This is a genomic window from Chromobacterium amazonense, from assembly GCF_001855565.1.
Lineage (GTDB): Bacteria > Pseudomonadota > Gammaproteobacteria > Burkholderiales > Chromobacteriaceae > Chromobacterium > Chromobacterium amazonense.
Map to the genome: position 1 here is coordinate 1 of NZ_MKCR01000006.1, position 57,362 is coordinate 57,362.

Below are 57,362 nucleotides of genomic sequence, written 5' to 3' on the forward strand. Positions count from 1 at the left end.
TGTTGGCTCATGGCGCCTTCCGGCATGTCCACGCACTCGATCATCATGTCCAGCGGCATCACTAAGGACGACTCGTTCACCTCGACGCGGAAGCCGTCGATGATGGCCAGCGTCAGCGGCAGGCGCAGGCGAAATACCGAGCCGACGCCGGGCTGTGACTGGATTTCTATCTCTCCGCGCAAGGCCTCGATATTGCGCTTGACCACGTCCATGCCCACGCCGCGGCCGGAAAGGTCGCTGACGGCGTCGGCGGTGGAGAAACCAGGCAGGAAGATCAGCTGCAGCGTTTCCTGGTCGCTGAGCACCCGTCCTTCGGTGACCAGGCCGCGTTCTATCGCCTTGGCCAGCACTTTCTCGCGGTTGATGCCGCCACCGTCGTCGCGCACTTCCACCACCACCGAGCCGGCGTCGTGATAGGCGTTCAGCATGACCGTGCCCTGCTCCGGCTTCCCGGCGGCCCGCCGTTTATCAGCCGACTCCAATCCATGGTCCACCGCATTGCGGACAATGTGCATCAACGGGTCGGTCAGTTTCTCCACCATGGATTTGTCGATCTCGGTGTCGCCGCCCTTGATCTCCAGATGGATGGACTTGCCCAGTTGCTTGGACACCTCGCGCACCATGCGCGGGAAGCGGCTGAATATTTCGTCCACCGGCACCATGCGCAGGGTCAGCGCGTCGTCGCGTATGCTTTCCACCAAGGTGTTGATGACGGCCACCGACTCCAGCAATTCCGCATCGCCGCGGCTTTGCGCGATCAGTTTGGTGCCGGAGGAGGCGATCACCAGCTCGCCTACCCGGTTGATCAGGCGGTCCAGCTTGCCGGCTTCGATGCGTATGTACTGGCCGTCGCTGCGCGCGCCCTTGGCGGCGGACGAAGCAGACGAAGCGGTCGGCGCGGCTGCGCTTGGCGCCGCGCTCAGGCTAGTGGTTTCCAATGGCGCGGGCGCGATATCGGCGGCGGTTTCATCGGCTGCCAGGCTAACCCGGCCCGATCGCACGCGTTCCGCCTCTTCCTCAGTCAGCGCGCCGCGGTCCAGCCAACGCTGCAGCTGTTCTTCCAATGGCTCGTCCAGACGTTGCGCCAGGGCCAGAAACTCCGCCAGCGGCGCATGCGGAGCCAGGATGCCGATCAGGCTGTCCTCGGCGATGAATTCGAAAGTGCCGGCGATTTTGTCCAGGCTTTCCTCGGACTCCAGCGCCAGATCAAAACCCATGAAGCATTCGGTGACATCCAGCGCTTGCGGCGGCGGCCACTGGCGCCAGACCGGGCGGACATGGCGCAGCGTGCCCAGGCCGCCCAGATAGCGCAGAAAAGACAGAGGGTCGAAGCCGTGGCGGAAAGTGTCCGGATGGAAACGCAGCGACAACTGCCAATGCGGCGTTTGCGCGGGAATACCCGGGCCATGGCCTGCCGCTTCCGTCTCTACAAGCGCGGACGGTTCCGGTTCAGACGAAGCCGTGCTTGCCGGATCGCCTTGCTGGTAGCGCCGCAAGCCGGCCAGGAGCGGCTCGCCTTCCGGCAGGTCCTGCTGCGCCATTTCATCGCTGACCGCGCTGGCATCGAGCAAGCGGCGCAGGTGGTCGTTGCAGGACAGCAGCAGCGTGACCAGATCGTCGCTAAGTGATACCTGCCCGGAACGCAAACGCTCCAGCACGTTTTCCATGACATGGGCGAAGCGCACCAGCGCATCCAGGCCGAAAATGCCGGCGGAGCCCTTGATGGTGTGGGCGGTCCGGAACAGCAGGTTGTAGGTTTCGTTGCCGGGCGGATAGGACGCTGGGTCGAGCAGCGCCGTTTCCAACCCATCGCATAGCTCGCGCGACTCTTCGAAGAAAACCGCCTTGGCTTTGCTAAGATCCATGCTCGCCGCTCCTCTCGTCGACGCCGCCATCGGCCAGCCCGGCAAAGCCAAGCCAGACGCCCACCTCGTCCACCAGTGGATTGCTGGCCGCTATGGTGGCCGGTTTGTCCATTCGGCGCGCCTCCGACAGCAGGATGGCCAGCATCTGCGCGCCGAAGCCGTCCAGCTCGATGATGCCGGACAAGTCCAGGGTGAAGCGCGCGTGGTTGAGAAGGCCGAATAGCTCATCCTGCGCCTCTTCCGCAGTGAAGATGGTCCACTCGCCATCAATTGCGGCTCGCGTTTGCTCGCCGTCCTGCGTCACATTCAGCGGCATGCTTGACTCCCTAAGGCTGAATCAGCTTGGAAACTGCATCGAGCAGCTTGACCGGATCGAATGGCTTGACGATCCAGGCCTTGGCGCCGGCCTCCTTGCCCTGCGCCTTCTTGTCGTCGCTGCCCTCGGTGGTCAGCATGATGACCGGCACAAACTTGGTGGCCGCGCCCTCCTTCAGCTTTTTCAGCAAGGTGATGCCATCCATCCCTGGCATATTGACGTCGGAAATGATCAGATTGACGCGGGTGCCGCCTAGCTTGGACAAGGCGTCGTTGCCGTCGCAGGCTTCTATCACCTCGTAACCCGCCCCCTTCAGCGCAATGCTGACGGTGGCCCTAATGCTGGCAGCGTCGTCGACAATCAGGATGGATTTGCCCATGGTTTTCTCCGCGAGGGGTCCGATATCGGGAATGCCGTTTCAGAAAAAATCAACGTCACCGCTGGAGGCGGCCGGCTTGCTGTCCTGCCCCTTGTGCAGCGCGGCCTGCTCCAATGTGGTATAGGTGGATTCCAGCTGGCGCAGCCACTCATGCGGCTTGATCATCGGCGGCGCCTCGCCGGCTCGCCGCGCCTGGCTGACGGCCTTCAGATGCGCCTGCATCCGCTCCAGATCGCTGGCCACATGCTGCACGATCTGGCTGACGCGGTCCTGGAATTGCAGCGCGATCAACGAAGCGTGTAGTTCCCGCTCCACCTGAGCCCCCTCCGCCTGCATCCGCTGGTTGATCTGCGCCAGCTGCTCCGCGGCGGCGCTGAAATCGCGCACCGAGGCCTCCAACAGGCCCAGCGCGTTATTGCCCTTGTCCGAATCCTGCGAGCCCAGGCTGGTGGTGGTTTGCCGCGTCTGCTCCAGCGCGCTGTTGATCTCCACCACCTTTTCCGCCATCTGCTTGCCGGTTTGCTCCGACTGCTGCGACAGCTTGCGCACTTCGTCCGCCACCACGGCGAAGCCGCGCCCGGCCTCGCCGGCGCGGGCCGCCTCGATGCTGGCGTTCAGCGCCAACAGATTGGTTTGATTGGAAATGCGGCCCACCTGGTCAGCCATGCCCAGCAGTTCGCTGGAAAACGTAGCCAGCCGCGAGACCTCTTCCACCAGTTGCTGGCGGTGGCCGATGATTTCCGACAGCACCGCGGAAATCTCCTGGCTGCGCAGGCCGGCGTCGCGCACCATCTGGTCCAGGCTGTCGCTGCCGATATCGTCCGAGGAGGAACGCGCCGCCTCTACGGTGGCATGCAAGCCGTTGGCGATGGCGGTCAACGTGCCGGCCAGCTGGTTGCCGCCGCTGGCCGATTGCTCGATCACCAATTGCAGATTGCCTGCCCAGCGCTGAAGAACCTGCTCCAGCAGCTCCAGACTGTCGTCGCCCGGTGTCGTGGTTTGGATGTGGATTGCTTGCGCGGCGGACTCGTTGGCCGCTGTCGGCGCCAAAGGATGGAATGCGAGCAAAGCCAAACCGCTCGCGCTGGCCAGCAACCATCCCAGCCATGGAGACACAAACGCCGTCGCCAGCGCCGCCAGCACGCACAGCCCCGCCATGATGAAAAGAGCTTTGCCTCTGTTGTTCATGCGTCTCCGTCTCGACAGTCTGTCGGCCTAGTCCTCACGCCGGCAGTCTCAAAACTGCAGACATTCGGGGGGCTGTCAGCCATATTGTGGAGTTCGCCAATCCATCGATCAGCCATTCGAGAGACGCGCCGTCGCCCGCCCGAATGAAAGTTCTCAGTCGGATACTTTGATGCTTGGTTTCAATTAAGTTGGCGGGCAAAGCGCTGTCAAGGCAAGAACAAGCGCTGGCGCGGACTCAGGCGCCGTGCGCGGTGCTCTGCGCCAAAGAAAAACCGGTACCGCTCCATGCAGGAGCGATACCGGCCGTTGTGAGCGTCGTTGCGCTGCAATGGCTACATCAGGTTCTGCTCAGCCACGTTCAGGTTCAGGTCTATCATCTGCTCGCTGCCGTCCTTGTGCTTCAAGTCCAGCCGCGCGCACTCGATGGCGTCCAGATAGGCCTCGGTGATGTCGCCGGTGATGTATTTGCCGTCGAAGCAGGAGCTTTCGAACAGGCTCAGCTCGCGGTTGACGCTGCGCACCGCGTCTTGCAGCGCCTCCAGGTCTTGATAGATCACCGCGTCGGCGCCGATCTCGCGCGCGATCTCCTGCTCGTCGCGGCCGGTGGCCAGCAGTTCGGCGCGCGTCGGCATGTCGATGCCGTAGACATTGGGGAAGCGCACCGCCGGCGCGGCGGAGGCGAAATACACATTCTTGGCGCCGGAGTCGCGCGCCATCTGCACGATTTCCTTGGAGGTGGTGCCGCGCACGATGGAGTCGTCCACCAGCAGCACGTTGCGGCCAGCGAACTCCAGCGGCACCGGGTTCAGCTTCTGCCGCACGGATTTCTTGCGCACCGCCTGCCCCGGCATGATGAAGGTGCGGCCGATATAGCGGTTCTTGATGAAACCTTCGCGGTACGGCAAGCCCATGGCGTTGGCCAGCTGCAGCGCGCTCTGGCGGCTGGAGTCCGGAATCGGAATCACCACGTCGATCTCCAGGCCCGGCAGGTCGCGGCGGATTTTCTCCGCCAGCATCTCGCCCATGTTCAGGCGCGATTGGTAAACCGACACGCCATCGATCACCGAATCCGGGCGGGCGAAGTACACGTACTCGAACAGGCACGGCGTCAGCCGGGTATTTTCCGCGCACACTTGGCTGTGCATGTCGCCGTCGAAGGTGACATAGACGCACTCGCCCGGCTGCACATCGCGCAGCAGGGTAAAGCCGGAACAATCCAGGGCCACCGATTCGGACGCGAACATGTACTCGGTGCGGCCGTTGACTTCGGTGCTGCCCATCACCAGCGGGCGGATGCCGTTCGGGTCGCGGAACGCCACCAGGCCGTAGCCGGCGATCATCGCCACCACGGCGTAAGCGCCGCGCACGCGGCGATGCACCGCCCCCACCGCGCCGAAAACCGCGTCCACCGTCAACTCCGCCCCTTTGACGCGCTGCGCCAATTCATGGGCGAACACGTTAAGCAGCACTTCGGAGTCGGAATTGGTGTTGATGTGGCGCAGGTCGTGGCGGAACATGTCCGCCTTCAGCTCTTCGGTGTTGGTCAGGTTGCCGTTGTGCGCCAGCACCAGGCCAAACGGCGAATTGACGTAGAACGGCTGCGCCTCGGCCAGGCAGGAGGCCGAGCCGGCGGTTGGATAACGCACATGGGCGATGCCGGCATTGCCCAGCAGCGAGCGCATATTGCGGGTGCGGAATACATCGCGCACCATGCCGCTGCCCTTGTGCATGTGAAAGGTCTTGCCATTGGCGGTAACGATGCCGGCCGCGTCCTGTCCGCGGTGTTGCAGCACTTGCAGACCGTCGTACAGCAGCTGATTGACCGGAGACTGACCGACCACGCCTAGAATTCCACACATCTTTAATGCCCTCTATCCAACTACCTGAAATCAAGACAAGACAAAGAAAAAGGCGGATTCTTGAAATGAAGATATCAAGATATTCCGCCTTTTCCACCTAACTGTCCGGCGCCAGGCCGGGTGAGTCGTAATGCAGGTTGTTCGCCATTGTCGGCGGCAACCATGGCCTTAATGACAAGGCCAAAGATTCGAATGGCGCCGAGAGCACGGCGTTCCTCCACATGGGTTTCTGCGGCAGGCTGCTCAGCCCGCCCAGCAATACCATCGCCGTCACCAGCGCCACGCCGCGCGCCAGGCCGAACATGCCGCCCAGCAGCCGGTTGATCGCGCCCAGGCCTATGCTGTCCACCAGGCCGGTCAGGGTCACGCGCAGCAGCGCCGTGGCCAGCCATACCACGAAGAATACCAGCAGAAAGCCAGCCACCATGCGCACGCCCTCGCCCGGCAGGCTGGCCGGCAGGAACGCCTCCACCGCCGGCGAGAACTGCTTGGCGCACCAGAAGGCGATCAGCCAGGAACCCAGCGACAGCACTTCGGCGATCAGTCCGCGCATCAGCGCGATCAGCACCGATCCGGCGACGATGGCTATAGCGATATAGTCGAAGGCGGTCATGGCGGCTACTTATTGATGATGATGCCGTTGATGCCGGCGTGGGCCAGCTTCTGCAGGGTCTGCTGCGCCTCGGCCTGGTTGGCGAAGGGGCCGACGCGCACCCGCGTCACTTCGCCCTTGCTGGTCTGCACCTTGGAAAAGTGCGCGGTCACGCCGATGGCCGACAACTTGCCGCGCAAGGCGTCGACTTTGGCCGGATCGGACAAAGCCGCCAGCTGGATCACGGATTTGCCGTGCGCCGGCTCGCTCTTGGCGGCACGGGCGTCGGGGTCGAAGCGGCCTTCCAGAATCGCCGCCGGGTCCGCCTGGCGCGGCTTGCTTTCGGCCTTGGGCGTTTCCGGCTTGCGCTCGGGTTTGGTTTCCGGCTTGGCCGGCTGCGGCTTGGGTTCGGCCTTGGCGGCGGGCGCCACGGCAGCTGGCGCGGGCTTTTCAGCCGGCGGCGTCGGCGCGGTAATGGAGGATAGATTGGCCGGCAGTTCGGTGGCGGCCGCAGCGGCCGGCGCGGCATCCGCCGCCGCTTGCGAGGCGGCGTGCTTGACCGCTGCGGCCGGGGCGGACGCGGCGGGTTCTGAGGCGGCGCCCATGATTTCGATCGATTCCGGCTTCATCTGCTGTTCCGGCAGATGGCCCACCACCTTCCACAGCACGGCGGTGGAGATCGAAACCAATACAAACGCGCCCACCAAACGCCGGCGGGCGCGCTTTCTCAATAAAATCAGTTCATCTTGGCTGGACAGTGCCATGCATTCCTCAAACCCGGTGACGCCGGGCCGCTTCCACCTCGGCTACGGTGTGGAAAGACCCGAAAACGACGATTCTATCATTGTCGCCGGCTTGCGATAAGGCGGCCTTCCATGCGTCCGCCACCGTGTCGTAGGCTTTGACGTTGGGGATGCCGGCTTGCGTCAGCGCGGATGCGATGGCTGCGCCGCTCTGGCCGCGGGGCATATCCAGCCCCGCCGCCAGCCAGTGGTCGAATTCGCCGCGCGCCAGCTCGATAACGGCTGCCATGTCTTTATCGGCCAGCATGGAGAACACGGCGTAGCGGTTCTCGGCATACGGCAGCTGCTTCAGCGCCGCCACCATGGCCTTGACCGCGTGCGGATTGTGGCCCACGTCCAGCACCACGGCCGGGCGCCCCGGCAGCACCTGGAAACGCCCCGGCCACTCCACTTCGACCAGGCCCTGCTTGACCGCGCCTATGCCCACCGGAAGTTTGTCCTTGATCGCCTCCAGCACGGCCAGCGCGCCGCAGGCGTTGACCATCTGATAGCCGCCGCGCAGCGCCGGAATCGGCAGCGCGTGGCGGGCGTGCTCGCCATGGCGAAACGACCATTGATTGTCCATGCGGGTAAAGCCGAAATCGCGGCCATACAAGCGCAAGTCGGCGCCGATGGCGGCGGCGTGGTCGAGCAAGCGCCGCGGCGGCTCGGGATCGACGCAGATCGCAGGCTTGCCGGCGCGGTAGATGCCGGCCTTCTCGAAGCCGATGTCCTCGCGGTTGTCGCCGAGGATGACCTGGTGGTCCAGATCGACGCTGACCACGACGGACACGTCCGGCTCGAAGATATTGACCGCGTCCAGGCGTCCGCCCAGGCCCACTTCCAGGATGATCACATCGACTTTTTCGGCGACGAAGCTATGCACCGCGGCCAGGGTGCCGAATTCGAAATACGTCAGCGTGGTGTCGCCGCGCGCGGCGTCTATCGCCTCGAAGCTGGCGATGATGCGCGCGTCGCTGGCCGGCTTGAGATCGATGGCGATGCGTTCGTTGTATTGCAGGATGTGCGGCGAGGTATAAGTGCCCACCTTGAAGCCTGCCGCATGGAACATGCTGGACAACATGGCGCAGGTGGAACCCTTGCCGTTGGTGCCGGCCACCATGATCACCGGACAGGCCGGCTTCAGGTTCATCGCGTCGCGGACGCGCGCGACGCGCTCCAGGCCCATATCTATCGCGCTCAGGTGCAGGCTTTCCTGCCAGCGCAGCCAGTCGTCCAGGGTCTTTTTTATGGTCATGGCGTGGATTCCGTTTGATCGCTAGGCTGCGGCGGCTCAAACCACAGCAAATATACTCTGAGCAGGCGGCGGGATTCGGCGTCGGCCGTGTCGGGCCACAGCATCACGCAGCGGCGCTTGCCGGCCACCTTGAGGTTCAGCACCGTCAGGGCCGGGGTGACGAAGCAGTCGTCCGACACCTCCGCCTCTTGCCGCAAACCGTCCTGGCACAGAAACAGCCGGCCGCGCGGGTCGATTTCCAGCCGTTGCGGCGCGTCGCCGCGCCACCAGCCGTTGGCGCGCGCCGCGCGCCAGGCCAGCCAGGCCGCGAGCGGCACGCTGAACAGATAACGCGCCGGCAGATGCCAAGCCAGCAGCAAGACGTAGCCGGCCAAGGCGCCCAGCACCAGGCTCAGCCACAACCGGGACGGCCGCAGCGCCACAGCGAACGGCTGCAACAGCGGTCGGTCCCGGCGCATCGAAATTACAGCTCGCCGGCCGGGCTGTTGGTGATGTCGGCGTCGACGCTGTCCAGCACCATGGAATGGATCTCGACATCGAACCATTCCCAGAACGCCTTCAGCGACAAATCCTGCGGCCAGCGGCTTTCGTCCTCGTCCCAGGACGCCAGCTCCATCTTGAACAGCTGCTCGCTGATCTCGTCGATGTGGGCGACGCCTTCCTCCGGCTCGATGAACTCCGGCAGCAGCACGGCGGTGCAGTCGCTGCGCAGGCTGTCCAGCGACAGATCCACCATATCGGTGTCCGGCAGCTGGTTCAGCCAATCCAGAAACGGTTGCTTCGGTTTGATGACGGCAACGGCGCGGTCGACGAAATACATGATGCGGCCTTTCTGGCAATGATGATTCGGCGCGCATTGTATCAGTCCGGCCGCGGCTAGGCGACCCGTCCGCCGATAGGGGCTACGTGGTAAACTGCCGGGTATTTTCCTCATTCCGCAAGACACACAGAACATGGCCCTGATTACCGTCGAGAAAGCCTGCCTGGCTTTCGGACACCACGCGCTGCTGGACAACGTAGACTTCGCCCTGGAGCCGGGCGAAGCGGTCGGCCTGATCGGCCGCAACGGCGCGGGCAAATCCTCCCTGCTCAAGGGCATCGCCGGCGCCGTCGCGCTGGACGATGGCCGCGTCAACATCAAGGGCGACGTCAAGGTGGCCTACGTGCCGCAAGAGCCGGAATTCAACCCCGAGCACAGCGTGTTCGAGGCCGTGGCCGAAGGCCTGGGCGATCTGAAAGCACTGCTGACTGAATACCACCAGGTCACCCAGCATCTGACGCAAGCCAATGCCGGCCACGAAGAAGCGCTGGCCCGGATGGAAACCATCCAGCACGAACTGGAGGCCCGCGGCGGCTGGCAGTTCGACACGCTGATCTCGTCCACGCTGAGCCATCTGGGGCTGAACCCGGACGTCCGCATCGGCGAGCTGTCCGGCGGCTGGAAAAAGCGCGTGGCCCTGGCCCGCGCGCTGGCCTCCAAACCCGACGTGCTGCTCTTGGACGAGCCGACCAACCACCTGGACGTCTCCGCCATCGAATGGCTGGAAGGCCTGATCAAGAACTTCCCCGGCAGCGTGCTGCTGATCACCCACGACCGCCGCTTCCTGGACAACGTCGCCAGCCGCATCGTGGAGCTGGACCGCGGCATCCTGCGCAGCTATCCAGGCAGCTTCTCCGCCTACCAGACGCGCAAGGCGGAAGAGCTGGCCATAGAAGAAGAGCAAAACCGCATTTTCGACAAATTCCACGCCCAGGAAGAAGTGTGGATACGCAAAGGCATCGAGGCGCGCCGCACCCGCAACGAAGGCCGGGTGCGCCGGCTGGAAGCCATTCGCCGCGAGCGCGCGTCGCGCCGCGAACGCGTCGGCCAGGTGAACTTCCAGCTGGACGCCGGCGAGCGCTCCGGCAAGCTGGTGGCGGAACTGGAGTACGTCAGCAAGGGCTTTGAAGGCCGCACGCTGATCCGCGACTTCACCACCCGCATCCTGCGCGGCGACAAGATCGGCCTGATCGGCCCCAACGGCGCCGGCAAAACCACCCTATTGAAGCTGATCTTGGGCGAGCTGCAGCCGGACGCCGGCACGGTGAAGCAAGGCACCAAGCTGGAAATCGCCTACTTCGACCAGTTCCGCGAACAGCTGGACGAGGAAACCAGCGTGGCCGACATCATCAGCCAGGGCAACGACTTCGTCGAAATCGGCGGCGTGAAGAAGCACGTGATGAGCTACCTTGAGGACTTCCTGTTCTCGCCGCAGCGCGCCCGCAGCCCGGTGAAGTCCTTGTCCGGCGGCGAGCGCAACCGCCTGCTGCTGGCCCGCCTGTTCACCCGCCCGGCCAATGTTCTGGTGCTGGACGAGCCGACCAACGACCTGGACATCGACACGCTGGAATTGCTGGAAGACGTGATCGCCCAGTATTCCGGCACCGTGTTCCTGGTCAGCCACGACCGGGCCTTCCTCGACAACGTGGTCACCCAGGTCATCGCATTCGAAGGAGACGGCCAGCTGGAAGAATATCCGGGCGGCTATCAGGACTGGCTGGACGCCAAACGGCGCATGGCGGAACTGGCGCCTGCCGAAAAAGCCAAGGAGCCGGCACCGGCCGCGGCGCGCCAGGACAAGCCCAAGGCCGCGCGCAACAAGCTGTCCTACAACGAAACCCGAGAGCTGGCCGCCCTGCCGGACCAGATCAGCGCGCTGGAAGCGGAACAGGCCGATCTGAACCAGCGGCTGCTGGACCCCAACTGTTACCGCGACACGCCCAAGGAAGCGGTGGCCTGGCAGCAACGCATCGAGGAAATCGACGAACTGCTGCTGGAGAAACTGGCGCGTTGGGAAGAGCTGGAAGCCGCCCAGCAACGCGCCCGCTAGGCCGGCTCGCCGCCAAACAGAAACGCCCTGCCGGCTCATGCCGTCAGGGCGTTTGTTATTCGATTGATGCGCCTATTTTCTCTGACCAGGCTCCGGGCAAGCCTAGCAATGATGGTTTTCAACCTCAGGCATCTTTATTCTTGCGGGCAGCCGCCTTGCCTTCCGGCGGCAGCTCAAAGCCAAACAGGCTGGCGGTGCGGCCCATCTGCGACTGGCAGGCGATCAGCAGCGCGCGGTTGATCGCTTCCTTCTTGCTGACGCCCCACCACTCTATCATCTTGTCCAAGGACTTCTGCGCTTCGCGGCTCAGCTCCACCGTCACCGACAGCTCCTGCAGCCGATTGCGCCTAAGCTCGCGGCTGCGCCGCTTGCGTTCCGCAACCGTCATCGCGCGCTCGCCCAGCGGCTTGCGGCCAGGTTTCTTCTGGACGCCGCCTATCAGGTCGAAAGTGTAATGGTCGCAAGGGTCTTTCATTGATGGGTGACGGGTCACGGCTGAGCAAGGCGCGCAAGAATACCATAAAGACGGCGTTTGCGCAGGCGCGCCGCGCCGCCCTCAGTCCAATGTAATTTTTACGCCAAAGTCGTAGCAGCCATGCAACAGTGCATGTACACAACATCTTGTGCTATCCCAATCCGTGGCACCCTCAGCTAGCTAACCGCCATCTTTCTGCAATTTCCTGACTCCCTCATCCCGCGCCGATTTTTTGCAGAAAAATTTCGATGCCCCGCAAACCCAATAACGGCGCGGTTTTCCGCCTTTCGGCACAAAGTCAAGACTTGAACTACGTCAGACCCACCACTAGAATTTGGGCAGTCCTAGCGCTGCTGACGGTATATATTGTGTTTACCCACAGCTCGCACACAGCTTTTCAACAGATTTGTCCACAAGCCGACCTGCCCGCCAAGAAGCAGCGCGGCCGGACTTAAACTTCTCTTTATCGAGGGATACATGCAACTGACCACCTTTGAAGGGCAAACCGCCGCAGAACTCGGCCGCGCCGCCGCGCCGCAAGCCGACTTCAGCCTGTACAAGACCATCCGTCGCAATGGCGCGGTGGTGCCGTTCGAACCCGTCAAAATCTCCATCGCCATGACCAAGGCCTTCCTGGCCGTCATGGGCCAACAGGGCGCCACGTCGGCCAGCATCCGCGACAAAGTGGCGCAATTGACGGAACAGGTGGTCAACGCCCTGATGCGCCGCAAGCCGGAAGGCGGCGCCATCCATATCGAAGACATCCAGGACCAGGTTGAACTGTCGCTGATGCGCTTTGGCGAGCACGACGTGGCCCGCGCCTACGTGCTGTACCGCGAACAGCGCACGCAAGAGCGCGCCGCCCGCGGCGAGGCGCTGACCAGCGTGCAGATCAACGTGCTGCGCAAGGACGGCCGCAAGCTGCCGCTGGACGTGGCCCGCCTGCGCGCCAATATCGAAGCCGCCAGCAAGAACCTGGTCGGCATCGATGTGGACGCCATCCTGGCCGAAACCCTGAAGAACATCTACGACAGCGTGCCGGAAGAAGAAGTGGGCAAGTCCGCCATCCTGGCCGCCCGCTCCATGATCGAGCAAGACCCGGCCTACGATTACGTCACCGCCCGCCTGCTGATGGGCAACATCCGCCTGGAAATCCTCGGCGAAGCCGTCAGCCAGGACGAAATGGGCGCGCAGTACCCGGCCTACTTCGCCGACTTCATCAAGAAGGGCATCGCCGCCGAACTGCTGGACGAAAAACTGGCCGAGTTCGACCTGAAAAAACTCGGCGCCGCGCTCGACGCCGAACGCGACCTGCAATTCGGCTACCTGGGCCTGCAAACCCTGTACGACCGCTACTTCCTGCACGTGGACGGCACCCGCATCGAAATGCCGCAAGCCTTCTACATGCGCGTGGCCATGGGCCTGGCGCTGAATGAAGTGCACCGCGAAGACCGCGCCATCGAGTTCTACAACGTGCTGTCCAGCTTCGACTTCATGTCGTCCACCCCGACGCTGTTCAACTCCGGCACCCGCCGCAGCCAGCTGTCCAGCTGCTACCTGACCACCATCGCTGATGACCTGGACGGCATCTACGAAGGCATCAAGGAAAACGCCCTGCTGTCCAAGTTCGCTGGCGGCCTGGGCAACGACTGGACCCCGGTGCGCGCCATGGGCAGCCACATCAAGGGCACCAACGGCAAATCGCAAGGCGTGGTGCCGTTCCTGAAGGTGGTCAACGACACCGCCGTGGCGGTGAACCAGGGCGGCAAGCGCAAGGGCGCCGTCTGCGCCTACCTGGAAACCTGGCACGCCGACATCGAGGAATTCCTCGAGCTGCGCAAGAACACCGGCGACGACCGCCGCCGCACCCACGACATGAACACCGCCAACTGGATTCCGGACCTGTTCATGAAGCGCGTGATGGAAGGCGGCGAGTGGAGCCTGTTCTCCCCGTCGGAAACCCCGGACCTGCACGACCTGTACGGCCAGGCTTTTGAAAAGGCCTACACCGCCTACGAAGCCAAGGGCGAACGCGGTGAACTCAAGGTCTACAAGCGCATCCCGGCCCTGAGCCTGTGGCGCAAGATGCTGACCATGCTGTTTGAAACCGGCCACCCGTGGATCACCTTCAAAGACCCGTGCAACATCCGCAGCCCGCAGCAGCACCTGGGCGTGGTGCACAGCTCCAACCTGTGCACCGAAATCACGCTGAACACCAATGAAGACGAAATCGCCGTCTGCAACCTGGGCTCGGTCAACCTGGCCGCGCACCTGCAAGCCGATGGCAGCCTGGACAGCGAAAAGCTGCAGCGCACCGTCCGCATCGCCCTACGCATGCTGGACAACGTGATCGACATCAACTTCTATCCGGTGAAGAAGGCGCGCAATTCCAACCTGAAGCACCGCCCGGTAGGCATGGGCGTGATGGGCTTCCAGGACTGCCTGCACATCAAGCGCATTCCGTACGCCTCCAACGCCGCGGTGGAATTCGCCGACGAATCCATGGAAATGGTCGCCTACTACGCTTACCTGGCCTCCACCGAGCTGGCGGAAGAACGCGGCCGCTACCCGTCGTACAGCGGCAGCCTGTGGGACCGCGGCGTGCTGCCGCACGACAGCATCAACCTGCTGGCGGCGGAGCGCGGCGGCTACCTGGAAGTGGACCGCACCGAGCGCATGGACTGGAACAAGCTGCGCGAGCGCATCAAGCAGTTCGGCATGCGCAACAGCAACTGCCTGGCCATCGCCCCGACCGCGACCATCGCCAACATCATCGGCGTGTCCGCCTCCATCGAACCGACGTACCAGAACCTGTTCGTCAAGTCCAACCTGTCCGGCGAATTCACCGTCACCAACGAATACCTGGTGCGCGACCTGAAAGCCGCCGGCCTGTGGGACGAAGTGATGGTGGCCGACCTGAAGTACTTCGACGGCAGCCTGGGCCAGATCGACCGCGTGCCGGCCGAGCTGAAAGCCATCTACGCCACCGCCTTCGAGCTGGACCCGCGCTGGCTGGTGGAAGCGGCTTCCCGCCGCCAGAAGTGGATCGACCAGGCCCAGTCGCTGAACCTGTACCTGGCCGGCGCTTCCGGCAAGAAGCTGGACGAGCTGTACAAACACGCCTGGCTGCGCGGCCTGAAAACCACCTACTACCTGCGCACCCTGGCCGCCACCAGCGCCGAGAAATCCACCGGCCGCGGCGGCGAGCTGAACGCCGTATCCAGCCAGATGCAGGCCGCGCCGGCTGCCGCGGTGGACACCACCCCGGCCACCGACGCCAAGTTCTGCAGCATCGACAACCCCGATTGCGAGTCCTGCCAATAAGGCAGATTTCGTAGGGCGGAAGCCCCCTTGGGGCGTTCCGCCTAGTCGGAGCATCAGACTGAAGCCTTCAAAAGAGGCGTTCCGCCAACCGGCGGACCCATCCTCAAGCCGCTTGCCAGCAGGCGGTTTCTGGATGTGGAAGCAAGACGGTAAGCAGCAGCAAAAGCAGCAGACCCATAACCGCGACGAGAACGCCTATGAGCCTGGAAGCCTTTTTCAAGCACTACCGCAACAGCTACTCCCGCCTGGACGCGGCCGGCATGGCCAGCCACTTCACGGTGCCGTTCACCGCCATCCATCAGGGCGAGCTGACCGGCTGGCAGGACATGCCGTCCTTGCTCGACACCACCGCCGCCCTGCTGGCGTGGTATCGCAGCCAGGGATTTGAAAGCGCCAGCCACCGGCTGGTCAATGTGATGGCCATGGGCCCCGGCGTGGCCACCGCGCTGGTGGCCTGGACCGTGCAGCGCACGCAGGGCCGCCCGCCCTGGCGCTACCACACCGGCTACCACCTGAAGCAGGTGAACGGCGTCTGGAAAATATACGGCCTGGTGCAGTACGACACCGAGCCGGAGCAACACACCTTAGCGACGAAGGCAGCGTCGCCCGCGCACAGCGCCGGATAGCGCTGGCAGCCCCAAGCCGTGGCAGCGGCACAGCAACAGGCAGCGCCTGAGGAGAGACAGATGCAGACATTTGAAAACATAGGCATTACCGGACTTTGCGAAGAAAAATCGCACAACCCGGACAAGCAGTTCCTGTTGTTCAACATGTACCTGCAGCTGAGCCACACGCCGCCGCACGAATGGAAAGACTACTTCGCCGAATCCCGCCGCCTGCCGCGCGCCGCCGTCTGGCGCAAGGTATGGGTGGAGGGCGACTGTTTGGTCGTGTACTGCCAGCCGGAAGAATTGCAGCAGGAAATCGAAACGCTGAAGGAAGACATCGCCTTCGCCAACCGGCAATACCGCCAGCTGCAGCAGCTGCGCGAGCTGCGCCGGCAGCAGGAACAGATGGAACAGGAAGAAGCCAGCGAGCGCCGCATCATCCGCCAGCTGGCGGAACAACTGCGCTTCTAAACCGGGAGACCCCATGAGCGCCACTGCCTACTGCCTGCTGCGCCAAAGCGCCGGCGGCCGCCGCATCGCCGTCCAAGACGTCGGCTCCGCCGCCTGTTTCGTCCAGGCCCAGCCCGCGCCGGACAACCCGCCGCAGCCGGGCCAAGCCAGCGTCGTCGCCGTCAGCCAGCTGCGCCAGCCGCAGGCTGCGCCGCAACGCCCCCAATACGCAGTGAAAACCGCATAAAACCAAGCGCCGCGCCCCGCGCGGCAAGAAACCAGAAATCAGGAGCACCCATGTTGAATTTCGAAGACACCCTCCCCACCCCGGCCGCCGCCCCCTCCTCCATGGACGCCCATGGCACCGGCCGCGTCAACGTGGTGGACAAGAAGGTGATCAACGGCACCACCGACGTCAACCAGCTGGTACCGTTCAAGCACAAGTGGGCTTGGGAAAAGTACCTGGCGCAGTGCGCCAACCACTGGATGCCGCAGGAAGTGAACATGCAGCGCGACATCGAACAGTGGAAAACCGGCCAACTGACCGAAGACGAAATGCGCATCGTCAAGCGCAACCTGGGCTTCTTCGTCACCGCCGACTCCCTGGCCGCCAACAACATCGTGCTGGGCACCTATCGCCAGATCACCAGCCCGGAATGCCGCCAGTTCCTGCTGCGCCAGGCCTTTGACGAAGCCATCCACACCCACGCCTACCAGTACATCGTGGAAAGCCTGGGCCTGGACGAAGGCGAAGTGTTCAACGCCTACCACGAGATCAAGTCCATCCGCGACAAGGACGAATTCCTGATCCCGTTCATCGACGTGCTGTGCGATCCGGAATTCAAGACCGGCACCGTGGAAAACGACCAGAAGCTGCTCAAGTCTCTGATCGTGTTCGCCTGCATCATGGAAGGCCTGTTCTTCTACGTCGGCTTCGTGCAAATCCTGGCGCTGGGCCGCCAGAACAAGATGACCGGCGCCGCCGAGCAGTACCAGTACATCCTGCGCGACGAGTCCATGCACTGCAATTTCGGCATCGACCTGATCAACACCATCAAGCTGGAAAACCCGCTGTTGTGGACCGAAAGCTTCAAGGCGGAGATCGTGGAGCTGTTCAAGCAGGCGGTGGAGCTGGAATACGCCTACGCCGAGGACACCATGCCGCGCGGCGTGCTGGGCCTGAACGCCAGCATGTTCAAGGAATACCTGCGCTTCATCGCCAACCGCCGCATGCAGCAGATTGGCCTGGATCAGCTGTTCCCGGGCGTCAACAACCCCTTCCCGTGGATGAGCGAGATGATTGACTTGAAGAAGGAGAAGAACTTCTTTGAGACGCGGGTGACCGAGTATCAGACTGGCGGGGCGCTGAGCTGGGATTGAGCTTAATCGTCGGGCGACAGATAATTTTTCATTTACGACGCATAATTTTTCATTGCGTTGCCAACAATGTCGGAAATCGGAAAGCCTGTAACCAACGCTTGAAATCTTGCTTTGCGAGAAGCAAAGGCCCTGTAGTTGCAGGGCCTTTGTCGTATCCCGAGGGGGTGGCGGTTCATAAGGTTATGTGTTGAGAAGAACCCCGGCTTCGGCTTATCGGCCGAAGTGGCCCTTCAGCCACCGACAGAAGAGTGGCAGCCCTCGCCCCTAAGCTGTCATTTGCCGTCATAACTGGGAAGTGGCTGCTTTGACGTTCGAAGTGGCCCTTGGTTTGGATCGAAGTCATCAGCTTCTCCCTTGATAATTGAATTCAACGGGCAGCTGGTAAGCTCAGTCAAACCGCCCTGTAGATTAGGGGTTGCCATACGGACACAGTTATGACAAGGCGCTTATGAAACATAGCATTGGGAGTGATCATTCAGATGATCAAGATCAATTGATATACGGACACCAATGACCGTATAAACACCATTATATATCTTAAGCATATGCCTCATAAACAAGAAGCCCTACACCTAATCGAAGACTGTCTGCAAGAACTAGAGTCCCAGAAAGGCTCAGTTTTATCAGGCATCCAAAAGCTAGCACGTGCAGCTGGAATAATGGAGCGTTTGGACGTAGCTGCCTGGTGTGCAATTCAATTAGGTGACCAGAAGTACACGCGTACATTGCAAGCACTAATTAATCACCTCGTGGATACATCAGTGGACCATGAGTCAAAATCTGCGAAAGAAAAAACAGATCAATTACTAAAGAAGTTGAATGAATTAAAGCTCAATGAAAAATTTCATTACTCCAATGAAGAGCTGAACATCAAAGCTTCAACAGGAGGTGGCGGATATGCGAGCATTGGCTTTATTGAGGAGCGATACGCCGACCTTATACGCCTTCGCAAAGGCAATGATGGAACACATTACAAAAGCCAATTAAGCAATCACATCAATTATGTTAAAAGAAAAGCCCATTCCCAGGCATCGGAAATATTCAACCAACTCAAATTTTCAGGCACAGTACAGAACTGCTTTGACACACTAAAAACAGCAGCAGACGATAAATTATTGGATTTAAACCCGGAGCTCGCTGAGCAACTAATGCTCGCATTTAAGGCTGTTGCATCAACCAAGAGTGAAGAATGGTCTCAAGCGCTAACAACATGCCGTCGACTAATCGAAGGACTTGCTGACACTCTTTACCCTCCTAGTGATCAGAAGCAAAATGGCCGTGCTCTTGGCCCAACAAACTATGTAAATCGCCTCTGGGCCTTCATGGATAAATCCATCGCATCGAACTCCAACAAAGAATTGGCTAAAACTCACATTGACTTCCTTGGCTCTTGGCTTGAAAAGGTGAATAAAATCTCAAACAAGGGAGTGCATGCAGAAGTAAGTCAAATTGAAGCAACAAAGGCAGTGTTTCACACCTATCTTATCGTTGCCGATATTTTAGAGTGCGCAACAGAATCCCCCCCGGGCAGCGTGAAAAAAAGCATTAATGAGGCAACGCTAGACGAAATTGAAGCTCAATTGGATGTTAGTCGCGCCATTGCGAAGGAAATATTTAAAGCCAGAGTTCGACAAGGAAAACTTAACACAGCCAGTCTCAGCAGCATTAAGGGGGTTGGGCCAAAAGCAATAAGGCTGGCCCACGAAGCATTTGATATTCCAGAATAAAAAGGCTTAACTGAAGACTTAGTGCGGATGGTGATCCTTTGCATTGCCCCCCCCATTGGCCTTGGCGCTAGGTCTTCACAAATCCGCCGCGGCCCATCAACTTATCGAAAGACCGCTTTAGCCGACAACCTGCCGGAGTCCTTTCCCGGTCGGCTGCAGGTCGGCCGAAGCGATCAATCAATCCATCATGACGTGGAGATTTCAATGGGGGATAAAGCGTCAGTTGCTAATCGATAGCAGTGATTGGACTCTCAAGTCAGCCGTTACTCAATACTGGGGGATTTCGCATCATTTATGCATGGCTAAAGTGAACGGCGGCTAAAACTCGCAAAGCTGTCTATTCCTCAGATCCCACAACATTTCCAGAGACCACATCATTCATCATTAGATTTGGCATCTATTGCCTCATCGGCCAGCAGATCGTGCTTTGCTCTCAGTTCCACCATATAGGATGCTGCGAGAGATGCAAACATCTCTAGCTTCCGTATCTTGTCCTCCAAGGCTTCACGAGCCAATTTGGCAGCATCAGCTGAATGGCCCAGGCCACCATCCACAAAGTTAACAATACGGGCTTCGAGTGCCACATCCGCTGCCGCATCGGCGGCGCTTTGAATCCAAGGCTTCGATTCTTCTGAGGCTTGCTCAACCGCCGTAGCCAGAAGGTACTGCACCAAGATCCGCGCCGCATCGTCTAGTTTCACGGCCATTGATCTGCTCCCCTCAGCTCCTACCAATCAAAAGTAGAGAGAAGTCTGTCACTTGAAGGAAAATGACGGATATGAAGAAGAGCAGATACACCGAAGAGCAGATCATCGGCTTTCTCAAGCAGGCCGAACTCGGCATGGCCATCAAGGAGGTCTGCCGCCAGGGAGGCTTCTCTGAAGCCACCTTCTACAAATGGCGAAGCAAATACGGCGGCATGAACGTCGCGGAATTGCAGCGCGCTCGCGATCTGGAAGCCGAGAATGCCCGGCTCAAGAAGCTGCTGGCCGAAGCCCACCTCGATATCGAAGCTCTCAAGGTCGCCTTCGGGATAAAGCGCTAGCCCCGCAAGCCAAGCGGCAGGCCATCCGCATCATGCTAAGCAGCGGACTGGCATTGTCGGAACGCCGCGCTTGCCGGCTTGTGGGGCTTTCTCGAGACGCCTGGCGACATCCGCCGCAAACCGATGCATTCACGCATCGGCTGACCGCCCGCATCATCGATATCGCCCACACGCGCCGCCGCTTTGGCTATCGGCGAGTGTATGACCTGTTGCGCGCAGAGTTTCCGGGCATCAACCACAAGCGGGTGTACCGCTTGTATCGCGAACAAGGTCTGGCGGTTAGACGACGTAACCGTCGGCGTAAGCTGACCGGCGTGCGCACGCCGCTGCAAGCCGCTACACAGTGGAATGAGGTGTGGAGCATGGATTTTGTCAGCGACCAGTTAGCCAGTGGTCGGCGCTTGAAATGCCTGACGGTCGCCGATGACTTCAGCCACGAAGCGGTGCAGATTGCGGTGGATTTCTCGATGTCCGGTCAATACGTCACGCGGATGTTGGATCAGGCGGCGCAATTTCGCGGCTATCCGTCAGCGATCCGGACGGACAATGGGCCGGAGTTCACCAGTCGGGCATTCATGGGCTGGGCGCAAAGCCGCGGCATCCGCCACATCCTGATTCAACCAGGCCGGCCGATGCAGAATGGTTACATCGAAAGCTTCAATGCCAGACTCCGCGACGAATGCCTGAACGAGCATGTCTTTGATTCGCTGGCGGAGGCCAGGCAGATCATCTCCGCGTGGCGGGACGATTACAATCAAGTCCGTCCCCATGGATCGATTGGCCGGATACCGCCAGCGGAATTTGCGGCACGCCATCGCCAGGCACAATTAGCAAGCCAAAGATCAGCAGGTTCCACCACCATGCAAACCTAGGACTTCTCTCCTGATTGCTGGTATGGCTAGCGGGGGCAGATCAGCAGAGTTTGCGGCGCCGATGCGCGTCTACCTGCAGGACGGCGCAGTCACGTCGGCCGCGCCGGATCTGCCATTCATCGAGATTGAAGTGTAACGGCCCGGCCGGGCCATTTTGAAGGGAGGGGATATGCAGGAACACGAGAAGGGGCTGGCCGCGCTGCTGGCGGTGGGCGCGCTGATCGGACTGGGCAAGTTGCTGGTGAGCCAGGAAACCATAACCGTTCGCCTGGCTGTCGGTCGCGCCATCCTCGGCGGGGCGACGTCTACGGTTGCCGGCGTTGCATTGATGCAGTTTCCGGAGCTGCCACTGCCCGCCCTGGTCGGCATCGGCGCCGGCCTGGGCATACTCGGCGCGCAGTACCTGGAAGCCTGGCTTAAACGCCGGGCGGATGCGCTGCCGCGCTAATCACCACGCCCCACACATCAGCATCTGAACTCTCTCAAGTGGGAGGCATGCCTTGTATCCAGCAACATTCCACCAGCCGACTCCCCCTATAGCCTGCCTGCGCAGGCCATCTCGTTTTTAGGAGCGTGACATGCAAACCAGCGCCAATGGCATCAACCTCATCAAACAGTTCGAAGGGCTCAAACTGACCGCCTATCAGGATTCAGTCGGCATCTGGACCATAGGCTACGGCCATACCGGACGCGACGTAAAGCCAAGCCAGACCATCAGCAGCAACCAGGCGGATCAACTGCTGCGCCAGGATCTGGCACGCTTCGAGCAGGGAGTAAGCAATCTGATCAAGGTGTCCATCAAACAGAACCAGTTCGATGCACTGGTCAGCTTCAGCTACAACCTGGGTCTGGGCAATCTGCAAAGCTCCACCCTGCTTCGCCTGCTTAACCAAGGCGACTACCAAGCGGCCGCCGGCCAGTTCCCCTTGTGGAACAAGGCAGGCGGCAAGGTTCTGCCCGGACTGACTCGTCGCCGGCTAGCTGAACAGGCTCTTTTTCAGGGAGCCACAACATGCTGACCGCCCTCGCCTCTCTTCTCCGCTATTGGCGGGAGCTGCTGCTTCTGCTGGCCATCGCGGCACTGGTCTGGCTGGGCTACAGCTGGCGCGACCTGTCGGCTGAGCGTGAGCAGGCCCAACGCCAGGTTGCACAAGCACAAGCCTAATTGAAGTAATATGCCTCATGCGTTGAATAGTCTATGAGGCATGCCATCTTCGATATCTGAATTTTATTAATCTGGAATTGGTATTCCCAGTGCAGGCAACAAGCCAAGTTCATTCAGTCTAACTTCGACAGCCCTTGCCTTTTCAACGTGTTCTAGGTTGTAGGAAGAGAAGTGTTCTTTTGTTGTCACGATAAGAGATTTTCCATTCTCAAGCGAAATCACATCTTCTGCCTCAGGCACATCGCTCGACCTGATAGGTTTGTTCACCAGAATCATCCATCCACCAGCATATCGATGCTCAAACACTTGATAGCTGTCACAAGGATTCGCATCGTGGTCGAGTCTGAATGTGTAATCCTGATCAGATACGCGAGCCCAGCTGACTGAGAACTCTGCTAGGGAAGGTCTGAACAACCTGCCACGCAAACAGAAATGCAATTTCTCGCGGGGCTTCGGTTGCATTTCACCCACCAATTCCAGATCGCCCGCCATGAGGATGACCGGGTGCTTCCGGTCATCCGGCCTTTTAACTCGCCGCCAGCAAGGCCTTTCGCGCCAGCCAGATGTTGGCCAGCCCAAACAGCGTCATCAGTTGCGCGGTGTTCTTCTTCAAACCGCGGTAGCGTGTTTTCAGGTAGCCAAACTGCTGCTTGATGACCCGAAACGGATGCTCCACTTTGGCCCGAATCTTGGCTTTGACCATTTCGCCCAGCTGGATCTGCCGGTCGTCGGCTGAATCGGTCAGCGCTTTGCGCTGGCCGGGCCTCATCGCAATCCACCAACGCACCGCTCGCGATTGGTGTTCGGCTCGCTTGTGCACGCCAGCAAAGCCGGCGTCGCCAAACACATCGATTTCCTCGCCGTGCAACAACTGATCGACCATCGTGACATCCGCCACATTGGCGGGGGTGCCGGCCACGTGATGCACCAAGCCGGACTGGGCGTCGACGCCGATATGGGCCTTCATGCCGAAGTACCACTGATTGCCCTTCTTGGTTTGATGCATGTCCGGATCGCGCTCGCCCTGAGCGTTTTTGGTGGAGCTGGGCGCGTGGATCAGGGTGGCATCGACGATGGTGCCTTGCTTCAACATCAGCCCTTTGTCGCAGAGATGCTGGTGGATGGCGGTAAACAGAGCGTGGGTCAGCTGGTGCTTTTCCAGCAGATGGCGGAAGTTCAGCAGGGTGGTTTCGTCCGGGACGGCGTCCAGGGAGAGGCCGGCGAACTGGCGCATGGAGGCGATCTCGTACAGGCTTTCTTCCATGGCGGGATCGGACAGGCTGTACCAGTGCTGCAGGCAGTAGACGCGCAGCATGGCGGACAACGGGTAGGGGCGGCGACCGTTGCCAGGCTTGGGATACACTGGATCGATGACGGCTTCGAGCTGCGCCCAAGGCATGACCTGATCCATCTCTGTCAGAAAGATTTCGCGGCGGGTGCGCTTCTTCTTAGCGGCGAGTTCGAGATCGGTGAAGGTCATCTGCTGTCGCATGCTGGCGTCCTGGATCTGACTGAGGGGGAGTCAGTTTACGGGAAGATTGGAGACTTGTTCAGACCTTCCCTAGAATAATTTCCAGTATTTTTTGCAACTGGTCAGAATCAAGTGCTCCAACCTCTGCTTTTGACTTCCAGTCACATTCATATGTAGCGCCAAAGTCAAACGTTATAACACCATTAAGTGCAGGCATGTCACCAATTGGTTTACTTCCCAAATTACCTGATAGCCCTATGCTTGCTCCAAACTCACGGCCGTTCTGAATGGTTGGCAAATTAATCTCACCACTGAATTCAAAGTCATCAAGATTCTTTTTCTTGAAATAATCGACGCATCTATCAAAATCCCTATCAAGGCTAAAGCATTTTTCTAGATTCCGCTCATTGTTCCTTACAATCCATTCACGTTCAATTAGCCTGGGCTCAATAATTTCTATTTTACGAATAATTCTTTTAATCTTGCTTAATATTTCAAAATAATTTGGCTCCTCAGGCCTTTCTGAAAGAGAAAGAGTAAGTATGGCTGAATAGTAATGGTGGTGATTGGACCTGTTGGGTAGTACGACTGGGGATTCTGGAGTTAATTTCATTTTAGGGTGTATAATGTGTAGTGAGTTGGGGAGCAAGGGCAGCCACCTGGGTCCCAAAGTTTTGACTTAACAACTTATATACTTCATTTCCCATGAAATGCCACTCAACCCTAACGGGTGGGGGAGTCGCGGCGCGGTAATGACGTCTCATTTGACCCAGCATGCCTTCGGTTCCTAGTTGACTTCTCCACCATCGCATATCCACCCATGGTTTTCCTATAAACTGGTCATAGTTACCTTTGGCTTCTACCAAGGTACACTGTGCCCGCCAGAAGCCATCAAAGTCCGGGATGCCATTGTACGACCACTCTGTCACCTGATACTGGTCTTTGGTTCCCGAGGGCAAGGCGGCGAACTTCTCAGGCCCTGCTTTCATATTGGCGATTCTAAGCTGATAGCGCAGCCAGCTGTCAGGCTTGCCACCGGCGTATGATTTGTCGCTACGTAGATTGGGACTGTACTTACCTTGACAACTGCCCGCGGCAGGGCAGCGGCAGTCCTTTTCATCAGCCTTTTCCTTTGCCTTGGAGATAGCTTTAGATGCCTGATCGGCCCCGGCCACCACTGCCATGCTCCCTAGGAGCCAGGCACCTGCTGTTACCAAGGCTTCCTCGCCAAGAATGGCACCTCCGACTACTAATGGAATCATGCGTTACCTCCCTTCCTGCCACATCGCCTTGATCAGCGAGAACTGGTCTTTCAGGGCCATTGGCACACTTTCTCGCGTGGCGGCGTACTCTCGGAATTTTTCAATCTGCATGGGCGTCTTGCGCGTGCCAACGGTAAATATCGCGTACTGCAACAGCAGGGCCCTATCCTTGTCGAAACCGTATTGTTTGGCATCCGCCGCCACCTGATCCAGCAACTGCCCGGTTCCGTCTTGATGCAGCTTGTCCAGCAATTCCTGTTGTCCTTGCTCCTGAGCGATGTTCTGGATATCCGTGTACAGCGAGTCGGCCAAGCCTAATTGGTCCATCTGCGCAACTTGGTCGTCATCAAACTCCAGCATGTTGCATCCTCATCACCAAGCGGGCATTGTCCTTGTGCGACCACAGCCACCATTCTTCGATAGGGTCAAACAAGGCGGCTTTCTGTTTTTCCGTGAAGATGTTGAATAGCCGAATCATCACTTGTGGGTCGTAGAAGCGGACTAGGGTTTCCCGACCATTTTTCAACTTCCCCTGCAAGTAGGGCTGTAGATGCTCCCGCAAATCATTAATGTCGAGACGGCTCCAAATCCAACTGAGCGACTGTTTGTCCCGTTCCTCGAACAGTAACCTATCCAGCTTTCCACTCCCCGCCAGCCAACTAGGCAAGGGCACATGAATCAACCACGGCGCAACCTCATCCAGCCCATGCTCTGGAGTGTTATCAAAAAGAGAGCGACGCTCTCCTTCTGGAAGCAAACGGCGGATACTGGTAAGACCATTCTTGTAGATGGCGGCATCGACCAACAGATACAGGCGAGTATCTGGTAAGGCTGCATGGCTCTCTGGCCAGGAGGCTGGCATCTTAGCCATTTGGACGCAGGACATGGCTACTCCGATTGGCTGCTGCCTTTTTCAGGCATTCACAAGATAAAGTTGTCGTCGGGAAGCTGGGCATCGGCGGGTTATAACTGGCGGAACCGCTGATTTCATGACTGGCGCCCTTGACGCTGACCCCGCCGGGACAGTGCACTTCGATATTGCCGCCGGCAATGCGGATGTAGCCGCCGCCGCTAGTAAGCAGCACTTCCTGACTGGCGGCGATCTGCACCCTGCCCTTTACGGAAGTAATGGTGAGGTCCTTATCTGCTGTCAGTTCCATCGCATCGCTCTGCGCCTGGATTTGTACCTTGCCCTTAGCTGCGATCAGCTTCACCGCCACCTTGTCTTTGACCCCGGCTACAAACAGACTGATGCTCTTGCCCACGTTGTGAATCCACCGCCGGCCGGTAGTGTGGTTGGCATCACGCAGGGCCACCAGGTTGAGGTTCTGCTCGGCACTAAGGGTTTGGCTTTGCTCGGTGACGCTGGCGATGCCGGCCGGGCCAGACAGAATGAGCAACGGCTGTTGGCCCTCCTGTTCCTTGGCGGTCTTGGCGTCTTTATCGGTGTTGCTGCCAGCCTCCCAGGCGGCCAGCGCGTCGAGCTGGTGCTGGAGATGGCCGGTGTCTTTCTTCCCGCTCTTGGCGTTGTCGTCGCCGATCTCATCCGACCCGGTTTCCATGGTGTCGGCCAGTTGGCCGGTGGCGGTTTCGGCCAGCGCCTGGCTCAGCGCGACAGCGGATTGCAGCTGGCTTTGCGCATGCTCGCGCGCTAGCTGTTTGCCGCCGGCGCCGTTTTGCGCTTCGGTGGACAGCAGCAGGCCGTGCGCGGCGCGGATGGCACCGTGGTTATCGGTTCTGAGTTCGAAGCCTTCGCCGCGCGGCTGGGCTTTGCCGTTGCTGCGCGGGTGGGTGAGGAAGCCCTGGTTGAGCTGGGTCTTGCCGGATTCGGAGCTGAGCTTGGCGCGCACTTCGCCGGGGGTGTCGTCGAACAGCAGTTCGTTGTAGCCACCGCCCTGGTGTTCTTTGCTCTTGATGCCGGACAGCGTCTTGTTGGCGGGCAGCGCGCCGGCGCCGCTGAAGTCGGGCGTCGGGTGGCTGCCGTTGTACAGGACCCCTGTTATGACGGGGCGGTCGATGTCGCCTTCGATGAAGCTGACCAGCACTTCCTGGCCGATGCGCGGGATGAACTGGTGGCCGAAACCGGCGCCGGCGCTGGGCATGGCCACGCGCAGCCAGCAGCTGGATTTGTCGTCGAGATTGGCGCCGAATTGGGTGTGTTCCTCTGGCCGTTGCCAGTGGAACTGCACCTTGATGCGGCCTTGGCCGTCGGTGTAGATCTCGTCAGCCACTTGGTCTGTCGGCTCGGCCGGGCCGACCACGGTGGCCGTTTGCACGCCGCGCAATTTGGGCTTGGCCAGCGGTGTGTCGGCATAGGCCGGGGTCAGCGGGATGCCGCGGCGCTGGGTCTGCAGCGTGGTGGTGAACGGCGCGGCGTCGCTGGGGGCGCCGACGTGCTGGGCCAGATCCTTGGGCAGGTTGTTGCGAACCTGGAAGGTTTGGCCGGTGACCACGAATTCGCGGTGTTGCGGGCTGTCGGCCTCATGCGCCGGATGGTCGTCCAGGCGGAACCATTCGCCCGGCTGCAGGCCGCGCACGGTGCCGCTGGCAGTGAAGGATTTGGCCTGCAGGTCATGCGCCTGCTGGCGCAGCTGGGCATAGCGGCCCAGCTGTTCATCGTCGCCGGCGTAGTACAGGCCCGGCGCGTCGTAGTGGGTCAGGCTGCTCTGCAGCGACTGGCCGGCCTGGCCTTGTTCGATGCGGCTGCCGTCTTCGCTGTGCTGAGTGGAGACCGGCTTGTAGTCGTAGCTGGCCAGCGCCACACTGCTGGGCACGATCTGGCGGGTGGCCTGCCATTCGGTCAGGCCGTCTTCGTCTTCGGTGGCGTCAGCGCGGTGGAAGCGCACGCGGCTCAAGGTGGCGGCCGGCAGGCTGTGCGGATCGTCAAACACCGCCAGTTGCACCTGCGGGCCATCATCGTCTTGATGCAGGAAGCGCCAGCTGAAGCCTTCCTCATGCATCAGGCGCACGATGAATTCGTAATCGCTCTCGCGGTATTGCAGGCAGTAGCTGCGCGGCTGGGTCGGCTGTACCTGGATGGACAGCGTCTGCACCCGGGCGAAGGCCGGGTTGCTCTGCTGATGTTCGGACAGGATCTGCTGGATGATGTCCGGCACCGACAGGTCCTGGAACACGCGAGAAGTCCGGCGGTGACGCAGCAGCGCGAACGGCGGTTCGATCGTCAGCTCGTACTTGGCGAAGCCGCCATCGGCGCCGGCCAGCCTGGCCTCGCTCACCACACCGCAGCGGATGGACTCGCCGCCCGCAGCATCCTCGATGCCGATGCGCGCCGGCTGGCCCAGCAGCGACTTCAGTTCGATATGGGTGTCCGGCGACAGGCAGGTCAGTGTGTAGCGGTACGGTTGGGACAGACCCTCTTCGGCCTGCAGGCTCAGCGGCAGCAACTGCTCGGCGGCGATCTGCCCGGTGCCCAGCCGCAAAGTCAATACCCGTCGATCTTGGCCAAAGGCGGAGGCGAAACTGGCCAGCAGTGCGTTCAAATCCATCCGATTCCCAAATAAAAATACCCTCATAGCGAGGGCATGTCATTGAACTAAAAGGGGATAAGAATTTTATGATGCTATGTAAGCGTCAACAAGCTGGTCTCGTCAAAAATCTGACAAACCTACACTTAAGTACAGGTACAGCAGGGCAAAACTTACCTGGAAGACCCATGCAATGACGCCACGCTCTCGTCCAAGGCGCGCTGCAGCGCCACATCCAGGCACGGGATTTCACCAAGTTTGTCTCCCGGCAAGGCCCCCCGTTCGCAAGCAAGATCGAACTCCCTCTCCAGCTGCTGGATGATGAGCAACTGGGCGGCCACTTTATCGGCAATCGGGGTCTCGTTGGGAAACAACTCTTGCGTAAGACGTACAGCCAGAACCTGGGCGACAACTTTCTGAGCCTCCAGCAAGGTCAACCGGCCCGATTTGATAGCTTGAAGTGCGATACCTAGCTCATCGGCCAGATCCTGCAGATTTTAGGGACGTGACATGGCGGCCACCGCAACTTGTTTATGTACAATTTCAAGATACACTACAGCGTTGCTTCGCGGCCACAAGAATGCAAAAAGAGGTAAAAATATGCCAAAATCGATAGAAACAGCTCTGCGCACATTGCAAATTTAGCGTTCGTAGCAGAAGTTCGAAAAAAGCCGCGTCCCAAAAGTGTCCCAAACCCGCACGAAAGCCTTTAGCTACACGCTTTTCCGAGTCTCTCCTTTCGCACCACACCGGCTTTTCAAGCCTAGCCCCCCAAAGTACCGCAAATACAGGCCTTCACGCCTTTGCGCGTTCTACGCCTTCACGCCAAATCACTCCCGTTTTTCGGTATCGCTTGTCCCAAAGAGTGTCCCAAACATGGCAACGATAGAACAGCGCAGCGGCAAGCGGCGCGCCAAAGTGCGCAAAGGAAAATTGCCCATGCCGAAATGCCGCGGCCAGCGCGTGGCGTTTCCGTTTCCGCCATCCGCGCGGACGGACGAACGACTGACCGCTCTCGAGAGCGACGGCGGCATGAGTAGCCGCCATTGAGCCTGGCCGGCCCACGCGGATTGCGCCTGCGCAGATGGAGGCGGCCTTTTCTTTTGCCTTATACTCTGGCCACATTGGGGCCGCGCGCCCTGGAACTCGTCTCCGGCTCGACCGTCCGACCTTCATGACCCACACTATCAATCCGTCTCGCCGTCTGCTGCTGCAAAGTCTCGCTATTGGCGCAGGCGCGGCTATTTTGCAAGGATGTCAAACCGTGCCAACCCCGCAATCCATACCGTCCGCCTCGCATCGCCTGTACCTGACCGCCTGCTCCGGCATCATCCCGGCTAAGCAAATCCAGCTGGCGCTGCCCCGGCTGGCCCGCGCCGGCTTCACCCTGGAAAACACGGCGGCGCTGGAGCGCAAGCATTTGCGATTCGCCGGGACCGACGCCGAACGCGCAGCCGACCTGAATGCCTTGCTGACCCAATCGCAGCAGCCGTCGCTGGTGGTGGCCGGACGTGGTGGCTACGGCGCGATGCGGCTGCTGCCGCAGATCGATTTCGCCCGGCTCGGCGCGCGGTTGCGCGAGTCCGGCACGCCGCTGATAGGCTATAGCGACTTCTGCGCCATCCAGTTGGCGCTACTGGCCAAAAGCGGCATGGGCAGCTTCGCCGGCCCGATGCTGGGCGATTTCGGCAATGCGCACCCCAGCAGCTACGCCATCAACGAATTCTTTTTCACCCTCACCACGCCGCAGCGTAGCCTGCACGTGGCCGGCCCCTGCGGGCGCGCCAGCGGCGAAGGCATTTTCTGGGGCGGCAATCTAAGCGTGCTGTCCAGCCTGGCCGGCACGCCTTACCTGCCGGATATCAAGGGCGGCTTGCTGTTCCTGGAGGATGTGGGGGAACAACCGTACCGCGTGGAGCGCATGCTGCAGCAGCTGCATCTGGCTGGGGTGCTGAGCCGCCAACAGGCGATCTTCCTTGGCGATTTCTCAATGCAGAAACATGTTGACGTCTATGACCCGCGCTACGATTTCGATGCCGTGGTGGCGGAATTGCGCCGCATAAGCGGGGTGCCGGTATTCACAGGCCTGCCATTCGGCCACATCGCCAATAAAACCACCATGCCGCTGGGCTTCCCCACCCGCTTCCGGGCCGATGGCGACAGCCTGACCCTGCAATTTTTGAACTACCCCACCATTTCGCCGCTGGGTCTGCAGCCGGAAGCGCTGCTGGACACGCAACCCGCCTGAAGCCTGGTAAGCCAAATGCTTGACGAAGCGGCGAGCATCATGCAGTTTGATTCGCCGTTCCGTGCCGAATAGATGGAGAATGCATGACCCCTTGTCAGAAAACCCTGCTGGGATTGACTCTTGCCGCCTTGTTGAGCCCCTTGCCCGCCGCGGCAGACGGCTATCAAACGCCGCCGCCGGAGCTGGCGGCGCTGGTCGATGCGCCGCGCACCCCGCAGCAATCGCTCAGCCCGCAACAAAACATCGTGCTGCAGATCAGCCGTCCCGGCTTGCCCAGCATAGCCGACGTCGCCCAGCCGGAACTCAAGCTGGCTGGGCTGCGCCTCAATCCCAAAATGCGCGCCTACAGCCAATTCAACTTTGGCAATGGGCTGTCTTTGCTGGACATCGCCAGCGGCAAGTCGCGGCCAGTCAGCGGCCTGCCCGTTCGGCCACGCATCGCCAACCACCAATGGGCTGCCGATGGCAAGCATGTGGCGCTCAGCCTGTGGGGCGACAAGGGCGTGGAGTTGTGGCTGCTCGACGTCGCCGCCGCCCGCGCCCGCCGTCTTGGCGATTTCCATTTGAACGCCAGCACCGGCAGCGGCTTCGCCTGGATGGGCGACAAGCTCCTGGTGAAGATGGTGCCCGCGCGCCAGGGTCCTGCGCCAGTCGCGTCAGCCAGCCCAAGCGGGCCTAACATCCAGGAAAGCCAAGGCGGCAAGTTGTCGCAGACCCGTACTTATCCCGATCTGCTGAAAACGCCTTACGACGCCGACCTGCTGGATTACCAGCTCAGCAGCCAGCTGGCGCTGGCCGACCTGAACGGCAAGCTCCATCCCATCGGCTCGCCGGATCGCTTTCTGTCGGTGCAGCCATCGCCGAATGGCCAATACCTGCTGGCCACCAGGCTGCAGCGCCCCTACTCCACCCTGGTGCCGCTGACTCGCTTTCCGCAGCGCATCGAAGTGCTGGACTTGAAGGGCCGCAGCGTGCATGTGGTCGCTCAGCGTCCACTGCTGGAACGCATGCCTTCCGGCAATGACGCAGTGGAAACCGGCCCTCGCGACGTGGGCTGGCGGGAAGATGCGCCGGCCACCTTGTTCTGGGCCGAAGCGCAAGACGGCGGCGACCCAGGCGTGCCCGCCAAGACGCGCGACGCTTTGTTCCTGCAGGCCGCGCCATTCCAGAAGCCGCCGTTCAAGCTGCAGGAGCTGGCCAGCCGGTTTGCCGGCATCCAGTGGGGGCGCGACGATTTGGCGCTGGTCAACGAATACTGGTGGAAAACGCGTGAAATCAAGGTCTGGCGCGTTCGACCGGGCGAAGCCAATGGCGCGGCGGAGCTGCTAAACCAACGCAGCTCGGAAGATCGTTATGCGGACCCAGGCACGCCGACCATGGTAGTCGGCCGCAATGGGCAGTCGCTGCTGCAAACCAGCCCGGACGGCAACAGCCTCTACTTGTTGGGTGAAGGCGCCAGCCCCGAGGGCGATCGCCCTTTCATCGACAAGCTGGACCTGAACAGCAAGCAGACCACTCGGCTATGGCGATCCCAAGCGCCCTGGTATGAACAGCCCCTGGCCGTGCTGGATAAGGCGCAGAGCGTATTGTTGAGCCGCGAGCAGATGGAAACGCCGCCCAATTTGTACGTGAAAACGCTTGGCGAGAAAAATGGTTTGCGCCAGCTGACCTTCTTCCAGCATCCCACCCCGCAGCTGAAGGGAGTGCAGAAACAGCAACTGCGTTACAAACGCGCCGACGGCGTCGACCTGACCGGCACGCTGTACCTGCCTCCCGGCTATGAAGCGAAACGAGACGGCCCGCTGCCGATGCTCATGTGGGCCTACCCCGCCGAGTTCAAGAGCGCGGATGCCGCGGGGCAAGTCACCGATTCGCCGTATCGTTTCAACCGCGTCGGCTACTGGGGGCCGGAAGCCATGCTGGCGCGAGGCTATGCCGTATTGGATGATCCGAGCATGCCCATCATCGGCGCAGGCAAACAGGAGCCCAACGACAGCTATTTGCCGCAGTTGAAGATGGATGCGCAAGCAGCCGTGGACGAGGTGGTGAGGCTGGGCGTAGCGGACCGGGACCGCATCGCCATCGGCGGCCACTCCTACGGCGCCTTCATGACGGCCAACCTGCTGGCGCATACCCGGCTGTTCCGCGCCGGCATCGCCCGCTCCGGCGCTTACAACCGCACCCTTACTCCGTTTGGCTTCCAGTCGGAGGAGCGCAATTTCTGGCAGGCCAAGGATGTCTATCAGACGATGTCGCCATTCAATTACGCCGATCAGATCAAGGATGCGCTGCTGTTGATCCATGGCGAAGCCGACAACAATCCCGGCACCTTCCCCATCCAAAGCGAGCGCTTATACCAGGCACTGCAAGGCTTGGGCGGCACCGTGCGGCTGGCGATGCTTCCGGCGGAAAGCCATGGCTACCGCGCGCGCGAATCCATCCTGCACATGTTGTGGGAGGAAGACCGCTGGCTGGACCAATACGTCAAGCATGCCAAACCGCGCGAGACGCCATAGTTCGGCCAGATAGCCGACTGCCGCTGCCAAGGCCCTGTCCGTCAGGGCCTTTTTCGATTGTTGATGCCCACATGCCGCTCGCAAACGCTCTTTTGAACGTGGAAACTGCCATACACACACATTTCCCTTGCATTCCCATTTTGTGTGTACAAAATAAAATATGACGGGCAGCAAACTCTATCCATTAGGTCTGCAAGGCGGTAAATTCCATGCGCGACGACAAAGTTCACCGTATCCATATCGAGCAGCCCGGCCGCCCCAGGCTGTATCAGTTCGATGATCTTCCCGGCTATGAAATGGCAGGGGTCATCACGCTGTCCGGGCGCAGCGGCGCGCTGGTAAAGAAAATCCGCAGCGGCGTTTACTACATGGCCAATTCCGGCATGTTGCGCCCGCTGGACCAGCGGCAAGTGAAAATGGCGCTGGGCCTGTCATCCGGCGCAGGCGCGCCGGCCAGAATGCAAGGCGGCGCTCGTCACAATGTCTATTTGGACGCGGAGAGCATAGACATCGCGCTGGCGCTGGGCGACGGCAATATCAGCAGAGGTATCCGCCACGCGCTGAAAGTCAGCGTCGCGGCAGACTGCTCCGAATCCTGAAATTTAAGATGCGCGCTTGAGGTACCATAAGAAAAGGCAGGCCATCCGGCCTGCCTTTGGCATGGATTTACGCAGACGGATCAACCGTACTGCCGCGCGAAATCCTGCATGAAATTGACCAAGGACTTCACGCCCTCGATCGGCATGGCGTTATAGATGGACGCGCGCATGCCGCCCACGGCGCGGTGGCCTTTCAGCTGCGCCAAGCCATTCTTGCGCGCTTCCAGCAGGAAGATTTCGTCTAGCGACTCATCCTTCAGCTTGAACACCACGTTCATTTTGGAGCGGAAGGGCGGTTCGATATGCGTGGAGTAGAAACCCTGGCTGTTGTCGATGACGTGATACAGCAGTCCGGCTTTTTCCTCGTTGCGGGTGGCGATGCCCTTGACCCCGCCCTGCTCCTTCAGCCACTTGAACACTAGGCCGGCGATGTAGATCGGATAGGTGGCCGGCGTGTTGTACATCGAGTCCGCGTCGGCGTGGACCTGATAATTCAGCATGGTCGGAATGTCGGCGCGCGCCTTGCCCAGCAGGTCTTCGCGAATCACCAGCACAGTCAGGCCAGACGGGCCGATGTTCTTTTGCGCGCCGGCATAGATCATGCCGAAACGGCTGACGTCGATCTCGCGCGACAGAAAATCCGACGACATGTCGCAAACCAGCGGCACGCCATGCTGCTCGGACGGGATGTAGGGAAATTGCAGGCCGCCTATGGTTTCGTTCGAGGTGTAGTGCAGATAGGCGGCGTTTGGATCGCGCTGCCAGCTGGATTCTTCCGGAATGTAGGAGAAATTGCGGTCTTCGCTGCTAGCAGCGACATTGACCTTGGCGTAGCGCTTCGTTTCCTTGATCGCCAGCTTGGACCAATGGCCGGTGTTGACGATGTCCACGCTGTCTTTATCGCCCAGCAGGTTCAGCGGCACCATGGCGAACTGCAGCGAAGCGCCGCCCTGCAGGAACAGCACCTTGTAGCCGGCCGGGATGTGCATCAGTTCGCGCAGATCATGCTCGGCATCATGGATGATTTCCATGAATTCCTTGCCGCGATGGCTCATCTCCATCACGCTCATGCCGGAGCCGTGCCAGTCCAGCAGTTCGCTCTGCGCTTCGGCCAGCACGGCGTGCGGCAGCACGGCGGGACCTGCGGAAAAGTTGTACACCTTGGCCATGGTCTTTCCTCTGTTGTCTTTGTCCGATTTATTGTTTAAATGGCGGCGTCAGCCGCGCATCGCAATAGCACCGCATGAAAAAACCGGCGTCATCCCCAGGGGAAGCGCCGGTTTGCTTTCCATTCCGCATGCCGAGCCTGCTCAATTGCTCAACAGGAAGTGGGCGCGCGCCACCGCTACCGGCTTGGAGCGGTCTTCCTGCCAGGCTTCGATCAGCACGTGCGCCACCCGCTTGCCCTGCTTGGTGATTTCGCACTGCGCAAACAGCGTTTGCGGACGGCCTGGACGCAGGTAGTCCAGCGAAAAATCGACGATCTTCGGCGCTTCCAGCGATTCGCGATTCCACATCAGATGTATCATCGCCGCGCTCTCCATGAAACCGCCGATCAAGCCGCCATGCAGCGCCGGCAGCGAAGTATTGCCGACATTGCGCGCCAGAAACGGCAGCTCGAAGCGCAGCTCGCCGGCTTCGTCCTCGGCCATCACCGTGCCCATCAGCTTGACGTAAGGCAGCGAATCGACGATCTCGGCAAAGGCCTTGCGGTCGCGCCGCTCGGCGAAACGTTGCATGAATTCGCTCATCATGGCTGAGCCTCCTGCAACATCGGCGTGCGGCTGGACTCGCGCATGAAGGTCGCCACGCCGTGGGCGATCGGGTCTGCCGGATTGTCGTGATAGCACACCGCGCGGGTGAAAGCGATCTGACTGGCCAGCCGGTAGCATTCGGCGGTGCAGTGGATGGCCTTGCCCGGCGTGGCGGATTTCAGATAATCGATGCGCAGGTCCAGCGTGGCGATCGTTTCAATGCTGGGCAGATGCGCGGTCACGGCGATGGCGCTGCAGGTATCGACCAGCGAGGTGATCACTCCGCCGTGGATGATGCCGGTGGCCGGGTTGCCGACCAGGTCTTCGCGCCATTGCAGTTTCAGCGTGGGCTTGCGGCCGTCGGTGCCGACGTACTCGAAGCCCAGCGTCGCGCAGTGCGGGAAGGAGACGAAGAGCTGGCTCATCGCTTCCAGCACGCGGGGATTGGCGGGAGTCGGAATCATCACGCCTCGCCCTGCTCCGGCGCGGCATCGCCCTCACCTTCCACGTCCTCGCACTCAGCTTCCACGTCCTCGCACTCAGCTTCGGACTCGGCCACGATCTCCAGGCCGATCAGCTTTTCGCCCTCGTCCAGATTGATCAGGCGCACGCCCTGGGCCGAACGGCCGGTTTCGCGTACTTCCGCCACCTTGGTGCGGATCAGCACGCCGCCGGTGGTGATCAGCATGATGTCGTCGGTTTCCTCCACCAGGCTGGCCGCCACCAGCTTGAGGCCAGTCTTGTCGGTCAGGTCCATCGCGATCACGCCCTGGGTGCCGCGGCTGGTGCGGCGGAAATCGCCGACGCAGGTGCGCTTGCCGTAGCCGCCGTCGCTGGCGGTCAACACCATCTGCTGCTCGGAGTTGCTGACCAAGAGCGAGATCACCTGGTGGTCGTCGCCCAGCATCATGCCGCGCACGCCGGTGGCGTTGCGGCCCATCGGGCGCACGTCGGTTTCGCTGAAGCGCACGGCCTTGCCAGCGTCGGAGAACAGCATGATCTGGTCGTCGCCGTGGGTCAGCGCCACGCCGATCAGGTTGTCGCCGTCTTCCAGGTTCACCGCGATGATGCCGGCGGTGCGCGGACGGGAGAAGTCCACCAGCGGGGTCTTCTTCACCGTGCCGTTGGCGGTGCACATGAACACGAACTGGTCGTCGCGGAATTCCTTGACCGGCAGCAGCGCGTTGATCTTCTCGCCCTCTTCCAGCGGCAGCACGTTGACCATCGGCTTGCCGCGGCTCTGGCGGCCGCCCTGGGGCAGGTCGTACACTTTGCGCCAGTAGCAGCGGCCGCGGCTGGAGAAGCACAGCACGTAGTCGTGGGTATTGGCCACGAACAGCGTTTCGATGAAGTCGTCGTCCTTGGTGGCCGCCGCCTGCTTGCCGCGGCCGCCGCGGCGCTGGGCGCTGTAGTCGTCGATAGGCTGTGCCTTGATGTAGCCGGTGTGCGAAATCGTGACCACCATGTCCTGCGGGGTGATCAGGTCTTCGATATTGATGTCGCCGCCGTACGGCTCGATCTCGGAACGGCGCGGATCGCCGAACTGCGCGCGGATGGCGCTCAGTTCCTCGCCGATGATCTGGCTGATGCGCTCGGGCTTGGCCAAGATGTCCAGCAGGTCCAGGATCACGTCCATGATCTCGCGGTATTCGCCGACGATCTTGTCCTGTTCCAGGCCGGTCAGGCGCTGCAGGCGCATGTCGAGGATGGCCTGGGCCTGGGTGTCGGACAGATGGTAGCCGTCTTCCTTCATGCCGAAGGCCGGATCGATGTTTTCCGGACGCGCCTTGTCGCCCTCGACGCGGGACAGCATGTCCTCCACCAGCGACGAGCGCCAGGCGCGCGCCATCAGCGCGGCTTTGGCCTGCGGCGGCGCCTCGGACGCCTTGATCAGCGCGATGATCTCGTCGACGTTGGACAGCGCGACGGCCAGGCCTTCCAGGATGTGGCCGCGCTCGCGGGCCTTCTTCAGTTCGAAGATGGTGCGGCGGGTCACCACCTCGCGGCGATGGCGCAGGAATTCTTCCAGGATCTGCTTCAGGTTCAACAGGCGCGGCTGGCCGTCGACCAGCGCCACCATGTTCATGCCGAAGCTGTCCTGCAGCTGGGTCATCTTGAACAGGTGGTTGAGCACCACTTCCGGCATTTCGCCGCGCTTGAGCTCGATCACCACGCGCATGCCGGACTTGTCCGACTCGTCGCGCAGATCGGAAATGCCCTCAATCTGCTTGTCGCGCACCAGTTCGCTGATGCGCTCCAGCAGGCGGGCCTTGTTCACCTGGTACGGAATCTCGTCGACGATGATCGCTTCGCGGTCGCCCTTGCCGATGGGTTCGGTATGGGTGCGCGCGCGCATGATCACGCGGCCGCGGCCGGTGCGGTAGCCTTCCTTGACGCCGGCGGTGCCGTAGATGATGCCGGCGGTCGGGAAGTCCGGCGCCGGGATGATGTCGATCAGCTCGTCGATGGCCAGCTCGCTGTTGGCCAGCAAGGCCAGGCAGGCGTCCACCACCTCGTTCAGGTTGTGCGGCGGAATGTTGGTGGCCATGCCCACGGCGATGCCGGAGGAGCCGTTGACCAACAGGTTCGGGATCTTGGCCGGCAGGATCAGCGGCTCATGCTCGGAGCCGTCGTAGTTGGGGCCGAAATCCACGGTTTCTTTTTCGATGTCGGCCAACAGCTCGTGCGCGATGCGCGCCATGCGGATTTCGGTGTAACGCATCGCGGCGGCGTTGTCGCCGTCCACCGAGCCGAAGTTGCCCTGGCCGTCCACCAGCGGGTAGCGCAGAGAAAAATCCTGCGCCAGGCGCACGATGGTGTCGTACACGGCGGTATCGCCGTGCGGATGGTATTTACCGATCACGTCGCCAACAATACGGGCCGACTTTTTGTAAGCGCGGTTCCAGTCGTTGGACAGTTCGTGCATGGCGTACAGTACCCGGCGATGCACCGGCTTCAGGCCGTCGCGCACGTCTGGCAGCGCCCGGCCTACGATCACGCTCATCGCGTAATCCAGGTAAGAACGGCGCATCTCCTCTTCGAGGCTGATGGGAAGCGTTTCCTTGGCGAACTGGTTATCGGTCATAAGTGTCTTGATTCGTAAGAATGATCCGGCCGAAGCGAAGCAAGCGCCGGTCGCGGTGGCGATTCGGGCCGCCGGGCGCGCTGGCCGACGTGATGTCACAATTCTTCCATTCTACCACGAAAGGCCGCGCGCATGCCCGTTTGCCGCACGCCTGCGGCCTTGGCGGCGCAGCGCCTCCGGACAGGGCGCCTGATGCAAACACTCACGTTATCTTTGCTGCTCGACGGGCGGCGCGAAGCTTGGCCAGGAAGCCAGAGTTGTCTCGAAACAATATGGTTTGAGAGAAAGCAGGCGTAAAAAAAGGAGGGCCGCAGCCCTCCGCAAATCTTGTAGCCAGGAGTGTTACAAGAAAAACTCAGTTCCAGCCTTGCGGCAGCTTGTAGCCGGCGAACTTCTGCTTGGTATAGGCCTTGAACGCCGGGGAGTTGTAAGCGGCGATCACGTCTTTGGCCCAAGGCTTGCCCGCATCGGCGGCGCGCACCACGCCCCAGTTCACGTAGGCGTAGCTCTTTTCCTGATACACGGCTTCGGTCAGCTTGATGCCGGAGCTAGTAGCATAGTTGCCGTTGATCACGGCGAAGTCCACATCGCTGCGCGAGCGCGGCAGCTGGGCGGCCTCCAGGGGTACGATCTTCACTTTTTTCACGTTCTCGGCGATGTCGCGCTCGGAGGCGGTCAGCGGGTTGACGCCCGGCTTCAGCTTGACCCAGCCCAGATCGTTCAGCATCACCAGGGCGCGGGCGAAGTTGGACGGGTCGTTAGGCGCAGCCAGGGTCACACCGGCCTTGGCGTCTTTCAGCGACTTCAGCTTGCCCGGATAGATGCCCAGCGGGGCGGTCGGCACCTGGAACACTTCCTTCAGGGACAGCTTGTGCTCCTTGGCGAAGTTGTCGAGGTAAGGTTTGTGCTGGAATACATTCACGTCCAGCGAACCTTCCTGCAGCGCCAGATTGGGACGCACATAGTCGGTGAATTCCACCAGCTTCACGGCATAGCCCTGCTTTTCCAGCTGCGGCTTGATCGATTGCTTGACCATGTCGCCAAAGTCGCCCACGGTGGTGCCGATGACGATTTCCTTCTTGGCCGGATCGGCGGCCAGGACATGGCCGGCCAGCGCCAGGCCCACTACGGATGCAGCAACTGCCTTGATGACGAATCTACGCATTTTTCTCTCCTTTAAATTTTGCGTGTCTTGAAAATCAACGTTTGTCGAGTTTGGCCGCCAGGCGGTTGCCCAACAGCTGAATTAGCTGAACCAGTACGACCAGCAGCAGCACCATGGCCACCATCACGTCTGTCTGGAAGCGGTAGTAGCCATAACGGATGGCGAGGTCGCCGATGCCGCCGCCGCCCACCACGCCCGCCACCGCGGTGTAGCTGAGGAAGCTGATGGTCAGAATGGTCAGGCTGGAAATCAGGCCGGAACGGGCCTCGTTCACCAGCACCTTGAAGATGATCTGCAAGGGGCTCGCGCCCATCGCCTCGGCCGCCTCCACCACGCCGCGCGGAATCTCGCGCAGCGTCTGCTCCACCAGGCGGGCAAAGTACGGAATGGCGGCGAAAGCCAGCGGCACCGAGGCCGCCACCGGACCGATGGTGCTGCCGACCAGCGCGCGGGTCAGCGGAATCAGCACCACCATCAGGATGATGAAGGGGAAGGAGCGCACCAGATTCACCAGCCAGCTCAAGACGCCGTTGACGGCGCGGTTGGCGAACAACTGCCCCGGCTGCGACAGGTACAGGATCACGCCCAGCGGACCGCCGAACACGATGGCGGCGGCGAGGCCGATGCCCAGCATCACGCCGGTTTCCTTGCAGGCCTGCCAGATTTCCGGCGCCATCGATTGCAGATTCAGCAACGCTTCGTTCAGGGTTACGGCATCCATTTACGCGGCCTCCAGCAGCGAGCGCGCCAGATCGGAATCGGCTTCCACTTCGGAATTGTCGACATCGACGATCTCCACCACGCGGCCCTGGTCCAATACCGCGGCGCGGTGGCAGATGCTGCGCACCACATGCATTTCATGGGTGACGATCACGATGGTGACGCCGAAGCGCGCATTGATGTCTTTCAGGCAGTCCAGGATGGATTGGGTGGTTTTCGGGTCCAGCGCGGAAGTCGGCTCGTCGGCCAAGATCACGTGCGGCCGCGGCGCCAAAGCGCGGGCGATGCCCACGCGCTGCTTCTGGCCGCCGGACAGCTGGGCCGGGTAATGGTTGGCGCGGTCTTCCAGGCCGACAATGGCCAGGCACTCCGCCACGCGCTTTTCGATGTCCGCCTTACTCCAGCCGGCGATCTCCAGCGGGAAGGCCACGTTGCCGGCCACGGTGCGGTTGGCCAGCAGATTGAATTGCTGAAACACCATGCCGATGTTTTGACGGGCGGTTCGCAGCTGCTTCGCGTTCAGGCTAGTCAAATCCTGGCCGTCAACGATAACGGCGCCGGCATCTGGACGCTCCAGCAGATTGATCAGACGCAGCAAGGTGGACTTGCCGGCGCCGGAGAAGCCGATCAGGCCAAAGACTTCGCCCTGGCGAATCGACAACGAGGTTTCCGCCACGGCATCAAACCAGCCGCCTTCCGGGCGGCGGAACCGCTTGCAGACATTTTGCAGATGAATCATTCCTAACACTCCCAAAGCATAAAGCCCGCCGATAGCTGCGGCGGGCTTTGCTGTGGAAATCTTCGGTTGATCCGAGAGATTAGATGTAGACAGATTTAGATGATGCTGGGTCTGTCTACCCACGCTTTAGCTGTTTTACGCCCGCAAGCTGTGTTCAAATCGGCGATAAATTTGATTGAGATTGAACATCTTTTTTCGCTTAGCGTCAACTATCTTTTGAAAGATTATATAAAACTGTCGCCATATTGCAAAAAGTGCTTTGCAATATGCAAATACGCTCTATGTTAAGCACTTCTAGTTTTATTGCGCCGCTCCTACTCTGTCGCCTTCGTCAGTACAGACTGAGTTGCGCATACAGCGGCAGATGATCCGACAAGCCAGACCACGGCCTGCCGGACAGCACCTTTGCCGACTCCACCTTCAAACCCCGCACATAGATGCGGTCCAATGCCAGCATCGGCATCCGCGCCGGAAAGCTCTGCGCGTGGCCGCCATACAATTGCAGAAATACCTCGTCCAAACCCAGCTCGCCTTTCAACATTGCGCTGGCCTCGCCGCGCCAGTCGTTGAAATCGCCTGCCAGAATCAGCGGTTGGTGCTCGGCAATGGCTTCTTGCACGTATCGAGCCAAGCCCCGGTACTGTTTTCGCCGGTCAAACGCAAGCAGATTGAAGTGCCCGCACAGCGCCACCACCGGCTGCGGCCAGCCGTCCGGCTGCACCAGGCATTGCAACACGCCGCGGCTCTCGAAACGATTGACCGAAATATCGCGGTTGCACCACTCCCCCACCCGAAACCGGGTCAGCAAGGCATTGCCGTGATGGCCATAGTCATAACTGGCGTTCAGGCCATATACGGCGCGATGCGCCAGTCGGCGGGCCAGGAAATGGTGCTGCGGCTGAACAGGCCAGCGCTGATGGCTAAGCGCACGCGCCAGATTACGGCCTTGCACCTCCTGCAAAAACAGCAAGTCCGGCGCCAGATCCGCCAGCGCCTCGGCCATGTCGCCCACACGCACATGGCGGTTCAGCGGCGACATTCCCTTGTGGATGTTGTAGGTGATGACGCTGATATTGTTCATATCAATACTCAAAATCTTATGTAGGCATTCTGAGTCAATCCAACCAGTTCATACATGAATTTGATACGGTTTTTCATCTGTCGACACTGATGAAGATAGTTCATACAAGAAGCCAGCACATAAAGCAGGCGCGACGAAATAACCGCTCTTTAGCCGGCCGCAGGGAAGCCTGGCTTGCGGCTTCCGTCCCGAGATTGGAGCTGGCTGCGCAAGCGTCCTTAGCCCAGCATCCCAGGGAGGGCCTTGGTCAGCGCGCCTTGGCTGCGGATTGTTACCATGATGGTATTTAGGTAGAATGCTCTATCTATCAAAATTAACATCCTAATCCTTAGCAGGGAACCCTTAGGGCACGTCGCGCGTCTGGCAGGACGTCGATGCCACCCATCCGTGCAACAGCGGGCAGCTTCGCATGCCCATTCTGGCAGGAATCATTGATGCGCAAACTTTTCATTCTGCTGCCATTGGCGCTTAGCAGCGCCCAGCTGGCAGCCTCTTCTCTTCCCTCCTACGATTTTGCTGTCAAACCGGCCCACACGCCTGCAAATCGACCCTATCCATTTGAAGCAAAAAACAAAACCAAGCCGCTGGAAGTTGCGCCTCGCGTCCCGCTAGGGGACCTCGACAAGACGTGGCTGGAGATGAACGCCTCCAAGCCAGTCGATGGCGACATGCGCTCGCGCAATCCCAATTGGGAACAGCCGCATGTCTACCAAACCATGCCAGCCTGGCGCAGAGACTTTTCCGGCCAGCCCATGACGCCCGGACTGGGAATCGACCCGCAAACGGGGAAAAAACGCGCCATCCCCATGCACATGCTGCAGCCCCTCCCGCCTTACCAGAATCGTTAAGCGAGCCGGCATGCCGGCGACTTGCACAAGGCTGGCACGCAACACATAATTTCAATTCATCCATCGCCTGTTAAATGATCTTTTGCCTAACGGTAGGCCACGCTGTTTAATGTTTGCCTAGAATAGTCGTAGCCATCGGCGACGGCAGCCACACTCATGCCAAGATGAGAAGCGCACAAGGAAAACAGATGAGCCAAATTCAACCGTTAACCGATTGGCAGCACAGCCATCCTTTGATCACGGAGATGATGGCGCTGCAGGAATGCAGCTGGTTTAACCCCGGCATCGCCCCTGCGGCGGAAGGCCTTGCCGATGTCGGCCTGTCTGCGGCGGATGTGGCCGATGCCTCCGCCAGACTGCAGCGATTTGCCGCCTACTTCCGCCAGGCCTTTCCGGAAACAGCTGCCAGCGCCGGCATTCTGGAGTCGCCCTTGCTTGCCATGCCCGCGTTTCAAGACGCGCTAGGCCGCCGCCATGGCATGGACTTATCCGGCCGGCTTTGGCTGAAGGCGGACAGCCAGTTGCCGATTTCCGGCTCTATCAAGGCGCGCGGCGGCATCTATGAAGTGCTCAAGCATGCCGAAGATCTGGCGCTGCGGCACAAACTGCTGAGCCCGGATGACGACTACGCCAAACTGGACACCCCCGCCGCGCGCGCCCTGTTCAGCCGCTACAAGATCGCCGTGGGCTCCACCGGCAACCTGGGCTTATCCATCGGCATCATCGGCGCCAAACTGGGTTTTCACACTATGGTCCATATGTCGGCCGACGCCCGCCAATGGAAAAAAGACATGCTGCGCGCCCACGGCGTGACAGTGATCGAATATTCGTCCGACTACAGCGCAGCGGTGGCGCAAGGCCGCCAGCAGGCGCAAAGCGACCCGGCCTGCCATTTTGTCGATGATGAAAACTCCACCAGCTTGTTCCTCGGCTATGCTGTGGCCGGACAACGGCTGAAAGCGCAGCTGGATGCGGCCGGCGTAATCGTGGACGCCGCGCATCCGCTGTTCGTTTATCTGCCTTGCGGCGTAGGCGGCGGCCCCGGCGGCGTGGCCTTCGGCCTGAAGCTGGCTTTTGGCGATGCCGTGCATTGCCTGTTTGCCGAACCCACCCACTCGCCGTGCATGTTGCTTGGCGTCTACACCGGCCTGCACGATCAGGTTTCCGTGCAGGATTTCGGCATCGACAACCGCACCGCGGCAGACGGCCTGGCGGTAGGCCGGCCATCCGGATTCGTCGGGCGCGCCATGCAGCGGCTGATCGATGGCTACTACACCGTCAGCGATGAGGAACTGTTCCGGCTGCTGGCGATGATGGAACAGACAGAAGGCCTGCGGCTGGAACCATCCGCCCTGGCCGGCGCCCCCGGCATCGTCCGCATCCAGGCTGAAACTCAGCGCTACCGCGCTCGGCTGGGCCTGACGCCGGAGCGCATGGCCCAAGCCAACCATCTCATCTGGGCCACCGGCGGCGGCATGGTGCCTGCGGCGGAAATGGATGCTTACCTGGCGCGCGGCCGCGGAACTATGCCTGACGCCCAGCGCCGTCAGCCACCGCATCGCGCGGCTGGAACGCGCGCTTGGCTACCCGCTATTCCAGCGCCTGACCCGGCACATCCGCCTGACGGCCGACGGCGAGCGGATTTACGCGGTTTTACAACGCGGCATGGGCGAACTGGACGCCGCCCTGCAGCCCCAATCCGACGCTCCCGCCGGGCGGCTGAAGCTGCACGCCCATCCCTCCATTGCCCACTGCTGGCTAGCACCACGGCTGGCGGACTTTTGCGAACGCTATCCGCAGATCGAACTGGAAGTCCGCACAGGCAACGAGGACGCTGATTTCCGCGCCGGAGGCGTGGATCTGGCGCTTTGCTACGCGGACGGCGCCTTTCCCGGCCTAGCCATCATCAAACTGATGGACGAACAGATGGCGCCGGTATGCAGCCCACAATACGCCGCGAAACACGGGCTGCGCGGCAACCATCTGGCGCTGAGCCGCTGCGTGCTGCTGCATGACGCCCACGCCTGGCGCCATGCGGCTTACAACGCGGAATGGCAGCTGTGGGCGCGCGCAGCCGGTCATGAATCCAGCCTGCCGGCCGCCGGCCTCACCTTCGACCGCTCCGACCTGTGCCTGGCCGCAGCCGTCCACCATGCCGGCATCGCCATCGGCCGCCGCCGGCTGGCCCAAACCCTGCTCAACGAAGGCAAGCTGGTCATGCCACTGGGCGATTTCATTCCCGCCGGCCATTACGACTACTACTTGGCTCACCCGCCCGGTCCGGCATCCGCCAGGCTGCAGGCCCTCATCAACTGGCTGCTCGGGCAAGCCGGCTAGACCTGCCCCACGCTCTCGCCAGCTGGCTGTCGACGGGCAGCGACGCCAGCGTGCGAAGCGACAGAAACAAAGCCCGTGCCTGCCTATCCAGCCAATATCGGTCCCACCCTCGCGCTCCAGCGCAAAAAAAACACCGCATCAAAATGACAAAGATAGCAATTAAATCCATTAATTTGACATTGGCATTTTTTAGGCTAAATATTTGATTGCGCGCTTCATTTTCAACGCCGCTCTCACAACCTTGTCAGCGATTCAGCGCGCTTAACGAGAAAGGATACCGCGATGATAAGCAGCCTCTCCGCATCCCCCGCATTGCCCGCCAGACCCATCCGCGCAGACAGCTCAAACATCGACAGCCAGATCGCCAGCTTGGAACAGCAGCTGCAGCAATTGAGAGAACAATTGCAAGGCTTGCAGAACGGAGGGCAAGCGAACGGCACTATCAGCAAACAGGAGCAGGAGAAATTGGCGGAACAGCTCAAGCAACAGATTGCGGAATTGGAAGCCGAAATTGCCCAGCTCAAGGCCCAAAAGCAGCAGGAGGCACGCCCCGCCAATCATCAAGGGCGCGGCCCTGCCGGCAAAAAACAGAATGGACAAAACGCCATAGACGACTTCGCCTGACGGCTCTTTCAGCGCGAGGCCCCATTCCACCTGCTGGCCCTGCGGCGACAGACGCCAGCGACCCCATTCGCCATGCGCCGGCGGCAAGCCGCTGCCCGCGTCTTGTCCTGCTCAGCCTGCAAGTCCAGCCGCAACTCAGGCGGCGAATCCTGCGCAGAGCCGTAGAAAACGGAATAATCGGCCAGCGCGGGTCCGGCAAGAAAACAGCCCAAGCAGGCCGTCAGCAAAAACAGTCGTATGCGAGTACCGGCAGGCAAAAACCTATGGACCGCCACGCGGCGACAGATCAATGGCTTCGGCGCGCCACTCGCTTCGGGCGCGGCCAGCCCCAAGCCGCAAAAAAAGCCGCCGGAGCAGAGGCCGGCGGCTATTGCGTTAATTCATCAAGGCTCGCTCAGGGGCTGATCGCGAAGAATACGAAAGAGGCGAAGATCACCAGGTGCACGATGCCCTGCAAAATCGTGGTGCGTCCGACCGACAGCGACAAGGAGCACGCCACCAGCGTCAGCATCAGAAAGATGGTTTCCTTGATTTCCAGCCCCAGGATCAGCGGCTCGCCCATGAACACGAAAATCATCGCCACCGTGGGAATGGTCAGGCCAATGGATGCCAGCGCCGAACCCAAAGCCAGATTCAAGCTGGTCTGCACCTTATCCGCCCGCGCCGCATTGGCGGCGGCCAGCCCCTCCGGCAGCAGCACCAGGGACGCGATGATGATGCCCACCACCGCCGCCGGCGCGCCGGCGTCCACCACGAAACGCTCAATCGACGGCGACAGCAGCTTGGCCAGGGTCACCACCGCCACCAGGCAAACCAGCAGCGCGCCCACGCTCAACATGGCCACCTTGTTGGACGGCGGCGGCGCGTGCTCGTCCTCGTCATGGCTGCCCTCCACCAGAAAATAATCGCGGTGGCGGATGGTTTGCACAAACACGAAAGCGCCGTACAGCACCAGCGACACCACGCCGGTAAACGCCAGCTGCGACGACGACAGCAAGGGCCCCGGCTGGCTGGTGCCGTAGTTGGGCAGCACCAGCGCCAGCACCGAAATCGCCGCCAGCACGGTCAAGGCCGCTTTGGCGCCGCTGAGCTGGAAGTTCTGCTCGCGATGGCGCAGTCCGCCCAGCAACAGGCAAATGCCCAGAATGCCGTTGCAGGTGATCATGATGGCGGAAAAAATGGTGTCCCGCGCCAGCGCCAGCTTCTCCTCGCCCCCGCCCAGCATGAAGGAAATGATCAGCGCCAGGATCAGCGTGCCGAAAGGCTCGCCCACCTTATGCGCCACCACCTCGGCGTGATGCACCGCGGCGAATACCGTTCCCGCCAGCAACACTGCCAGCAGGGCAAGATAAATAGCATGCCCGCCCGCCGCCGCCGATGCGGCAATAGCGGCCCAGGCCAATACAGGGGTGATGATGGTCCAGCGCGGAATCGTGTTATGAGCCAATGGATTTTCCTTATTGTTGATGAACGGCCGCCTCTCTCGCCCGGCCAAAGCCAGGCCGAAACCAGCCGGACAACCATTCGGGGAGTGCGATCGAGAAACCTGCGGGAAGGCTGCATTAGCCACAGCATAGCAGCATTAAATGAATAGACCACGACACGGCCAGCGGGTTCAGGCTTTGTAAACAAACGGCGCGTCGCTCTGTCAGAAAGAACGCAATCGTCCCTCACTCCGAAGGCCCATCCACTTGACCATCACAAACGATCTCCAAGTAGGGTGCGTCACCCGCAAGGGCGACGCACCGCCAACATATCTCGCCAAATCAACATTAAAGAAGGTGGAAAACAAACGGTGCGTCGCCCCGCCACAGAGGCGGGGTGACGCACCCTACATCACTCATCAGCTACCCGCAGGCTCATCCGCTCGGCCAAGCGCAAATGGCAAGCCGCCGCCAATTTCACCAACTCGGTATCGGTTGCCGGCATGCCGTCCGGCACGGCGATCAGCTCGGCTAGCGCATCCAGAGTGGCGACTGAGCTGTTGACGGGTGTTTCTGGCGGTTATGGCGCTCGTAGTCCAGCGTCACCAGCCAGCGGCTATGCTGCCAGCACGCCTCACCGTTCTCCAACACCGCATCCAGCACCGCCCGGCTCACCTGCCGCGCCGCCTCCGCCGCCAGCGCCAAGGCCAGCTCCAGTTGATCCGCTGTCAACGCCTCCTCGCCCTCCCGCCGCAAAGCCGGCAGCAACTCCTCCTCCAGCCAACGCCGAAACCGCCGCGCCGCCGGCTTGCGATACCGCCGAATCGCCATGGCCACGCCGGTTTCGGACAGGCAAACCACCTCCCCGCCGCCCAATGGCATGGTGCGGACCTCCTCCTTGTTCAGCTTGGTCAGCAAGGCCGCCGTAGTACGGCATTTGATCGCCGCCGCGACATCGTCGGCGAAGAACCACAGACCGTTGTGGCGATGCAGGAGATGAAAGGGTTTATCGAGGAAAGTGAATTCCCGCAAAGATGGGGACGCGGGCAAATGGGCGGAATGTTCCATTGAGAGAACCTCCATGTAGTGGTTTCCACCACCACCCACGTCGCCAAACGCGGGTGGCAGGCCAAGGCGGGGTTGGCGAACCGGCTACATGGCCCCGGCAGACCCGGAGGTCTCCCCACCCGGCCCGCCATGGAGTGCATGAGCGCGCGCGAGCGCGACAAACACAGCTTGATAACAGCCATGTTTGCCATGTAGCCCAGGTCGCCAAACCCGGTCGTGCTATTGAACACAACTCGACAAGGCTAGAACCCAGGCACAAGAGGGTCAAGGGTAAATGACACTAGGAAGACTGGCAAGAAGGGCAGGATAGATTGTCCTGTGTCCGCTACGCGGACAGACATTTTAGGGCCGCTTTCCGCGCGGCGCACGCGCCGCCCCCTTTCATCCCCCCTCGCCCCTGCGTCCCGCGAAACCCCGGGAAAAGCCAACCGGCAAGGCGCGGCCGAACTCGCACCGCGCTAGCGTCGCGGCGCTCAAACAGACGGCCGCTTAAAAACCTTGCCGGCCGCCTTTTTCCCGGCGCGTCCCGAAGGGGCAGATTGGCTGCCACACAACATGGGTTTATCTCCTGCGGCGGATCACCCCTTCGGGGCATCCGCCCTACGTAGGGCGGAATCCCGGCAAAGCCGGGAGTTCCGCCGCATCGCAACCTTTCGCGCATAGCTCGCTCTGCTTGCAACAAGCATGTTCCGTAGAACGTGAGCGACGAGCCCCATTCCCTTGGCGTGAGCCGGTCAAAACAACACACCCCAGGTTTTAAGCGGCCGCCTGTTTGAGCACCGCGACGTTAGCGCGGTGCGAGTTCGGCCGCGCCTGGGGCGCGTTGTTTTGACCGGGGTTTCGAAACGCCCAGGGCCGCCTTTTCTTTCGTCCATTTCTTTTGGCGGCGCAAAAGAAATGGACCCGTCAGCCGGACGGAACCGGCCCCCAAACAATCGTCCGCGAAGCGGACACATCATTCAAACGCGGATGCCGGTATCAAGTCATCGTCTCCCGCCCAGTTTTGCGGATACAAGCCTTGCTTAACCGCCCGATGAAAAGTGGAAAACGGCCAATCCCGAACACGGGACACCAAACCATGCTTGAGAGGATTGATGTGGATGTAATCCAGATGCGCGGCATAGTCGGCCTCGGAACGGATGCAATGCTCCCAGAAGCGGCGTTGCCAGATACCCCGCTCCCCATTGCGGCACCGAGCGGGATTGCGATATTCCAGCGCAGGCAAGGCGCGGACGAAGCGGATTTTGATGGCTTTGATGCGATTGGAAAAATCGTCATCGCCGGACGGCAAGGTGATCATGCAATGCACATGATCCGGCAACACCACCCATCCGTCGATATGAAATGGGCGCTCGCGCCGAGTCAGCCTCACCGCTTCGCGCAGCGCGTCGATATGGTCCACCAACAAGCTGGCGCCTCGATCCAGCAGCGTGAAGGTCAGGAAATACGTCCCACCCGGCACACGCCAGCGCCGATAGTTGGACATGGCCATTCCCCCAGAATGCCAAAACCCAAACCATAAGGCCGCAGACACCCGCCAACCCATCCGTCAAAAGGCCAGCGACAAAGTCAGCCACAGGATTGACACGCGCCCATCAACGGCAGAGCAACGGTGGATCGCCCCTCCGGGGCATCCACCCTACGGAAAAATCCCGACCCCAACCCGTAGGGCGGAATCCCGGCAAAGCCGGGAGTTCCGCCGCGATGCGGCCAGCGCATCACATACAAAACATCAGTCAATTATCCGGGGTACGCGGTAATTGGTATGCTAATTTGAAGTAGGTGGGTAGCCAAAGTAGCATTCATGCACATTAGGGAAGGTCTGAACAACCTGCCACGCAAACAGAAATGCAATTTCTCGCGGGGGCTTCGGTTGCATTAGACCTACCAATTCTAGATCGCCCGCCATGAGGATGACCGGGTGCTTCCGGTCATCCGGCCTTTTAACTCGCCGCCAGCAAGGCCTTTCGCGCCAGCCAGATGTTGGCCAGCCCAAACAGCGTCATCAGTTGCGCGGTGTTCTTCTTCAAACCGCGGTAGCGTGTTTTCAGGTAGCCAAACTGCTGCTTGATGACCCGAAACGGATGCTCCACTTTGGCCCGAATCTTGGCTTTGACCATTTCGCCCAGCTGGATCTGCCGGTCGTCGGCTGAATCGGTCAGCGCTTTGCGCTGGCCGGGCCTCATCGCAATCCACCAACGCACCGCTCGCGATTGGTGTTCGGCTCGCTTGTGCACGCCAGCAAAGCCGGCGTCGCCAAACACATCGATTTCCTCGCCGTGCAACAACTGATCGACCATCGTGACATCCGCCACATTGGCGGGGGTGCCGGCCACGTGATGCACCAAGCCGGACTGGGCGTCGACGCCGATATGGGCCTTCATGCCGAAGTACCACTGATTGCCCTTCTTGGTTTGATGCATGTCCGGATCGCGCTCGCCCTGAGCGTTTTTGGTGGAGCTGGGCGCGTGGATCAGGGTGGCATCGACGATGGTGCCTTGCTTCAACATCAGCCCTTTGTCGCAGAGATGCTGGTGGATGGCGGTAAACAGAGCGTGGGTCAGCTGGTGCTTTTCCAGCAGATGGCGGAAGTTCAGCAGGGTGGTTTCGTCCGGGACGGCGTCCAGGGAGAGGCCGGCGAACTGGCGCATGGAGGCGATCTCGTACAGGCTTTCTTCCATGGCGGGATCGGACAGGCTGTACCAGTGCTGCAGGCAGTAGACGCGCAGCATGGCGGACAACGGGTAGGGGCGGCGACCGTTGCCAGGCTTGGGATACACTGGATCGATGACGGCTTCGAGCTGCGCCCAAGGCATGACCTGATCCATCTCTGTCAGAAAGATTTCGCGGCGGGTGCGCTTCTTCTTAGCGGCGAGTTCGAGATCGGTGAAGGTCATCTGCTGTCGCATGCTGGCGTCCTGGATCTGACTGAGGGGGAGTCAGTTTACGGGAAGATTGGAGACTTGTTCAGACCTTCCTTAGCATTGGTGACAACTTGCAATTTCTGCAAGAGAAAGTGAGCAGCAGTGACAATGAGTAGCAGTAGTGGTGGTGATCTGCCCCCGCTAGCCATACCAGCAATCAGGAGAGAAGTCCTAGGTTTGCATGGTGGTGGAACCTGCTGATCTTTGGCTTGCTAATTGTGCCTGGCGATGGCGTGCCGCAAATTCCGCTGGCGGTATCCGGCCAATCGATCCATGGGGACGGACTTGATTGTAATCGTCCCGCCACGCGGAGATGATCTGCCTGGCCTCCGCCAGCGAATCAAAGACATGCTCGTTCAGGCATTCGTCGCGGAGTCTGGCATTGAAGCTTTCGATGTAACCATTCTGCATCGGCCGGCCTGGTTGAATCAGGATGTGGCGGATGCCGCGGCTTTGCGCCCAGCCCATGAATGCCCGACTGGTGAACTCCGGCCCATTGTCCGTCCGGATCGCTGACGGATAGCCGCGAAATTGCGCCGCCTGATCCAACATCCGCGTGACGTATTGACCGGACATCGAGAAATCCACCGCAATCTGCACCGCTTCGTGGCTGAAGTCATCGGCGACCGTCAGGCATTTCAAGCGCCGACCACTGGCTAACTGGTCGCTGACAAAATCCATGCTCCACACCTCATTCCACTGCGTAGCGGCTTGCAGCAGCGTGCGCACGCCGGTCAGCTTACGCCGACGGTTACGTCGTCTAACCGCCAGACCTTGTTCGCGATACAAGCGGTACACCCGCTTGTGGTTGATGCCCGGAAACTCGGCGCGCAACAGGTCATGCACTCGCCGATAGCCAAAGCGGCGGCGCGTGTGGGCGATATCGATGATGCGGGCGGTCAGCCGATGCGTGAATGCATCGGTTTGCGGCGGATGTCGCCAGGCGTCTCGAGAAAGCCCCACAAGCCGGCAAGCGCGGCGTTCCGACAATGCCAGTCCGCTGCTTAGCATGATGCGGATGGCCTGCCGCTTGGCTTGCGGGGCTAGCGCTTTATCCCGAAGGCGACCTTGAGAGCTTCGATATCGAGGTGGGCTTCGGCCAGCAGCTTCTTGAGCCGGGCATTCTCGGCTTCCAGATCGCGAGCGCGCTGCAATTCCGCGACGTTCATGCCGCCGTATTTGCTTCGCCATTTGTAGAAGGTGGCTTCAGAGAAGCCTCCCTGGCGGCAGACCTCCTTGATGGCCATGCCGAGTTCGGCCTGCTTGAGAAAGCCGATGATCTGCTCTTCGGTGTATCTGCTCTTCTTCATATCCGTCATTTTCCTTCAAGTGACAGACTTCTCTCTACTTTTGATTGGTAGGAGCTGAGGGGAGCAGATCAGCCAGAGCAGGACTGGAACTTCTTCGACTATGTGGCAGAAATTTTTGTGCCTAGTAACCGTATTGATCAAGTACAAAAACTTCTTGACCAAAAAACTAAGGTATCTGCATTATCTTCTCATTAGTTGATGTTGCTCTCGTAGCTTAGCGTGCCCATGGGGGTGTTCGGTGCCTATTTAAGTGCAAGTTCCATTCCACGGCGTCCGAATAGCGTAACAAAAACAAAAACCCGCCTTCCGGCGGGTTTTTCACTTCCAGACCAGGCTTAAGTTCAAGCCAGCTTGGCCAACTGCGCCCTAACCTTCTCCAACTTGTCATTCAGCTCAGCCAGCTGAGCCTTGTCGCGCTCAACCAAATGCGCCGGCGCCTTGTCCACGTAACCCGGCTTCTCCAGCTTGGCCGTCAGCTTGGCCAGCTCGGCTTCCACCTTGCCCTGCTCCTTGGTCAGACGCGCGGTTTCCGCGGCCTTGTCCACTTCCACCTTCAGCATCAGGCGTGCTTCGCCGGAGATGGCCACCGGGGCGTCGTCTTCCGGCAGCTTGGCCACCAGCGTGCCCTCGGTCAGGCGGGCCAGCAGCTTCAGGTAAGGCACGAAGTCCGCGATGGAGGCGTCGGCGGTTTCGATGAACAGCGGAGCCTTGACGGCCGGGCCGATGCCCATTTCGCCGCGCAGATTGCGCACCGCGTTGACCATGTCCTTGAAGGCTTCCATGCGCGCATTGGCTTGCGCGTTGATCTTGCCCTCCTCCGCAACCGGCCAGGCGGCCAGCATCAGCGAGTCGGTCTTCTTGGCGTTGGCCAGTGGGGCGACGGTCTGCCACAGCTCTTCAGTGATGAAGGGCATCAGCGGGTGGGTCAGGCGCAGCGCCACTTCCAGCACGCGCACCAGGGTGCGGCGGGTGGCGCGCTGCTGGGCTTCGTTGCCGCCCTGGATTTGCACCTTGGCCAGTTCCACATACCAGTCGCAGTACTCGTTCCAGATGAATTCGTAGATCACCTGGGCGGCGATATCGAAGCGGTAGGTTTCCAGCGCGCTGGTGACGTCGATCTCAGCCTGCTGCAGGCGGCCGATGATCCATTGGTCGACAAAGCTGTATTCCAGCGGCAGGGTCTCAATCTGGCCGCAGTCTTTGCCTTCCGCGTTCATCATCACAAAGCGGGTGGCGTTCCACAGCTTGTTGCAGAAGTTGCGGTAGCCTTCGGCGCGCTTGAAGTCGAAGTTGACCGATCGGCCCAGCGTGGCGTAGCTGGCCATGGTAAAGCGCAGCGCGTCGGTGCCGTAGGCCGGGATGCCTTCCGGGAACAGCTTTTCCGTGGCCTTGGCGATCTGCGGGGCCTTTTCCGGGCGGCGCAGGCCGGTGGTGCGTTTTTCCACCAGCGGCTGCAGCGCGATGCCGTCGATCAGGTCCACCGGGTCGATCACGTTGCCCTCGGACTTGGACATCTTCTTGCCTTCGTGATCGCGCACCATGCCGTGGATGTAAACATCCTTGAACGGCACCTTGCCGGTGAAGTGCTTGGTCATCATGATCATCCGGGCTACCCAGAAGAAGATGATTTCGTAGCCGGTCACCAGCACTTGCGAGGGCAGGAAGGCCTTGAGCTCAGGCGTTTCTTCCGGCCAGCCCAAGGTGGAGAACGGCACCAGGGCCGAGCTGAACCAGGTGTCCAGCACGTCCTGCTCGCGGCGCAGGGTTTTGCCGCCGGCCTTGGCCTGGGCTTCCACCTCGGTGCGGCCGACGTAGATATTGCCGTCTTCGTCGTACCAGGCCGGAATCTGGTGGCCCCACCACAGCTGGCGCGAGATGCACCAGTCCTGGATGTTCTTCATCCACTGGTTGTAGGTGTTGACCCAGTTTTCCGGCACGAAGCGCACTTCGCCGGATTCCACCGCCTCGATCGCCTTGGCGGCGATGGATTGGCCGGTGACGTCGCCCTCGGCGACTTTGTTCATGGCCACGAACCATTGGTCGGTCAACAGCGGCTCGATCACGGTGCCGGTGCGGTCGCCGCGCGGCACCATCAGCTTGTGCGGCTTGGTTTCCAGCAGCAGGCCCTGGGCTTGCAGATCGGCCAGCATGGCCTTGCGCGCCTCCTGGGCGGTGAGGCCGGCGTAGGCAGCCGGCAGCTCGATGGTGCCTTGGGCGGCGCCGTCGAAGCCGAAGATTTGCGCCTTGGCCAGAATCTTGGCTTCCAGGCTCATCACGTTGATCAGCTGGGTGTTGTGGCGCTTGCCCACTTCGTAGTCGTTGAAGTCGTGCGCCGGGGTGATCTTGACGAAGCCAGTGCCGAATTCCTTGTCCACGTACTCGTCGGCGATCACCGGGATGGTGCGGCCGGTGAGCGGCAGCTGCAGCTGCTTGCCCAGCAGGTGCTGGTAGCGCTCGTCGTCCGGGGCGATGGCCACGGCAACGTCGCCCAGCAGCGTTTCCGGACGGGTGGTGGCGACGGTGACGAACTCGTCGCTATCCACCACCGGATATTTGATGTGCCACATGTGGCCGTCTTCTTCCTCGGATACCACTTCGAGGTCGGAGATGGCGGTGCCCAGCTTGGCGTCCCAGTTGGACAGGCGCTTGCCGCGGTAGATCAGGCCTTGCTCGTACAGACGGACGAAGACTTCTGTGACGGTCTCGGCGCGGGCGTCGTCCATGGTGAAGTATTCGCGGTCCCAATCCACCGAGCAGCCGACGCGGCGCATCTGGCTGGTGATGGTGCCGCCGGATTTTTCCTTCCATTCCCAGATCTTGCTGGTGAAGGCTTCGCGGCCCATGTCGTGGCGGTTTTGGCCCTGATCGGCCAGCTGGCGCTCCACTACGATCTGGGTGGCGATGCCGGCGTGGTCGGTGCCTGGAATCCAAACGGTGTTATGGCCCTTCATCCGGTAGTAGCGGGTGAGGCCGTCCATGATGGTCTGGTTGAAGGCGTGGCCCATGTGCAGCGTGCCGGTGACGTTGGGCGGCGGCAGCTGGATGGCGAAAGACGGCTTGGAGGTGTCCATGCTCGGCTTGAAGTAGCCGGCCTGTTCCCAGTGTTGGTACCAACGGCGCTCGAGGTCGCCCGGTTCGTAGCTCTTGGCAAGTTCCATGTCTGAATCTTGGTTTTCTGGATGGAAAAATGGTTCGATTATAACCGGTTTTGACGCATGCTCCGACCCCCTATTGCGCTGGCCCTAGCCTCGCCACGGCGCAAGCACGCGCCATGCCCGTATCACCCAGCCCTGACCAAACTGACTGGCAAGATCGCAGCTTTATTGAAATAGATTTCAATTGTCACTTTGAAATAACAAAATGCATATTCATTGCCACGCAATACCAAATCTGACAAGGAGAATCGCATGAACCTCGACCACCACCTGGGTTGCGCATGCTGCACCCTGCCCATATTGGATGAGCTGGTCCACACCGCAGAAGGACAGGCAGATTGGCGCAGACAGCTGGAGGCCTTCGCCTCCAACCCAAAGCACTACCCGCAGTTGCCGCGGCACGAGAATATGATTTTCCACGGCGGCATCATACGCCCCCTGGCTTCATCCCATCCGGACCGGGTGGAGGCGCTGGGCATCGCTGCCGGACGCATTGTCGCAACAGGTTCGCTGCATGACGTGCGCACCGAGATGGCCAGCCATTTTCCCTATCGCGAAGTTGTTCTGGAAGACAATCAAACACTGATGCCCGGCCTGATCGATCCCCATCTCCATATTGTGCCCAGCGCCATCTTCCAGGGCTGGCTACAACTGGGGCCATTTGGCGACCATGACAAATCGCACCCGGAGTCGCAGCGACTGCTTCCGGACTACCGCTACGAATACATTGCCGGCAAGATCAAAGACGCAATTGACCACCCCAAAGTCCAAACCACCGATGGGGTGCGCTGGATCACCGGCTTTGGCGTGGACCCCTCCCTGATGAAAAAGTGGACCAATATCAATTCAAGCATGCTCGACGAGCTGGCGGGGCCGCACAGCAATATCGCGATCTTCCTTCTCAACTCCTCCGGCCATATCGGCTATGCAAACAGCGTGGCCATGAACCAGGCCAAGCTCACACCGGAGGAAATCGACAAGAGCCAGGGGGTCTTTACCGAAACAGGCATAGGCTCCATTCTTAAAGCCATTCCCAAATTGCAGCTGCTTGAGGGCTTGGTGGAAAACATCTTGCCGCTGCTGCACGAGGCCTCGAGCAGAGGCATCACCACTGTATTGGATGCCGGGGTAGGCTCTTCTCTCAAAGAAATCGAGGTGTTGCTGCTGGAAACGCTGGCCAATCTCGGCTTATCGCCGGTGCGGATTTGCGCGGCGCTCTACTCTAACGAACTGGCGCAAATGGCGCGTTGGATGAACGAGTTCAAACCTGACCTCAACAGCCAGAACGACAGCAACTTCATGATCAAGGCGCTGAAGCTGGTGGCAGACGGTTCCAATCAGGGACTGACGGGCTTCCAATACCAGCCGTATCTATACACCCAGACACCCGAC

The 57,362-nt window shown here is 60.6% G+C and carries 52 protein-coding genes and 1 pseudogene (1 of these 53 running past the window's edge); 20 read left to right on the forward strand and 33 right to left on the reverse strand.

What is annotated here, in order from left to right:
- The 10 genes from BI343_RS04660 to BI343_RS04705 form a co-directional block, all read right to left on the reverse strand.
- Positions 1-1,865 (reverse strand): chemotaxis protein CheA (locus BI343_RS04660; RefSeq protein ID WP_071108843.1); only part of this gene is annotated, 1,865 nt, incomplete at its 3' end.
- Positions 1,855-2,181, reverse strand: a complete 327-nt coding sequence (locus BI343_RS04665) for an STAS domain-containing protein (RefSeq protein WP_071108844.1) — start codon at positions 2,179-2,181, stop codon at positions 1,855-1,857. The genes BI343_RS04665 and BI343_RS04660, both read right to left, overlap by 11 nt.
- A 10-nt stretch (positions 2,182-2,191) precedes the next feature.
- Positions 2,192-2,560 (reverse strand): response regulator, encoded by a 369-nt coding sequence (locus BI343_RS04670; protein ID WP_043628771.1) that lies wholly within the window; start codon positions 2,558-2,560, stop codon positions 2,192-2,194.
- Between the two features lie 39 nt (positions 2,561-2,599).
- Positions 2,600-3,748 (reverse strand): methyl-accepting chemotaxis protein, encoded by a 1,149-nt coding sequence (locus BI343_RS04675; protein ID WP_071108845.1) that lies wholly within the window; start codon positions 3,746-3,748, stop codon positions 2,600-2,602.
- 332 nt (positions 3,749-4,080) lie between these two features.
- Complete coding sequence (purF, locus tag BI343_RS04680) at positions 4,081-5,607, reverse strand: amidophosphoribosyltransferase (RefSeq protein ID WP_071108846.1); 1,527 nt, start codon at positions 5,605-5,607, stop codon at positions 4,081-4,083.
- A 97-nt stretch (positions 5,608-5,704) separates the two neighbouring features.
- A complete protein-coding gene (locus BI343_RS04685) occupies positions 5,705-6,220 on the reverse strand; it encodes a CvpA family protein (RefSeq protein ID WP_071108847.1) in 516 nt (171 codons plus the stop codon).
- 5 nt (positions 6,221-6,225) lie between these two features.
- On the reverse strand, positions 6,226-6,963 hold the full coding sequence (locus BI343_RS04690; RefSeq protein WP_071108848.1) for an SPOR domain-containing protein: 738 nt from the start codon (positions 6,961-6,963) through the stop codon (positions 6,226-6,228).
- 7 nt (positions 6,964-6,970) lie between these two features.
- On the reverse strand, positions 6,971-8,239 hold the full coding sequence (gene folC, locus BI343_RS04695; RefSeq protein ID WP_071108849.1) for a bifunctional tetrahydrofolate synthase/dihydrofolate synthase: 1,269 nt from the start codon (positions 8,237-8,239) through the stop codon (positions 6,971-6,973).
- Entirely contained in the window at positions 8,236-8,697 is a 462-nt protein-coding gene (locus tag BI343_RS04700) for a protein YgfX (protein WP_071108850.1), read from the reverse strand. Before BI343_RS04700 ends, folC begins: the two co-directional genes overlap by 4 nt.
- 5 nt (positions 8,698-8,702) lie before the next feature.
- Positions 8,703-9,059: a hypothetical protein gene (locus BI343_RS04705; protein WP_043628790.1), complete on the reverse strand. Its 357-nt coding sequence runs from the start codon at positions 9,057-9,059 to the stop codon at positions 8,703-8,705.
- A gap of 133 nt (positions 9,060-9,192) precedes the next feature.
- Between BI343_RS04705 and BI343_RS04710 the strand changes: the two genes are divergently transcribed.
- Positions 9,193-11,109: an ATP-binding cassette domain-containing protein gene (locus BI343_RS04710; protein ID WP_071108851.1), complete on the forward strand. Its 1,917-nt coding sequence runs from the start codon at positions 9,193-9,195 to the stop codon at positions 11,107-11,109.
- 124 nt (positions 11,110-11,233) lie between these two features.
- On the opposite strand, the gene BI343_RS04715 is transcribed toward BI343_RS04710, so the two are convergent.
- Positions 11,234-11,584, reverse strand: coding sequence for a hypothetical protein (locus BI343_RS04715; RefSeq protein ID WP_043628794.1), 351 nt, complete (start codon positions 11,582-11,584; stop codon positions 11,234-11,236).
- A 477-nt stretch (positions 11,585-12,061) separates the two neighbouring features.
- Here BI343_RS04715 and BI343_RS04720 point away from each other — a divergent pair, with 477 nt between their 5' ends.
- From BI343_RS04720 to BI343_RS19205, 6 genes are all read left to right on the forward strand, one after another.
- Positions 12,062-14,908, forward strand: a complete 2,847-nt coding sequence (locus BI343_RS04720) for a ribonucleoside-diphosphate reductase subunit alpha (protein ID WP_071108852.1) — start codon at positions 12,062-12,064, stop codon at positions 14,906-14,908.
- Between the two features lie 197 nt (positions 14,909-15,105).
- The gene (locus BI343_RS04725; protein ID WP_071108853.1) at positions 15,106-15,534 is read left to right on the forward strand and encodes a hypothetical protein; all 429 of its coding nucleotides are present in this window, start codon (positions 15,106-15,108) and stop codon (positions 15,532-15,534) included.
- 60 nt (positions 15,535-15,594) lie between these two features.
- The gene (locus tag BI343_RS04730) at positions 15,595-15,987 is read left to right on the forward strand and encodes a hypothetical protein (RefSeq protein WP_071108854.1); all 393 of its coding nucleotides are present in this window, start codon (positions 15,595-15,597) and stop codon (positions 15,985-15,987) included.
- A gap of 13 nt (positions 15,988-16,000) precedes the next feature.
- Positions 16,001-16,213: a hypothetical protein gene (locus BI343_RS04735; RefSeq protein ID WP_071108855.1), complete on the forward strand. Its 213-nt coding sequence runs from the start codon at positions 16,001-16,003 to the stop codon at positions 16,211-16,213.
- Between the two features lie 50 nt (positions 16,214-16,263).
- Positions 16,264-17,346 carry a ribonucleotide-diphosphate reductase subunit beta gene (locus BI343_RS04740; protein ID WP_083340802.1) on the forward strand — a complete coding sequence of 361 codons (1,083 nt, stop codon included), beginning with the start codon at positions 16,264-16,266 and terminating at the stop codon, positions 17,344-17,346.
- 659 nt (positions 17,347-18,005) lie between these two features.
- The gene (locus BI343_RS19205) at positions 18,006-19,073 is read left to right on the forward strand and encodes a hypothetical protein (RefSeq protein ID WP_211269383.1); all 1,068 of its coding nucleotides are present in this window, start codon (positions 18,006-18,008) and stop codon (positions 19,071-19,073) included.
- Positions 19,074-19,447: 374 nt separating this feature from the next.
- Here the strand turns inward: BI343_RS19205 and BI343_RS04745 are convergent, their stop codons facing one another.
- A complete protein-coding gene (locus tag BI343_RS04745) occupies positions 19,448-19,780 on the reverse strand; it encodes a hypothetical protein (protein ID WP_071108857.1) in 333 nt (110 codons plus the stop codon).
- Positions 19,781-19,851: 71 nt separating this feature from the next.
- On the opposite strand from BI343_RS04745, the gene BI343_RS04755 reads away from it, so the two are divergent.
- The 4 genes from BI343_RS04755 to BI343_RS19950 all read left to right on the forward strand — a co-directional run bounded on the left by BI343_RS04755 (position 19,852) and on the right by BI343_RS19950 (position 22,155).
- Positions 19,852-20,990 (forward strand): IS3 family transposase gene (locus BI343_RS04755; protein ID WP_422614097.1). Its coding sequence is split into 2 segments (ribosomal slippage): positions 19,852-20,107 and positions 20,107-20,990, totalling 1,140 coding nucleotides; the frame shifts between segments, so codons are not numbered across the junction.
- A gap of 169 nt (positions 20,991-21,159) precedes the next feature.
- Positions 21,160-21,438 (forward strand): phage holin family protein, encoded by a 279-nt coding sequence (locus BI343_RS04760; protein WP_071108858.1) that lies wholly within the window; start codon positions 21,160-21,162, stop codon positions 21,436-21,438.
- Between the two features lie 130 nt (positions 21,439-21,568).
- Positions 21,569-22,009, forward strand: coding sequence for a lysozyme (locus BI343_RS04765; RefSeq protein ID WP_071108859.1), 441 nt, complete (start codon positions 21,569-21,571; stop codon positions 22,007-22,009).
- On the forward strand, positions 22,003-22,155 hold the full coding sequence (locus BI343_RS19950) for a hypothetical protein (protein WP_169828980.1): 153 nt from the start codon (positions 22,003-22,005) through the stop codon (positions 22,153-22,155). Before BI343_RS04765 ends, BI343_RS19950 begins: the two co-directional genes overlap by 7 nt.
- 66 nt (positions 22,156-22,221) lie before the next feature.
- Here the strand turns inward: BI343_RS19950 and BI343_RS19210 are convergent, their stop codons facing one another.
- Genes BI343_RS19210 through BI343_RS04785 form a run of 7 tightly spaced genes read right to left on the reverse strand, consistent with a single transcriptional unit; the run spans position 22,222 to position 28,394 of the window.
- A complete protein-coding gene (locus tag BI343_RS19210) occupies positions 22,222-22,647 on the reverse strand; it encodes an Imm52 family immunity protein (RefSeq protein WP_083340804.1) in 426 nt (141 codons plus the stop codon).
- Between the two features lie 34 nt (positions 22,648-22,681).
- Positions 22,682-23,647 carry an IS5 family transposase gene (locus tag BI343_RS04770; protein WP_083340712.1) on the reverse strand — a complete coding sequence of 322 codons (966 nt, stop codon included), beginning with the start codon at positions 23,645-23,647 and terminating at the stop codon, positions 22,682-22,684.
- 58 nt (positions 23,648-23,705) lie between these two features.
- Complete coding sequence (locus BI343_RS19550; protein WP_139165644.1) at positions 23,706-24,239, reverse strand: hypothetical protein; 534 nt, start codon at positions 24,237-24,239, stop codon at positions 23,706-23,708.
- Between the two features lies 1 nt (position 24,240).
- On the reverse strand, positions 24,241-24,888 hold the full coding sequence (locus tag BI343_RS19215; protein WP_083340805.1) for a Tox-REase-5 domain-containing protein: 648 nt from the start codon (positions 24,886-24,888) through the stop codon (positions 24,241-24,243).
- Between the two features lie 3 nt (positions 24,889-24,891).
- Positions 24,892-25,248, reverse strand: coding sequence for a hypothetical protein (locus tag BI343_RS04775; RefSeq protein ID WP_071108860.1), 357 nt, complete (start codon positions 25,246-25,248; stop codon positions 24,892-24,894).
- Positions 25,235-25,759, reverse strand: a complete 525-nt coding sequence (locus tag BI343_RS19220) for a DUF4123 domain-containing protein (RefSeq protein WP_169828981.1) — start codon at positions 25,757-25,759, stop codon at positions 25,235-25,237. The genes BI343_RS04775 and BI343_RS19220 overlap by 14 nt, the downstream gene beginning before the upstream one ends.
- On the reverse strand, positions 25,752-28,394 hold the full coding sequence (locus tag BI343_RS04785; protein ID WP_071108862.1) for a type VI secretion system Vgr family protein: 2,643 nt from the start codon (positions 28,392-28,394) through the stop codon (positions 25,752-25,754). The genes BI343_RS19220 and BI343_RS04785 overlap by 8 nt, the downstream gene beginning before the upstream one ends.
- Before the next feature lie 855 nt (positions 28,395-29,249).
- On the opposite strand from BI343_RS04785, the gene BI343_RS19955 reads away from it, so the two are divergent.
- The 4 genes from BI343_RS19955 (at position 29,250) to BI343_RS04805 (ending at position 33,736) form a co-directional block, all read left to right on the forward strand.
- Positions 29,250-29,423 (forward strand): hypothetical protein, encoded by a 174-nt coding sequence (locus BI343_RS19955; RefSeq protein WP_169828982.1) that lies wholly within the window; start codon positions 29,250-29,252, stop codon positions 29,421-29,423.
- Between the two features lie 214 nt (positions 29,424-29,637).
- The gene (locus BI343_RS04795; protein ID WP_244886566.1) at positions 29,638-30,621 is read left to right on the forward strand and encodes an LD-carboxypeptidase; all 984 of its coding nucleotides are present in this window, start codon (positions 29,638-29,640) and stop codon (positions 30,619-30,621) included.
- An 83-nt stretch (positions 30,622-30,704) separates the two neighbouring features.
- Positions 30,705-33,137: an alpha/beta hydrolase family protein gene (locus tag BI343_RS04800; RefSeq protein WP_071108865.1), complete on the forward strand. Its 2,433-nt coding sequence runs from the start codon at positions 30,705-30,707 to the stop codon at positions 33,135-33,137.
- A gap of 209 nt (positions 33,138-33,346) precedes the next feature.
- A complete protein-coding gene (locus tag BI343_RS04805) occupies positions 33,347-33,736 on the forward strand; it encodes a hypothetical protein (protein WP_071108866.1) in 390 nt (129 codons plus the stop codon).
- Positions 33,737-33,816: 80 nt separating this feature from the next.
- On the opposite strand, the gene serC is transcribed toward BI343_RS04805, so the two are convergent.
- The 8 genes from serC to BI343_RS04845 form a co-directional block, all read right to left on the reverse strand.
- Complete coding sequence (gene serC, locus BI343_RS04810; RefSeq protein WP_071108867.1) at positions 33,817-34,905, reverse strand: 3-phosphoserine/phosphohydroxythreonine transaminase; 1,089 nt, start codon at positions 34,903-34,905, stop codon at positions 33,817-33,819.
- Positions 34,906-35,046: 141 nt separating this feature from the next.
- On the reverse strand, positions 35,047-35,490 hold the full coding sequence (locus BI343_RS04815; protein WP_071108868.1) for a PaaI family thioesterase: 444 nt from the start codon (positions 35,488-35,490) through the stop codon (positions 35,047-35,049).
- Positions 35,487-35,954 carry a PaaI family thioesterase gene (locus BI343_RS04820; protein WP_043629154.1) on the reverse strand — a complete coding sequence of 156 codons (468 nt, stop codon included), beginning with the start codon at positions 35,952-35,954 and terminating at the stop codon, positions 35,487-35,489. The genes BI343_RS04815 and BI343_RS04820 overlap by 4 nt, the downstream gene beginning before the upstream one ends.
- The gene (gyrA, locus tag BI343_RS04825; protein WP_071108869.1) at positions 35,954-38,575 is read right to left on the reverse strand and encodes a DNA gyrase subunit A; all 2,622 of its coding nucleotides are present in this window, start codon (positions 38,573-38,575) and stop codon (positions 35,954-35,956) included. Before gyrA ends, BI343_RS04820 begins: the two co-directional genes overlap by 1 nt.
- A 355-nt stretch (positions 38,576-38,930) precedes the next feature.
- Complete coding sequence (locus tag BI343_RS04830) at positions 38,931-39,740, reverse strand: MetQ/NlpA family ABC transporter substrate-binding protein (RefSeq protein ID WP_043629160.1); 810 nt, start codon at positions 39,738-39,740, stop codon at positions 38,931-38,933.
- Positions 39,741-39,774: 34 nt separating this feature from the next.
- A complete protein-coding gene (locus tag BI343_RS04835; RefSeq protein ID WP_071108870.1) occupies positions 39,775-40,461 on the reverse strand; it encodes a methionine ABC transporter permease in 687 nt (228 codons plus the stop codon).
- Positions 40,462-41,199 (reverse strand): methionine ABC transporter ATP-binding protein, encoded by a 738-nt coding sequence (locus BI343_RS04840; RefSeq protein ID WP_052247019.1) that lies wholly within the window; start codon positions 41,197-41,199, stop codon positions 40,462-40,464.
- Positions 41,200-41,530: 331 nt separating this feature from the next.
- Positions 41,531-42,280 carry an endonuclease/exonuclease/phosphatase family protein gene (locus BI343_RS04845; RefSeq protein WP_071108871.1) on the reverse strand — a complete coding sequence of 250 codons (750 nt, stop codon included), beginning with the start codon at positions 42,278-42,280 and terminating at the stop codon, positions 41,531-41,533.
- 434 nt (positions 42,281-42,714) lie between these two features.
- On the opposite strand from BI343_RS04845, the gene BI343_RS04850 reads away from it, so the two are divergent.
- The 4 genes and pseudogenes from BI343_RS04850 (at position 42,715) to BI343_RS19225 (ending at position 46,089) form a co-directional block, all read left to right on the forward strand.
- The gene (locus tag BI343_RS04850; protein WP_043629166.1) at positions 42,715-43,128 is read left to right on the forward strand and encodes a hypothetical protein; all 414 of its coding nucleotides are present in this window, start codon (positions 42,715-42,717) and stop codon (positions 43,126-43,128) included.
- A gap of 188 nt (positions 43,129-43,316) precedes the next feature.
- A pseudogene (dsdA, locus tag BI343_RS04855) lies at positions 43,317-44,624 on the forward strand (D-serine ammonia-lyase); the annotation flags it as partial.
- A 1-nt stretch (position 44,625) separates the two neighbouring features.
- Positions 44,626-45,465, forward strand: coding sequence for a DNA-binding transcriptional regulator DsdC (dsdC, locus tag BI343_RS20255; RefSeq protein ID WP_244886567.1), 840 nt, complete (start codon positions 44,626-44,628; stop codon positions 45,463-45,465).
- A 282-nt stretch (positions 45,466-45,747) separates the two neighbouring features.
- Positions 45,748-46,089, forward strand: a complete 342-nt coding sequence (locus BI343_RS19225; protein ID WP_083340809.1) for a FlxA-like family protein — start codon at positions 45,748-45,750, stop codon at positions 46,087-46,089.
- Positions 46,090-46,483: 394 nt separating this feature from the next.
- Here the strand turns inward: BI343_RS19225 and BI343_RS04870 are convergent, their stop codons facing one another.
- From BI343_RS04870 to BI343_RS04900, 6 genes are all read right to left on the reverse strand, one after another.
- The gene (locus tag BI343_RS04870) at positions 46,484-47,536 is read right to left on the reverse strand and encodes a calcium:cation antiporter (RefSeq protein WP_071108874.1); all 1,053 of its coding nucleotides are present in this window, start codon (positions 47,534-47,536) and stop codon (positions 46,484-46,486) included.
- Between the two features lie 508 nt (positions 47,537-48,044).
- Positions 48,045-48,581, reverse strand: coding sequence for a BRO-N domain-containing protein (locus BI343_RS04875; protein WP_071108875.1), 537 nt, complete (start codon positions 48,579-48,581; stop codon positions 48,045-48,047).
- 955 nt (positions 48,582-49,536) lie between these two features.
- Entirely contained in the window at positions 49,537-50,067 is a 531-nt protein-coding gene (locus BI343_RS04880) for an REP-associated tyrosine transposase (protein WP_071108944.1), read from the reverse strand.
- A gap of 457 nt (positions 50,068-50,524) precedes the next feature.
- On the reverse strand, positions 50,525-51,490 hold the full coding sequence (locus tag BI343_RS04885; protein ID WP_083340712.1) for an IS5 family transposase: 966 nt from the start codon (positions 51,488-51,490) through the stop codon (positions 50,525-50,527).
- Positions 51,491-51,676: 186 nt separating this feature from the next.
- A protein-coding gene (locus BI343_RS04890) for an IS3 family transposase (protein WP_422614096.1) occupies positions 51,677-52,815 on the reverse strand; the annotation gives its coding sequence in 2 pieces (ribosomal slippage) (positions 51,677-52,560 and positions 52,560-52,815; 1,140 coding nt in all).
- 341 nt (positions 52,816-53,156) lie between these two features.
- Positions 53,157-55,973, reverse strand: a complete 2,817-nt coding sequence (locus tag BI343_RS04900; RefSeq protein ID WP_071108876.1) for a valine--tRNA ligase — start codon at positions 55,971-55,973, stop codon at positions 53,157-53,159.
- Between the two features lie 249 nt (positions 55,974-56,222).
- Here BI343_RS04900 and BI343_RS04905 point away from each other — a divergent pair, with 249 nt between their 5' ends.
- Positions 56,223-57,362 carry the 5' portion of an amidohydrolase gene (locus BI343_RS04905; RefSeq protein WP_071108877.1) on the forward strand. Its footprint extends 780 nt past the window's final position, so the window shows 1,140 of its 1,920 coding nt (coding positions 1-1,140); it begins with the start codon at positions 56,223-56,225; the stop codon falls past the right edge of the window.

Bases quoted from the DNA above. Each gene is read 5' to 3' on its own strand.
- BI343_RS04665 (WP_071108844.1), bottom strand. From the start codon at position 2,181: ATGCCGCTGAATGTGACGCAGGACGGCGAGCAAACGCGAGCCGCAATT.
- BI343_RS04670 (WP_043628771.1), bottom strand. From the start codon at position 2,560: ATGGGCAAATCCATCCTGATTGTCGACGACGCTGCCAGCATTAGGGCC.
- BI343_RS04675 (WP_071108845.1), bottom strand. From the start codon at position 3,748: ATGAACAACAGAGGCAAAGCTCTTTTCATCATGGCGGGGCTGTGCGTG.
- purF (WP_071108846.1), bottom strand. From the start codon at position 5,607: ATGTGTGGAATTCTAGGCGTGGTCGGTCAGTCTCCGGTCAATCAGCTG.
- BI343_RS04685 (WP_071108847.1), bottom strand. From the start codon at position 6,220: ATGACCGCCTTCGACTATATCGCTATAGCCATCGTCGCCGGATCGGTG.
- BI343_RS04690 (WP_071108848.1), bottom strand. From the start codon at position 6,963: ATGGCACTGTCCAGCCAAGATGAACTGATTTTATTGAGAAAGCGCGCC.
- folC (WP_071108849.1), bottom strand. From the start codon at position 8,239: ATGACCATAAAAAAGACCCTGGACGACTGGCTGCGCTGGCAGGAAAGC.
- BI343_RS04700 (WP_071108850.1), bottom strand. From the start codon at position 8,697: ATGCGCCGGGACCGACCGCTGTTGCAGCCGTTCGCTGTGGCGCTGCGG.
- BI343_RS04705 (WP_043628790.1), bottom strand. From the start codon at position 9,059: ATGTATTTCGTCGACCGCGCCGTTGCCGTCATCAAACCGAAGCAACCG.
- BI343_RS04710 (WP_071108851.1), top strand. From the start codon at position 9,193: ATGGCCCTGATTACCGTCGAGAAAGCCTGCCTGGCTTTCGGACACCAC.
- BI343_RS04715 (WP_043628794.1), bottom strand. From the start codon at position 11,584: ATGAAAGACCCTTGCGACCATTACACTTTCGACCTGATAGGCGGCGTC.
- BI343_RS04720 (WP_071108852.1), top strand. From the start codon at position 12,062: ATGCAACTGACCACCTTTGAAGGGCAAACCGCCGCAGAACTCGGCCGC.
- BI343_RS04725 (WP_071108853.1), top strand. From the start codon at position 15,106: ATGAGCCTGGAAGCCTTTTTCAAGCACTACCGCAACAGCTACTCCCGC.
- BI343_RS04730 (WP_071108854.1), top strand. From the start codon at position 15,595: ATGCAGACATTTGAAAACATAGGCATTACCGGACTTTGCGAAGAAAAA.
- BI343_RS04735 (WP_071108855.1), top strand. From the start codon at position 16,001: ATGAGCGCCACTGCCTACTGCCTGCTGCGCCAAAGCGCCGGCGGCCGC.
- BI343_RS04740 (WP_083340802.1), top strand. From the start codon at position 16,264: ATGTTGAATTTCGAAGACACCCTCCCCACCCCGGCCGCCGCCCCCTCC.
- BI343_RS19205 (WP_211269383.1), top strand. From the start codon at position 18,006: ATGGAGCGTTTGGACGTAGCTGCCTGGTGTGCAATTCAATTAGGTGAC.
- BI343_RS04745 (WP_071108857.1), bottom strand. From the start codon at position 19,780: ATGGCCGTGAAACTAGACGATGCGGCGCGGATCTTGGTGCAGTACCTT.
- BI343_RS04760 (WP_071108858.1), top strand. From the start codon at position 21,160: ATGCAGGAACACGAGAAGGGGCTGGCCGCGCTGCTGGCGGTGGGCGCG.
- BI343_RS04765 (WP_071108859.1), top strand. From the start codon at position 21,569: ATGCAAACCAGCGCCAATGGCATCAACCTCATCAAACAGTTCGAAGGG.
- BI343_RS19950 (WP_169828980.1), top strand. From the start codon at position 22,003: ATGCTGACCGCCCTCGCCTCTCTTCTCCGCTATTGGCGGGAGCTGCTG.
- BI343_RS19210 (WP_083340804.1), bottom strand. From the start codon at position 22,647: ATGGCGGGCGATCTGGAATTGGTGGGTGAAATGCAACCGAAGCCCCGC.
- BI343_RS04770 (WP_083340712.1), bottom strand. From the start codon at position 23,647: ATGCGACAGCAGATGACCTTCACCGATCTCGAACTCGCCGCTAAGAAG.
- BI343_RS19550 (WP_139165644.1), bottom strand. From the start codon at position 24,239: ATGAAATTAACTCCAGAATCCCCAGTCGTACTACCCAACAGGTCCAAT.
- BI343_RS19215 (WP_083340805.1), bottom strand. From the start codon at position 24,888: ATGATTCCATTAGTAGTCGGAGGTGCCATTCTTGGCGAGGAAGCCTTG.
- BI343_RS04775 (WP_071108860.1), bottom strand. From the start codon at position 25,248: ATGCTGGAGTTTGATGACGACCAAGTTGCGCAGATGGACCAATTAGGC.
- BI343_RS19220 (WP_169828981.1), bottom strand. From the start codon at position 25,759: ATGGCTAAGATGCCAGCCTCCTGGCCAGAGAGCCATGCAGCCTTACCA.
- BI343_RS04785 (WP_071108862.1), bottom strand. From the start codon at position 28,394: ATGGATTTGAACGCACTGCTGGCCAGTTTCGCCTCCGCCTTTGGCCAA.
- BI343_RS19955 (WP_169828982.1), top strand. From the start codon at position 29,250: ATGGCAACGATAGAACAGCGCAGCGGCAAGCGGCGCGCCAAAGTGCGC.
- BI343_RS04800 (WP_071108865.1), top strand. From the start codon at position 30,705: ATGACCCCTTGTCAGAAAACCCTGCTGGGATTGACTCTTGCCGCCTTG.
- BI343_RS04805 (WP_071108866.1), top strand. From the start codon at position 33,347: ATGCGCGACGACAAAGTTCACCGTATCCATATCGAGCAGCCCGGCCGC.
- serC (WP_071108867.1), bottom strand. From the start codon at position 34,905: ATGGCCAAGGTGTACAACTTTTCCGCAGGTCCCGCCGTGCTGCCGCAC.
- BI343_RS04815 (WP_071108868.1), bottom strand. From the start codon at position 35,490: ATGATGAGCGAATTCATGCAACGTTTCGCCGAGCGGCGCGACCGCAAG.
- BI343_RS04820 (WP_043629154.1), bottom strand. From the start codon at position 35,954: ATGATTCCGACTCCCGCCAATCCCCGCGTGCTGGAAGCGATGAGCCAG.
- gyrA (WP_071108869.1), bottom strand. From the start codon at position 38,575: ATGACCGATAACCAGTTCGCCAAGGAAACGCTTCCCATCAGCCTCGAA.
- BI343_RS04830 (WP_043629160.1), bottom strand. From the start codon at position 39,740: ATGCGTAGATTCGTCATCAAGGCAGTTGCTGCATCCGTAGTGGGCCTG.
- BI343_RS04835 (WP_071108870.1), bottom strand. From the start codon at position 40,461: ATGGATGCCGTAACCCTGAACGAAGCGTTGCTGAATCTGCAATCGATG.
- BI343_RS04840 (WP_052247019.1), bottom strand. From the start codon at position 41,199: ATGATTCATCTGCAAAATGTCTGCAAGCGGTTCCGCCGCCCGGAAGGC.
- BI343_RS04845 (WP_071108871.1), bottom strand. From the start codon at position 42,280: ATGAACAATATCAGCGTCATCACCTACAACATCCACAAGGGAATGTCG.
- BI343_RS04850 (WP_043629166.1), top strand. From the start codon at position 42,715: ATGCGCAAACTTTTCATTCTGCTGCCATTGGCGCTTAGCAGCGCCCAG.
- dsdC (WP_244886567.1), top strand. From the start codon at position 44,626: ATGCTTACCTGGCGCGCGGCCGCGGAACTATGCCTGACGCCCAGCGCC.
- BI343_RS19225 (WP_083340809.1), top strand. From the start codon at position 45,748: ATGATAAGCAGCCTCTCCGCATCCCCCGCATTGCCCGCCAGACCCATC.
- BI343_RS04875 (WP_071108875.1), bottom strand. From the start codon at position 48,581: ATGGAACATTCCGCCCATTTGCCCGCGTCCCCATCTTTGCGGGAATTC.
- BI343_RS04880 (WP_071108944.1), bottom strand. From the start codon at position 50,067: ATGTCCAACTATCGGCGCTGGCGTGTGCCGGGTGGGACGTATTTCCTG.
- BI343_RS04885 (WP_083340712.1), bottom strand. From the start codon at position 51,490: ATGCGACAGCAGATGACCTTCACCGATCTCGAACTCGCCGCTAAGAAG.
- BI343_RS04900 (WP_071108876.1), bottom strand. From the start codon at position 55,973: ATGGAACTTGCCAAGAGCTACGAACCGGGCGACCTCGAGCGCCGTTGG.